Here is a 57,671-nt window from a genome sequence, read left to right on the forward strand (position 1 = left end):
TGATGAAAAAGATCGATATTATTAATAACAGTCGCTAGAACGTCGCTTCGCGACTGGCTAGACGCGGCTTCGCCGCTTGCTCGTAGCTAGGAGAGCCTTCTTTTTACGTAATATGGCAACGTGCTTTGTAAGCAAAAGATGAAAAGCTTTTAGCTTTAAAACAACAAAACCGCCTGACGGCGGTTTTGTTGTTTTAATCTTTCTAGCAGTAAACGAAGTTTTACGATCTAGCCACTAGCAAGCGACAAAGTCGCGCTCTAGCATCTAAACAGACTTATTCTCGTCTTCTTCCTGCATTGCCTGCTCAAACTCGCCATCTTCCTCTTCTTCATCTCGACCTTTCTTTTTAATGATAACGGCTAATATGATACCTAGCTCAAATAACAACCACATTGGAAGAGCAAGCAGCGTTTGAGAGATAACATCCGGGGGCGTTAACAGCATACCCATAACAAAGCAGCCAACAATAACGTATGCACGTTTTTGCCTTAGACTCTGAACATCTGTTAACCCGCTCCATACTAGCAACAGAGTCGCAATTGGAATTTCAAAAACCACGCCGAATGCGAAGAAAATCTTAAGCACAAAGTTAAGATAACTACTGATATCTGTCATAACCGCAACATTCTCTGGCCCCACACTGGTAAAGAAACCAAAGATCAAAGGGAAGACCACGAAATAGGCGAAAGCTATACCTGCATAAAAGAGAAAGATACTTGATGCCAGTAATGGCACCGCCAGACGCTTCTCATGCTTATAAAGCCCTGGGGAGATAAAGCCCCACACCTGATGCAAGATAAGCGGCATAGCTAGAAAAAGCGACAGTACTAAGGTCAGCTTAAAGGGAGCAAAGAAAGGCGAGGTTACATCTGTCGCTATCATACTAGTGCCTGCAGGTAACAGCGCAGTCAATGGGGCAGATACTATTTCGTAAAGGTGGTTAGCAAAGTAGAACAGGCAAAGAAAAATAACCAGAATTGCCAACATAGCCCGCATCAGCCGGCTACGCAGCTCTACTAGATGGGAAACAAAAGGCTGTTCCTGATCATTATCAGGCAGGTCTTGGTTAGGATCTATCATCGGCCTTAGAACTTTCCTCTACAGGCGGTGTTTCTACAACAGCATTCTGATCCTGATCTGACTCAGGAGCTTTCTCTTTAGGAGCAGAAATACTATTCGCAAGCGGGGAGTTACTACCCAATGCTTCAGAGAATGGCTCGCGCATCTCATCGAGCTCACGATCAAGCTCGTCTTGTTTCATGACGACCTGGCGCTTCATCTCATCAAGCCGCAACTCTTCATTAATATCAGACTGAATACCACTGATCGTGCGCTTGGCTTTACCCACCCACAATCCGACGGTACGGGCTGCAACTGGAAGCTTTTCCGGCCCCAGTACAATCAGCCCAACTACCGCAATAATAAGGAGCTCCGCAAAGCCGATATCAAACATCTGCTAGCTACCCGCTACTTGTCAGTTTTCGGCTCGTCTTTAGCCTGCTCTTTTACTTCAGCATTATCAGCCTCAGTAAATTCAGCATCACTTTCCAACTTCTTGTCTTCTTCTTTAGGCTCTTCGCTCATCGCTTTTTTGAAGCCTTTTACCGCACCGCCTAAGTCTCCACCAAGATTACGTAGCTTCTTAGTACCAAACAGTAATACAACAATGACTAAAAGAATCGCCAGTTGCCACAGACTAATACCACCTAACATATTATTGTTCTCCGTTTTACTCTGGTGCGGAAGCTTCCGCCCACTTAATTAATAGACTGTATAACGCCAGTTCTCAGCGTTCAAAAGCACCAAGAACTGTTATATTTTTACTATTTGTCAGTCCTGGAGGCCTTCTCTTCCAATCCAGACATATCGAAACGGCGTGCTAACTCATTAATTACCGCTTCAGGACGCTCACCTAAATGAGAGAGTGTCACTAGAGTGTGAAACCATAAGTCTGCAGTTTCGTAGATAACTTCACTGTTATCACCACTGCTCTGCGCATCCTTAGCCGCAAGAATAGTCTCAGTTGCTTCTTCGCCAACCTTTTCCAGAATTTTGTTCAGGCCTTTCTCATGTAAACTGGCAACATATGACTTTTCAGCTGTAGCCGCTTTTCGCTGCTCCAGAATATCGCCCAGCTGTGTCAAAACATCTTTCATATTCAGGCCTTACTTCTCATAAATCGTATTTGGATCTTTTAAAACAGGCTCAACCGGAATCCATTCACCCTCTTTTAGGGTTTTATAGAAACAGTGCTCACGCCCGGTATGACAAGCGATGCCTCCTAACTGCTCAACACTCAGCAGGATAACATCATCATCACAATCCAGACGGATATCATGTAACTGCTGTACGTGACCGGACTCTTCACCTTTACGCCATAACTTTTGGCGAGAGCGCGACCAGTAAATAGCCCGATTTTCCTGAACAGTCAGGGCAAGCGCCTCACGGTCCATCCAGGCAACCATCAAAACCTTGCCAGTAACGTGATCCTGCGCAATGGCCGGCACCAGCCCATCACTGTTCCACTTGACTTGTTCTATCCACTGTTCAGACATATCACTATTCTTTAAAATCTAGGCTGGCAAGGATACCTGATCCCCGAAGACTCCGCTATCCCCGGAAGATGGGAGGCCAAAAGACTAAGTTTTTATTGTTTCAATTCAGTGACGCAGCAGTAATATTGCCGCTACGCCACCCAACAACCAGCCAATGACAGGCAGCTCGCTGGCAATAATCAAAGGATCTTCCACTGACAACCCTATAGCGACAACCAAACAGATAAGCCCAAGCCAACGACCTCGCTGGCTTCGCTGTTGCTGTAGCTCCTGACGAGCGACACTCAATGCGAGCATATCCCGACGGCGCACATCATCAAGGTTTTTCAGCTGATTCAGAGCCTCATACGCCATCTGCGGCAAGTGAGGCATCTTATCCAACCAATCCGGTGCTTGCTGCTTCATAGAACGGTAGACCGCTTTAGGACCCATTCGTTCTTTCATCCAGCGCTCCAGGTAAGGCTTTCCCGTTTCCCACAGATCCAGTTCAGGATAGAGCTGACGTCCCAGACCTTCAATATTCAGCAAAGTCTTCTGCAACAGAACTAACTGCGGCTGAACTTCCATATTGAAACGCCGGGCTGTTTGGAACAATCCCATCAATACCATACCGAAGGATATATCCTTAAGTGGTTTTTCAAAAATTGGCTCGCAGACACTGCGGATAGCGGTCTCGAATGACTGTACATTAGTCTCCGGCGGTACCCAGCCTGAATCAATATGCAACTGCGCAACCTGACGGTAGTCTCGCTGAAAAAATGCCAGAAAGTTACGCGCCAGATAGTTCTGATCCTCTGAGGAAAGCGACCCCACTATACCGAAATCGACCGCTATATATTTAGGGGTAGAAGGATTCTCTCTGGAAACAAAGATATTTCCTGGATGCATATCAGCATGAAAAAAACTATCGCGAAACACCTGCGTAAAGAAGACCTCTACACCCTGCTCCGCCAGTTTCTTCATATCGGTATTTTGGGCTTTTAACTGCTCGATATCAGCGACAGGAATACCGTGAATCCGTTCCATTACCAACACATTCTGCCGGGTCAGATCCCAATAGATCTCGGGTACATAGAGAATCGGAGAGTTTTCAAAATTGCGCCTGATCTGTGACCCGTTGGCCGCCTCTTTTCGTAGATCCAATTCATCAAAGATAGTGTTTTCATAATCGGCAACGACTTCTACCGGCTTCAGTCTGCGTCCCTCGACCCACAACACTTCAACCAGCTGAGCGATGGTAAATAACACCGCCATATCTTTTTTAATGGTTTTTTCAATGCCCGGTCGAATAACTTTAACTACCACCTCTTCTCCGCTATAGAGCAGGGCTTCATGCACCTGCGCTACCGATGCAGAAGCCATAGGTGTAGCGTTAAATTCAGCAAATATCTCTTCTACCGGGGCACTTAGTGCCTGCTCAATAAGCCGTTGTGAATAAGCGCTTTCAAAGGGGGGAACCTGGTCCTGTAGCTTTTTCAGCTCCTGGGCCAGATCATCTGATAAAAGGTCACGCCGGGTGGATAGCATCTGACCAAATTTAATAAAAACAGGCCCTAGCTCTTCTAAAGCTAAGCGCAGACGAGCCCCTTGCGACCTTTTACCGACCGGAATCAGATAACGCCACAACATTAACTTTATCAGCAGGCGAACGTACCAGTGCAGATTGATCTGATCGAAGAGAGTATCAAGCCGGTATCGTGCAAAAACCCGTGCAATTTTAAAAATTCGGAGTAAACGTCGCACCGCAGCTGGTTCCGTAGTCAGTTGATCTGAAGAGAGGCGAGCATATTGCCCTTTCAACTCATAAGGTAAAGAGCTGCATCATACCGGAGTATCAGGAGGAATGCCTTAACCTAACTCAATCCGGTTTCGCCCTAACTCCTTCGCTTTGTATAGCGCCTTATCTGCGCGGCTAAATAACGCCTCAACACTGTCATCTTTGCGTACCTCAGCAACACCAAGAGAAAGTGTAATTTGAACCGGTTGCCCGTGGAAATTAAACGGACTTTTCTCAACCGCTTTACGAATTTTATCAACCGCCATTGCAGCCTGCTCAGCCGATGTTCCAGGCATCAAAATGACAAACTCCTCACCACCATAGCGGGAGACGAAGTCCGTTGATCGACATTGCTTTGATAAAATACTGGAAATTAACCGCAGAACTTTATCTCCCGCCTGATGACCATAGGTATCATTAATTCGCTTAAAGAGATCCAGGTCCGCCACAGCAAGTGAGAATGAGTGATTATAACGGGTCCAGCGATCAAACTCGGCAGAAACTCTCTCATCGTATCCAGCCCTGTTTGGCAACGATGTAAGCGCGTCCGTCATCGCTTTCTGTCGTTCAGCCTCAACATGCACTTTCATATGCTGGGTCTGCTCTTCCATCTGCTCCAGCCGAGTATTCATCTGGAGATATCGCTCATGCAGCCGCTTCTCCCTGTCTTCCTCTTTCTGCTTAAACAGGTCTACAGATTTAACAATATTAAGCAGCTGGGATGACACATTAGTCTTAAGCTGATTAAGATCCTTTGATGCCAATACCGCTTGCTGAATCGCCTGGACATCCTGATGGATATCGTTGCTTAGCGTAACCGCCTCTCCACTAACCTTTTCATCTTTCTGACTGGCCTCAACGAACTCCTGAACCTCAGCCAATTGACCGGTTAGGTTTCGAAGATAATTTTCGAAATCTTCGCTGTTTTGAGCACTAAGACTAGCGACCAGGCTAACAACATCCTGAATAATGGTAGACAGAGAAGATAACGTTATCCCCCCTTCTATTCGTCGGGTCAGCTCCCGGGCGCGAGACATTTCACCTTGAGGAACGTTAAGACTCGTCATTACAATCAGCAGTTCACTGCCAATCTGCTTAAGTATTTCTTCATCGTTATGGCCAAGATCATCAAGCGTCACTGCCTGCTTGCGCCCCCCATTCAGGTCATCTTCCAGTAGTGGCCCCTGGATTGTGACAAGTTCGTTCACAACACCGGAAACCTGTGCGGCCTGTCCGGTAAAAGGCTCCATGGATGATTCAACACCAGACAACCGCTGATTACTCAGATCAGTCGTTAGATTCAGGCGGAGCTGATAAACCCATTTATGCAGCCCCTGTAGCAATTCGTTGTTATTGCGCTGCTGCTCGATATCTAATCCGCGAAGTTGTTTCTCAACTAACTGAACTGTCGCAGGAGGCGTTTTTTCTTCAGTTTTTAGCTGCTTGCACAGCGTGACTAATGCACGATCCAGTACAGCCGAATGACCATCAAGCGCTACCGCCATCTGACACACAAGATGCTCTAAGCTGCGATCATCAAGTTGCACCTGAAGCACTTCCATCTCTTCAGAAAGGGACTTGTATCGTTCTTTCCAGTCTTCCTGTTCCATCACTTGCACCTGTGAACCGGTAATCAATAAGGGGATTCACTAATGTTATGCCAAACTCGGCCTGACAAGCCAGCCCACTGCACTCCGTTCTGTACTCAGAATGCAATAAAAAAGCCGCATATAGCGGCTTTTTTAAAAAAGACCTAGGTCATTTCGTGTTTCTTTCCTGAGCAATAAGATATTCAGCAACTTTCAACATTCCGGAATGACCGCCTGCCTTTTCAGCCGTGACAAGGTATTTACCGTTTATGATAAGCGTTGGAACGCTCTTAATACCATATCCTTTCAGCTTAGATGCCCCCTGATTCATCCGCATATTTACTGCGAAGGAGCCATTCATCTTAGTAAACTTAGCCTTATCGACACCCAGGTCTGCATAAAAATCAGCAAGATCATCCAGACTACGGAAGCGACGGCGCTCTTTATGCAGCGCATCAAAGGTTGGCTGGTGAGTCTTATCCACAACTTTCAGCAGGTCTGCAGTGTAATAAGCGCGGGCCAGAGGCTCCCAGGAGCGAGAGAAAACCACCGGGGTGCGAATAAAGTTCACATCATCTGACAGGTTTTTAGTCCAGCTATGCAACATAGGCTCGAAGGTAGCACAATGAGGACAAAGATAACCAAAGGCCTCTACTACCTCTACTTTGCCCTTAACAGCCGTTGGGACTGGCAATGCAATTACTTCATAATTTATTCCGGCCTTATAGTCCTCCGCCTGCGCAATCACCGCAGTGAGAACCAGCAATAAACCAATACCCAGGTTTTTTAACATATGTATCTCCACCCTTTGAGAAAATCCAAACACGTATGACAAGTCAATATGCTTCAAGTTCAGCACCGGCGCAAATAAAACTCATGCAATAAAAAAGGCAGCTTACGCTGCCTTTCCTGACTCAAAGCTGAATATCAATTCAAGCCCTGAATGTAACTGGCTACTGCCTGAATCTCTTTATCACTCAGCTTAGCCGCGATATCACGCATCATATTCTGAGGATCGTTATTACGCGTTTCAACACGGAAGCTCTTCAACTGAGTTTCTGTATACGCAGCATGCTGACCACCCAACTGAGGATAACCCGCAGACGCAATACCTTTACCCTGTGCACCGTGACAAGCGGTACAAGCAGCAATACCTTTAGACTCGACACCTGCACGGTAAATCTTCTCACCCGCTTCAACCAGATCCGCTTTAGCAGCGCCAATCTGAACTGGCTTAGAAGCGTAATAAGCTGATATATCAGCCATATCCTGATCACTCAGGTTGGTCAGCAGACCTGTCATTTCAACGACCTGACGGTCGCCAGCTTTAATTTCCTGCAGCTGTTTCAGCAGGTAACGCTCATTCTGGCCTGCCAGTTTAGGGAAATTACCAACAGCGCTATTGCCATCAACTCCGTGACATGCGCCGCATACAGCTGTTTTACCTTGCCCTGCAGCAGCATCACCCGCCGCATGTGCAACACTCATGATACTCACGCTTGCCAGTAAGGCGATCAGTAGTTTATTCATCGACTAATCCAGACTCTTGCTATAATTGCTAACGGTTTCTGCCACAATCTAAAGCTAATCAGATTGAAACAGGGCGACCTAACTAACACCCGGACTGGTGTAATATCTCAGTCACAGGTAGAATTCCGGCGGAATTATAACCTAATATCCACACAAACTGGAACGACAAATGTCTGTATTTACAGGCTGATAGGCAAAAAGTATATGTCTTTACCCCAGATTCACTACCATCTGACCCGTTTTAACACCAGTGCAAGCAAGCTCAGCCAGTGTCCTGATGACATCGGAGCCGAGGTTGCTTTTGCAGGTCGTTCCAATGCAGGCAAGTCCAGTGCGATCAATACACTGACCAATGCAAAGCTCGCCCGCACCAGTAAAACGCCGGGCCGAACTCAGCTGATAAACTTCTTCGATACCAATGTTGAGGGCGTTCGTATCGTCGATCTACCTGGCTACGGGTACGCAAAAGTCCCCATCGCCATGAAGGAGCACTGGCAAAAGCACCTGAATGATTATCTGAAAAACCGTGACTGCTTACGGGGTGTCGTATTGATGGTTGATATTCGCCACCCATTGAAAGAGTTCGATCAGATGATGATTGAATGGTGCCAAGAAGCAGAGATGCCATTACATATTCTGCTTACAAAAGCAGACAAGCTTAATCGGGGCGCGGCGCAAAACGCTACGTTGAAGCTAAAAAAGGACTTAGATGTTAAAAACACTCCTTTATTGAGCATCCAATCCTTCTCAGCACTAAAGGGTACAGGTGTTGATCAGCTCCGTGATCAGTTAAATACCTGGTTACTCGAAGAAGAATCCAAAGAAGAGAGTAAGAAAAATTAGCGGATAAACAAAAAGAAGCCCTCGAAATCATAAGGGGGAACAGAGTGATCACGAGAGCTTCAACGCATGCGTGTTACATGAGAGCCTCCCTTGGCAAGGTTTTTTGGCCCTCATAAATTATGAGTAAGGCAGTATAAAAAAGTTCCCCCCTACCCTCTGGGTAGGGTTTTATAACTCAGGCTTTTAAATATCAATGAGCCTGATCCCAATTATCTCCGCTTCCGGCTTCCACCAGCAACGGCACATCCAGATCCGCCGCCGTTTGCATCAACTCTACCAACTGCGCAGTAACCGCTTCTAGCTCAGCCTCAGGCACTTCAAGAATCAATTCATCGTGTACCTGCATAATCATTCGGGCACCGGTATCACTGTTCTGTAGCCAGTTATCTACCTTCACCATCGCTTTCTTAATAATATCAGCAGCAGTGCCTTGCATCGGCGCATTGATCGCGGTCCGCTCAGCGGCCTGACGGCGCATACCATTACTGGCTTTGATTTCGGGCAGATAGAGCCGGCGGCCGAAGAGCGTTTCTACATAACCATTTTCTGCCGCCTGCAAACGAATATCATCCATGTAACGTTGTACACCCGGGTAGGTTTCAAAGTAATGATCGATATATCTTTGCGCCTCATTACGGCCTATCCCCAGCTGTTTGGCCAAACCAAAGGCTGACATACCATAGATCAAACCAAAATTGATCGCTTTCGCACTGCGACGCTGATCGGCTGTTACCTCATCCAGAGCAACTTTAAAGACCTCAGCCGCAGTGGCCTTATGAACATCCTCTCCCTGAGCAAAGGCATTCAACAACCCCTTATCCTGCGACAGGTGAGCCATAATTCTTAATTCAATCTGAGAATAATCCGCTGCGACTAACTTATAACCTTCTGGTGCAATAAATGCCTGGCGGATTCGGCGCCCTTCGGTGGAACGAATAGGGATATTCTGCAGGTTAGGATCAGACGATGAGAGCCGACCTGTCGCGGTAACCGCCTGGTGATAGGAGGTATGAATCCGCTTGGTTGCCGGATTAATCATCTGCGGCAGTTTATCCGTATAGGTGCTCTTGAGCTTACTCAGGCTACGGTGCTCGATAATTAACTTCGGCAGCGGATAATCCAACGCCAGCTCTTGCAGAACCTCTTCCGCAGTCGATGGCGCGCCTTTAGGCGTTTTCTTAATCACAGGCAGCTTCTGCTGCTCAAACAGGATTTCCTGCAGCTGCTTAGGCGAGCTCAGATTAAAAGGACTGCCCGCTAATTCATGGGCTTGTATTTCCAGCTCCTTCAATCGGACACCGTGCTCCATGCTTTGAGTCGCCAGTTGCGTGGCATCAACCATCGCACCCTGTTGCTCCATACGCGCCATAACAGCAATCAGAGGCCGCTCAATATCTGTAAAAACGCTCGCCAATGAAGGCTCTTTTTCTAATTTGCTATACAGAGCCTGATGAAGCCGGAGCGTTATATCCGCATCCTCTGCTGCATAGGGTGCCGCCTGCTCCATCTCAATCTGATTAAATGTCAGCTGTTTCTTTCCCTTACCCGCTATCTCCTCAAACTTGACGGTCTTAACCCCCAGATAGAAGTCAGACAGAGCATCCATGTTATGGCGCGTCGCTGTAGAATTAAGCGCATATGATTCAAGCATGGTATCGAAAGCTACACCTTTAAGTTCAATACCGTATCGGGCAAGCACATTCATATCGTATTTAATGTGCTGTCCGACCTTCTTGTGGGTATCACTCTCTAACAGTGGCTTCAGCTGTTCCAATACAGCCTTACGATCAAGTTGATCCGGCGCCCCCATATAATCGTGAGCTACCGGCAGGTAAGCGGCTTTGCCCGGCTCAACAGAGAAAGACAAACCAATAAGGTTCGCCTCCATATAATTAAGGCTGTCTGTTTCAGTATCAAAGGCGAACAGATCTGCCTCACTGAGCCGCGTTAGCCAGAGATCAAATGAGGCCTGATCCAGAATCGTTTCATATTCAATTTCGGTGGGCGCTTGTGGTGAGTCCTCTGCACTGGCAGAGGTAACCGGCGCTTTCTCATCCAGATCTCTCACCCAGGTACGAAACTCACACTGCTGAAACAGCGCCATTAACTGATCATTATCGGCAACCGGAACCGGAATATCCTCGATCGCTATCTCCAATTCAAGGTCTGTTTTAATCGTGGCTAACAGATAGGATAGATCAGCGCCTTCGCGGTTATCTTCTAACTTTTTCGCCATGGTTTTTGAACCCCGAAAACCTAGCCCCGCAATTTTATCCAAATTATCATAAAGATCACTGATACCACCGATTCCCTGTAATAATGCCAGCGCAGTTTTCTCACCAACACCTGGAACCCCTGGTATGTTATCGACCTTATCTCCCATCAACGCCAGATAATCGATAATCAGCTCAGGCGGGATACCAAACTTCTCCTTTACGCCATCAACATCCATATGACTATCATTCATGGTGTTGATCAGAGAGACGTGCTGATCCACCAGCTGTGCCATATCTTTATCGCCGGTAGAGATAATAGTATCCAACCCCTTAGCGCTGGCCTCTCTTGCGAAAGTACCGATGACATCATCGGCCTCAACACCTTCAACAGCGATAAGAGGAAAGCCCATCGCCCGCACAATATTATGAATTGGTTCTATCTGGGTACGCAGGTCATCGGGCATTGGCGGGCGCTGCGCCTTATATTCCGGATAGATATCATCGCGAAAGGTTTTACCCTTCGCATCAAAAATCATCGCCACCGGACTATCGGGGTACTGCTTAATCAGGCTACGCATCATGCTGGTAACCAGGCGAACAGCACCGGTTGGAACACCTTCTGAGGTACGCATATCAGCTTGCTGAGAAGCAAAAAAAGCCCTATACAGATATGAAGAGCCATCGACTAAGATAATAGGAGAAGTATTTGCGGTCATGGTATTGCAGTCATTGTCCGTCAGGAGATATTGTTAACGGGATTGGTCCCGAGAGCCCCATCATATTCGATTCACCTCTGTCACAGAAGAGGCGTCATCAGATCACGGAGTGGTTATGAAAAAAATTCTATTACTGGCAGCCCTGTTGAGTGCCTTCTCTCTGTCCCCAATAGCCAATGCCGAAGTGCTACCGGAGTTTGATGATAATGAACCGGTGGTCACTATCCGTCAGGGGGAAAAAGCGACCTATTATGAATATCGGATCAATGGTCAACTGAAAGAGATAAAAGTGGAACCAGTGATCGGTAAGACCTACTATCTGGTTCCCGCAGCCGAAGGAGAGTTTAGCCGTTTTGATAACTCAACTCTGATGCTGCCGAAATGGATACTATTTAGCTGGTAACGCTTTAAACAAATCACTCTTTATTGGAAATAAGTAAACGCATTTATGGCCGTATACACAGATGTAAGCCGGGCTGATCTTGAAGGTCTGTTGACTAAATTCGACCTAGGCACACTAGTAGATTTTAAAGGTATCGAAGGCGGTATCGAGAATACCAACTACTTTGTCACCCTTTGTGACAACGAAGGCGACAATCAGGAGTATGTACTCACACTCTTCGAAGAGCTGAATCAGGAAGAGATGCCCTACTTTGTCGAACTAACCACCTGGCTGGCGGAGAGAGGCTGCCCGGTACCCTTTCCCTATAAAGACCGCAACGGCATTGCATTGAAAATGATGCACGGCCGTCCGGCGCTGCTCCAACCTCGTCTGGCTGGCAATCACATAGAGAAACTGACGCCTAGTCATTGTGCTCAGATCGGTACCGCATTAGCGCAATTTCATCAGGCTGGCCGTGATTTCTATCTGCAACGTCAGGCCCACCGAGGAGTGTTCTGGTGGCGCAGGGAATCTCAGCAGATAGCCCGGAAACTATCAGAAGAGGATGCAGAACTACTACGTACAGAGGTCGAATTGTTCGATCAACTGCGGGAGCAATCCTGGGCGCTTCCTCAGGGGGCTATCCATGGCGACCTATTCTTTGATAACGCGCTGTTCGATAACGATACGCTGAGCGCCGTATTAGATATCTATAACGCCTGTACCGGTTACCTGCTCTTTGATTTGGCCATCGTTGCTAATGACTGGTGTGTAAACCCGGATGGCTCTATCGATCCTCAACGCGAACAGGCACTGTTAACAGCCTACAATGAAACCCGCCCATTCGAAGAGAACGAATACCACGCCTGGCCACAATTAGTCCGCACCGCGGCGATGCGTTTCTGGCTGTCACGCTTAATTCCGGCTCTGGACCCGAACTCCACCCAGAAAATCAAAGACCCGGAAGAGTTCCGCCGGATTTTGGCTTTTCGGATCGAAAACCCGGCAACACTGCCGTAACTCGTGGCTCGTGGCTCGTGGCTCGTGGCTCGTGGCTCGTGGCTCGTGGCTCGTGGCTCGTGGCTCGAAAATATTAGTTACTGCAAATCCATAGCAACCACTTTCTTACAAAGCATTGACCTTCAAGACCACATCAAAACCAATAACGAAGGTTATTTCAAGCTACGAGCAACGGCTCTAAAAGATCTATCTAGCCTCCGGCCGTTCCGGCGGCTATAATCCCCTACTGAATATTTATACAGCTATCTGAAGAAACCCTATGGACGTATCCCATCTACTTGATTCCCTTAACGAAGCCCAGCGGGAAGCGGTCTCTGCACCCGTCTGCAATATGCTGGTACTGGCCGGCGCGGGGTCGGGTAAAACCCGGGTACTGGTACACCGGATAGCTTGGCTGGTACAGACTGAAGGACTGTCACCCTACTCTATTATGGCGGTAACCTTTACCAATAAAGCCGCTAAAGAGATGCGTGGCCGAATCGAGGAACTGTTAGGACTGAGTCCGGCAGGGATGTGGGTAGGCACTTTCCACGGGCTGGCCCACCGCATTTTGCGCGCTCACTGGCGCGATGCCGGTTTAATGGAAAACTTCCAGATTATGGATTCCGATGATCAGTTACGACTGATTAAGCGTCTGGCGAAAGAGATGAATCTGGACGACAGTCGCTGGCCTGCGCGGCAGTTCCAGAGTTATATCAATGCCCAAAAAGATGAAGGCCTGCGGGCACGGCACATTGAAGCGGGAGGCGACCCCTATGCCCAGGTTATGGTAAGGGTTTACGCCGCGTATGAAGATGCCTGTGACCGGGGTGGAATGGTCGATTTTGGTGAGTTGCTGCTGCGCTCACTGGAGCTCCTCAGAGATCATAACCCTGCCCTTCTGGAACATTATCAGGACCGCTTCCGCTATATCCTGGTCGACGAGTTTCAGGATACCAACTCTATTCAATACGCCTGGCTGAAGATCCTCTGTCAGCCGATGGACCCACGTAAGCCATTGCCCGAAAAACTGATGGCCGTCGGTGATGATGATCAGTCAATCTATGGCTGGCGCGGCGCGAAGATCGAGAACATCCAGCGCTTCAATCAGGATTTCACCAAAACGATGGTGGTTAAACTGGAGCAGAACTACCGCTCTACGAACACTATCCTGCAGGCTGCCAATGAGGTAATTCGCAACAACCAGGGCCGTCTGGGAAAAGAGTTACGTACCGATCAGCCCGATGGCGAACAGATTGCCCTCTATTCTGCCTTCAACGAACAGGATGAGTCCCGTTTTATTGTTGATCAGATCGATAGCTGGGTACGCAAAGGCAACCTGCGCAGCGAAAGCGCTATTCTGTATCGTTCCAATGCCCAGTCCCGGGTATTGGAGGAGTCACTGATACGGGCAAACATGCCCTATCGTATATACGGTGGCCAGCGCTTCTATGACCGATTGGAAATTAAAAACGCCCTCGCCTACCTACGCCTAGTAAGCAATCGGGATGACGATACCGCAATGGAGCGGGTTATCAATGTACCTACCCGGGGCATCGGCGGCAAAACCATTGAAGAGATACGTCTGCACGCCCGCACCGAAGGCGTTTCCATGTGGCGCGCGTCCAATGAAGTGATCGAGCTGAATAAGCTCTCGGCACGAGCCGCTAATGCACTGCAAGCGTTTATCGATCTGGTTAACCGCATCGATCAGGATACTGAAGGCACCGATCTGCATGAGCAAACCGAACATGCGATTCAGAAGTCAGGATTGATTGATCACCACCTGAAAGAGAAAGGTGAGAAAGCTCAGGCCCGCATAGAAAACCTTGAAGAACTGATCAGCGCTGCACGACAATACCTCTCTATCTGGCAGCCAGATAAAGAAGGCAACGAGAACAGCACGCCACTAACCGCATTCCTGGATGATGCTGCACTTGATGCTGGTGACGCTCAGGCAGATGAACATCAGGACTCCGTCCAATTGATGACTTTGCACTCAGCAAAGGGGCTGGAATTCCCACTGGTATTTCTGGCGGGCATGGAGGAAGGTCTGTTTCCCCATAAGATGTCTCTGGAAGAGGATGGGCGCCTCGAAGAGGAACGTAGACTTTGCTACGTGGGGATTACCCGAGCGATGGAGAAACTCTTTATCACCTACGCAGAGTCCCGTCGTTTACATGGCAACGAAACCTTTAACCGGCCTTCCCGCTTTATCCGAGAGATTCCTGATGAATATCTGGAAGAGGTGCGCCTGAATGCCAGTATTAGTCGCCCAGTGACGGCACACCAACAGACCCGACCATCAATGTTCGCTAATGCAGAGGTGCCTGATACTCAGATTATTCTTGGACAGCGAGTATCTCACGCCATCTTTGGTGACGGTATCGTGGTTAATTATGAAGGCTCTGGCCCCAAAGCCCGGGTTCAGGTTAACTTCGACTCTGAGGGTAGCAAATGGCTGGTTGTTGGATACGCCAACCTGCAGCCTGCTTGATTGATTGATTGATCAAGGTTAGTTACAGCATTTCATTTTACTTACGGGCATAACCGCCGATACAGTTCTCTGAAAGAGACTGAAAGGAACCGGGATGTTACACAGAATCTGGCTTGGATTTTTCCTACTGGCTTTCGCCGGCGGTTTGTATCAGTGGCTTATTGGTGGTGATGCCGACGTCTTTCAGCGCATGGTACAGTCAACCTTCGATATGTCGAGAGTCTCCGTTGAACTAGCGCTGGGACTGATAGGTACACTGGCATTCTGGTTAGGCATTATGAAACTGGCTGAAGCTGCCGGGCTGGTGGAAAAAATGGCCAACGGCCTCAGTCCGCTATTCTCACGACTGATGCCAGAAGTGCCCAAAGGCCATCCGGCAATCGGATCCATGACCATGAACCTCTCCGCCAATATGCTTGGCCTGGATAATGCCGCTACCCCCCTGGGGCTGAAAGCGATGCAGGATCTGCAACAGCTCAACCCAAGTAAAGAACACGCCACCAATGCCCAGATTCTGTTTCTGGTATTGAATACTTCATCCGTGACTCTGTTTCCAATCACGGTTTTTCTCTACCGCGCCCAGCAGGGCTCTACTGACCCAACCTCTGTTTTCATTCCCATCCTGATCGCTACCTGTTGTTCTACCCTGGCGGGGCTATTAGCGGTGGCCTGGGTACAAAAAATTCGCCTATGGGAGCGGGTAACCCTACTTTATCTGGGTGGTTTTTTTGCACTTCTACTGGCCTTTATTGGGTACTTCGCCACGCTGACCATTGATCAGTTGCAGCATCAATCATCTCTTATTGGCAACCTGATGATCTTCAGCGCGATTATCTGCTTTCTCAGCGTAGCGCACCTGAAAGGGGTGAATATCTATGAAACCTTTGTTGAGGGTGCAAAGGAGGGGTTTTCAGTCGCTATCATGATTATCCCTTACTTGCTGGCCATGCTCGTGGCGATCGGCGTATTCCGAGCCAGTGGCGTTATGGATGGGATGATATGGCTGTTACGGGAGGGAATATCGCTGCTCGGAATGGATACCCGCTTTGTTGATGCCCTGCCCACCGCTCTGATGAAACCATTGAGCGGCTCTGGCGCCCGCGCCATGATGTTGGATGCCATCGGCACCCATGGAGTGGACTCTTTTGCTGGCCGTCTAGCGGCCATTATTCAGGGATCAACAGAGACTACATTCTATGTGCTAGCCGTCTATTTCGGTTCAGTGGGAATTCGTTATACCCGGCATGCACTGGCCTGTGGACTGACAGCAGATCTGGCAGGCATTATCAGTGCAATTGTGGTGGGTTACTGGTTCTTTGGTTAACAGAACCATTATTGTCCGAAATTCAGCGCCCGAATATGTCCATGGCCATCAATAGCTACCTGTACGCATTCTGTTTCAGAGACTTTACGCAGGTCACGTCCATCGGGACAGCAACCCCATACTTCTACGTTTATCCGTAGCGAACTAGTGCCCCGCTCCTTAATCTCGGTATAGAAACTCAGAATAGTCCCTTCCAATACCGGCGCCATAAAGCTCATCGCGCCTATAGACACGGTGGCAACCCGCCCCTCTGCCGCTTCAGCAGCACGAATTTCAGCAGCAAGAACGGCCTGAGATGCAACCCATCCACCGTAAACATCACCAAACATATTGGCGGCAATCCCTGCAGCAGGACAGCGCAAGCTCAGTTCACCTTCAGGCTTTAAGAGTGTTTCATCGGTGTTCATATCAAGTCAGTTCCAGAATTAAATTTTCTTAACAGTCCATATTCTACTACCAACTACCCGACTAAGGTCTAGCAAAAAATATCGTTTATCCTTCCTGACGCACAGAATAATATTTCTCCCTGTCACATTCTTGTCACACAACCTCCTTATATTGCCATCATCGAATCAACACTGAACGTTTTAAAAGCGTATTCAAACCATACTTTGTGGAGCTTGTAATGAAACCAATGAACAAAATTTTTGCAGCTGTTGCCCTGACAGCAACGTGCATGACAGCATCTGCATCTGATCTGCTGGACGCTAACCTACCCACTTACACTAAAGCGTCTGGTGTCTCTGGCAACCTGTCTTCTGTCGGTTCAGATACGCTGGCTAACCTGATGACCCTATGGGCTGAAGAGTTCAAGCGTAACTACCCTAACGTTAACGTTCAGATTCAGGCTGCGGGCTCTTCTACTGCTCCACCAGCGCTAACCGAAGGAACCTCTAACATGGGCCCTATGTCTCGTAAGATGAAGGACAAGGAACTGGGAGCATTCGAGAAGAAGTTCGGTTACAAGCCAACTCCAGTTGCTGTAGCAATCGACGCGCTGGCAGTCTTCGTAAACAAAGATAACGCGATTGAAGGCCTGACGATTCCTCAGGTTGACGCGATCTTCTCTTCTACCCGCAAATGCGGCCTGGCTAATGACGTTGATACTTGGGCTGACGTCGGTGCTACTGGTGCAATCGCGGCTCGCAATTTCCAAATTTTTGGTCGTAACTCTGTCTCCGGTACTTACGGTTACTTCAAGAAGAAAGCGCTGTGTAAAGGTGACTTCCGTAACAACGTAAATGAGCAGCCGGGTTCTGCTTCTGTTGTACAGTCGGTTTCTACTTCTCTGAACGGTATCGGTTACTCTGGTATCGGTTACAAAACTTCTTCTGTTCGTGCGCTTGCACTGACTAAGAAAGCCGGCACTCCGTTCGTAGAAGCAACACCAGAAAACGCACTGAACGGTTCCTACCCTCTGGCTCGTGCGCTGTACGTATACATAAACAAGAAACCTGGTCAGGATCTGGCTCCTCTGGAGCGTGAATTCCTGAAAATGGTAATGTCTAAAGTAGGCCAGGAAGTTGTAGTGAAAGATGGTTACATCCCACTGCCTGCATCTCTGGTAGAAAAGCAGATGAAAGCATTGGGCCTGTAATACAGGTCTAACTTCAGGGAATTACTGATCGGCCTTATTGCGATCGAACAGTAAACCTAATCTGAAAAAAAGGAGCCCATATGGGCTCCTTTTTTGGTATGTGAAAGCTTTATTACTAAGCTGTAACATTTCTGTCATCAACAAAGTTTATCTTTGCGCCATAACTTTTATCATTGTAGAAATTTGTCATGAATATTGAGAACAACTCCGTTATTCCTGATCTGGATTTTGACTCACCAGCAGCGCGTCGAGGCCGGAAATTCCGCGCCTTTAAAGACAAGGCAGCGACAGTGGGTATTGGTCTGGGTGGTGTCAGCGTGATCATCGCTATCCTTTTGATCTTTTTCTACCTTCTTTATGAAGTGGTTCCGATGTTCCGTGCGGCTGAAGTCCAGCCCTGGGAGCATAATGAGCAAATTGTAGAGCCATATGCTGTTCCCGGCTCAGGACAAACTCTTTACATGGCGATGGAAGAGCAAGCTGAGATAGGTTTACGGGTTTCTCATCTGGGCGAACTTATCTTCTTCAGCACCCTTACCGGTGACCTGATGAAAACGGTTCAAGCTCCCCTTCCAACCGGCACCAAGGTCACCAGTTTTGCTTTAGCATCAGAAAACAGCCGCACCTTCGCACTGGGTCTGAGTAACGGCCAGGCGCTCGCGTTCAAACATGAATATAAATCCACTTACCCCGGTGGAAAGCGGGTGATTTTACCATCGATTACCTACCCTCTGGGTGAAGCGCCTATCGACGTCGCCCCGGTATCCCTAGATCAACTAGCGTTCAGTGGTGACGAGGGCAACTTTGCGTTGATCGGCGGCACACAGGAAAACATGCAAGCCGTGTTTATCTCTCAAACCGAAAATCTATTTACCGGTGAAGTTGAGCTCGAACAATCCACCACAGCACTACCTGATCTGGGCATCAAGATTAAAAAAATGCTGATGATGCCTGATCTTACATGGCTGTTTGTTGCCGCTGAAAACGGCAAAATGGCCGTTGTTAACCTCCGCGACCACGACGAACCGGTTATCTCTCAGGTTCTCGATGCCTCATCCAGTAAAATCACAACCTTTGACTTACTTCTCGGCGGAAACGCAATTCTGGTTGGCAATGAAAAAGGGAACGTCTCACAGTGGTTCTTAGTTAGAAATGACCAAGGCGAGTGGTTGATGACTAAAATTCGTGAATTCCAAACCGGTACAACTCAGGTAAAAGACCTTGCCATTGAACACCGCCGTAAGGGGTTTGCAACTATCGATACCGCCGGTGATCTCCGCATTTATAACACTACGGCTAACGATAATGTTCTGACCCATAAAGTGGCACAAGCAAACGCCTCCATGATAGCCATGGCACCCCGAGCTAACGCAGTCCTCATCGAAGAAGCTGGAAAGCTTTCCCTGCTACACATCGATAACGAGCACCCGGAAGTATCCTGGAGCGCACTTTGGGGTAAAGTTTGGTATGAAGGCCACGAAGAGCCTAAGTATATCTGGCAGTCATCAGCGGCAAACAACGACTTTGAGCCTAAATACAGTCTGATGCCACTGGCGTTCGGTACACTTAAAGCCGCGTTTTATGCGATGTTGCTTGCAACGCCTCTGGCGATCTGTGGCGCAATCTATACCGCCTACTTTATGGTGCCGTCACTACGCCGTAAGGTAAAACCATTCATCGAATTGATGGAAGCACTACCTACGGTAATCCTTGGGTTTCTGGCGGGCCTCTGGTTAGCACCGTTCATGGAAGAGAATCTTCCCGGCATCTTTGTCACTTTACTGATGCTTCCCGCAGCCATACTGGGTTTTGCCTTCTGCTGGGCGCAGATGCCAAAACAGATTCGCTGGCTGGTACCCGATGGCTGGGACGCTCTATTGCTGATACCAGTAATCATTCTGGCTACCTGGTTCAGTATCGCCATCAGTCCTTCACTTGAGCTGGTTTTGTTTGATGGCAATATGCGCCACTGGCTGACGAACGATCTAGGTATCGCTTATGACCAGCGCAACGCGATGGTTATCGGTATTGCGATGGGCTTTGCGGTCATCCCAACCATCTTCTCTATCACTGAGGATGCGATCTTTGCAGTACCTAAACATCTGAGCTACGGTTCATTAGCACTAGGCGCAACACCCTGGCAGACCCTAACCCGGGTTGTTATGCCAACCGCCAGCCCTGGTATTTTCTCAGCCGTGATGATCGGTATGGGCCGTGCAGTAGGTGAAACCATGATCGTCCTGATGGCAACCGGCAATACACCGATTATGGATGTCAATATCTTCGAGGGAATGCGTACTCTGGCGGCGAATATCGCGGTGGAGATGCCCGAGGCCGAAGTCGGTAGTACACACTATAGAATCCTGTTCCTGGCTGCCTTTGTGCTGTTTATGTTTACGTTTGTGGTAAACACCCTGGCGGAAGTTATCCGTCAGCGACTGCGCAATAAATATGGCTCCCTTTAACCTGAGTTGTTGAGGAAATATACGATATGAACATCTCAGTAAGAGAATGGTTTAAAACAGGTTCACCCTGGGTATGGATGAATGCCGGTGCGGTAGCCATTTGTATTATTATGGTTATCGGTCTGTTAGGACTAATAGCCGTTCGTGGTCTTAGCCACTTCTGGCCCGCCGATGTTATTCAAGGCACATACACCCAGAATGGAGAAACTCGTAGTATCGCCGGTGAAGTAGTAGAGACCAGCGAAGTGCTGACCAAACAGCTGGTTGAAGCAGGCATTAACATTTCCGAAGACAAGGAGTTCTCTACCCGCCACCTTCTTAAAATCGGTAACCGTGATGTTTACGGGTCTGACTTTACCTGGATATTGGAAGATTTCTTTTCCAACCAATCCCAGCCAGAAATGCTCTTCACCGCTGAACGACGTGAGTGGGGTAACTTGTATGGCTATCTGCGCACGATAAAAGAGTCTGGCACAGAGATCGCTCGTCATGACGGTAATGATAAATCAGCCGAGTATCTGTCTCTTTGGGATAACCTGGAATCGCGCATTCAGCGTGCACTGGATATTCGTGAAGATATTCTCCAAATCGAGAAACATGAGATCGGTTCGATCAACTATGAATTGGAGCGTCTGCGTCTGAAAGAACGCAGCTTGCAGCTCAAGAATGTCACCGAAGCAGCCCCTTTTGCTGAAATTGAACAGCGCCGTAAAGAGCTGGACGATGAATATGAAGGCTTGCAGCAGCGCCTGCTGGATCTGTATACAGAAATCAACCGTGACTCTATAACGGCAGAAGTTGCCAACGGTAAGGTCGTTGAGATTCAGATAGCTAAAATAGTTCGCGCCTTCCGTCCTAACGATATGAGCGTTGCTCAGAAGAGCCTCCACTATATCGCTAAAATCTGGGAGTTTGTCAGCGACGATCCCCGGGAAGCCAATACCGAAGGCGGGATCTTCCCGGCAATATTTGGCACGGTGATGATGGTTATGCTGATGTCCCTTCTGGTAACGCCTTTCGGAGTCGTTGCTGCCGTCTATCTGCGTGAATATGCTAAGCAGGGGTTTGTCACCCGGGTAATCCGTATCGCGGTGAACAATCTGGCTGGCGTACCGTCTATCGTTTACGGTGTATTTGGTCTGGGCTTTTTTGTTTACTTCCTCGGCGGTAACATCGATGACCTATTCTTCCCGGAAGCAAAACCGGCACCAACCTTTGGTACACCAGGCCTGATGTGGGCATCCCTGACACTGGCACTGCTAACGGTCCCCGTCGTTATCGTCGCGACCGAAGAGGGGCTTAGCCGCATACCCCGTGCAGTACGCGAAGGCAGCCTGGCACTGGGCGCAACTAAGTTTGAAACTCTAATGAAAGTTGTACTACCCATGGCAAGTCCAGCCATGATGACCGGGGTCATCTTGGCAATCGCCCGTGCTGCCGGTGAAGTAGCACCGCTGATGCTGGTGGGTGTTGTAAAACTGGCGCCTAGCCTGCCTCTGGATGGCAACTACCCGTTCATCCACCTGGACCAGAAATTTATGCACCTGGGTTTTCACATCTTTGATGTGGGTTTCCAGAGCCCTAACGTTGAAGCAGCGCGGCCACTGGTATATGCCACCGCTCTACTGTTGGTTGCGGTCATCGCTCTGCTGAACATGTCAGCAATTGCGATCCGTAATCACCTCCGAGAAAAATACAAAGCACTGGAAATGTAACCAATGAAGAATATATTTAATAACTCATTGCGATTCGTAATCAGCAGCTTTGGAAAAAAATACAACGCGCTTGAGATGTAAGCCGAACACTAGATAGGTTTAATGATGACTATGGAAGCTAAAACCCATTCAATCGATATTTCCGCGCTGCAGCGTCAGAAGCAAAGCCTGCGCATGGAAGATGAAACTATCGCCCTGACGGTACGCGATCTCGAGCTTTATTATGGCGAGAAGCGTGCGCTTCATGGCGTCAGTATGGATATTCCCAAAAACAGGGTGACCGCCTTTATCGGCCCATCCGGTTGCGGTAAATCTACCCTACTGCGTTGCTTTAACCGGATGAACGATCTGGTCGACAGCTGCCGCATCGAAGGTCAGATGAGTCTATACGGCAATAATATTTATGAGCGGGGTGTCGATGTTGCTGACCTGCGCCGTCGTGTCGGTATGGTTTTTCAGAAACCAAACCCGTTCCCAAAGAGCATCTATGAAAACGTTGCCTACGGCTTGCGTATCCAGGGCATTAAGAAGAAACGTTTAATCGACGAAACGGTTGAGTGGGCGTTGAAGTCGGCAGCCTTATGGGACGAAGTAAAAGACCGTCTTCATGAAAGCGCTCTGGGCCTCTCCGGTGGTCAGCAGCAACGCCTGGTAATCGCTCGTACTATCGCGGTAAAGCCTGAAGTATTACTGCTGGACGAGCCGGCATCAGCACTGGACCCGATCTCCACACTAAAGATCGAAGAGCTGATCAACGAGCTGAAAAAAGACTTCACTATTGTAATCGTAACCCACAACATGCAGCAGGCAGCACGGGTTTCTGATTACACAGCATTTATGTATATGGGTGATCTGATTGAGTTTGGCGTAACAGATAATCTGTTCACCAACCCGGAAAAGAAACAAACTGAAGACTACATCACCGGTCGTTACGGTTAATTAGGGGAGTATTACAGTGAGTTACGAACAGGACCGTCATAGCAACCACATTTCCCAGAGCTTCAATGAAGAACTGGAGCAGATCCGTACAGAACTACTGACGATGGGTGGTTTTGTTGAGCGTCAGTTAAGCGACGCCGTTGAAGCCCTGGTAGAGGGCGACACCGAGCAGGCTGAGCAAGCCCGTAAAAGCGATCAGGCGATCAACGACATGGAGATGATGATCGATGAGCAGTGCACACTGATCATCGCCCGCCGTCAGCCTGCCGCGGCAGACCTGCGTCTGATTATCTCTGTTAGCAAGGCGGTCAGTGACCTTGAACGGATTGGCGATGAAACCAGTCGGATCTGCCGTTACGCTATCGAGTTGGCGGATGAAGGTAAAAATGTCCGAGGCTACCAAGAAGTTCGCCATATCGGTAACCTGGTGCGCGATATGCTACAGAACTGCCTTACTGCCTTTGCTCGCAGCGATGCTGAAATGGCCTACAAGGTAGCAAAGCAGGATAAAGAGGTCGATTCTGAATACCGTACAGCGATGCGTTCTCTGATGACCTATATGATGGAGGATCCGCGTTATATCTCCAGCATCATGAATGTTATCTGGGTACTGCGAAGCTTGGAGCGTATCGGTGATCATGCCCGTAACATGGCTGAACATCTGATCTATCTGGTCAGTGGTACCGATGTACGACACAGTACCCTGAAAGAGATCAAACGAACGGTCCGCAAAGTAGAAGAAAAGAAGTAACTACTTTCATATCGTTAAGAATCCAGCTTCAACTATCAAAAAAGGCAGCCATAGGCTGCCTTTTTATTATCAGCAGCGCAGAAAATTAATCAGCAGATCTGATCTGCAAGCTGATCTGTCCACTACTGGTTGGCTGTGCGGAGAGTAAAACACCCCCGGCCTGATATCGCCCGGTGTTTTTCAATTCTGAAATAACCTCTTGGGGAATATTTCCACCGCTCCAACCGGGTACCAACTGTTTCATCAACATAAGAAAGGCACCATCGATCTCCCAAAGGTCCCCTTTCATATCGCATACCGCTTCACCCGTTTTACCGCCTCGGCCCCCCAGCTTCCCCTGAGGCCCTCTCTTTAGCTCAACTGACACACAACCACCCTTAATTCTGTGTAAATAATATTTGGCGTACAACACAGCCCGCACAACATAGAACGGCATCAACTTTTATTTGTTGTTTTTCATACCGAACAGACGAGTTTATCTCAATTAAAACAACTCTTGTACTACGGGATCATTGATATACAACTAATACCTCGCTGATTATGCTTCAAGAATATCCAGACCCGCCGATAGCTCTCTTGAGAACTGGCAACTATTACAATTAACAAATAGATTTCAAGGCAAGCGGATGGCTGATTATATTGTTTATGGAAATCTTAACTGTCCTTTCAGTTATGCATTATATGAGTTGCTCTACAGCCAAAACTTGCTGCACAAAGTTGAATGGCGAATCGTTGAACATACATCTGATTCTGGCTCATATTTACGCAGTGCCGAAAGCATGTCGGAACTTGCCAGCGATATTTTCAATATTCGCAATCGGGCTCCCGGTATTACAATCTCTCTGCCGTTAAGCCTTAGTGATAGCCTGTTTCCCTCGTTGTGTACCATCGCAGCCCAACGCTCAAACCCTGAGCAATCAATCCAATTTCTCAGTAATCTCTACCGTGCCCTTTGGATAAAAGGTAAAGACATTGGTAACCCCTCGGTCATTTTTAATGCACTTGAAGAAGCAGGAATAGACACTGAACTAGAGACTGACGAACTCTGTGAAGAGACCCTTCTACGCTGGCAAAAGGAATGGGAACGTGGCAATTTTGGCCTCCGGACCCCAGTTATAATTGCGGATGACGGACGCCGGATGGTTGGTCTCGTAAACCAACAAACAGTGCTTGAATTTTTCCAAGGTGCAGAGGCGGTGCTAACTGCAGCAACAAGTAGTTCCCGTTATCAGGAAAGAATGACCATCGCACTCTTTGGTGATGATCAGATCTCAAATCTTTGGCCGCTGCTATCTTCGCTGCGTGACGATAGTAATATTCTCCTGCCTCAATCATTGGCGTCACTGCAGGAGATGTTACTTTCAGCAGAGCGTTGCCCAGACCTTGTGCTACTCCATAATACGGGTCAACACGCCAACCTGATTGAACTCTGTCGGAGTATGGCCCATTTAACCCGCGAAAAGCAGGTTCCCCTGGCTGTTATCGGAACCCCCATTGCTGATGCTGATGAAGTGAGTCTTTATGACTTAGGCGTGGCAGATTATCTATTGCAGCAGCGCAACGCGCAGATTATTCAGGCACGTATCAATATTTTGCTACAACTTAAGCGGGCACACGACCTACTTGCCAGAGCAGCCAGCATCGACACCCTGACCCAGGTTTATAACCGCAGAGAGTTTGAGCGCTGCTTCGAAACCGAGTGGCGTCGGGGCCAGAGATCACGACAACCGATCTCCGTTATCCTGATCGATATCGATCACTTCAAAGCCTTTAACGATAACCTGGGACACCTGAGCGGCGATAACTGTTTACGCCAAATTGCCACGACCATCCGTGATTCAGTGCGGCGGGCTCAGGATATGGTTTGCCGCTTTGGCGGAGAAGAGTTTATCATTCTGCTGCCGGAAACCGATCAGGCAGGGGCAGAACTATTAGCTGAGCATATCCGCCAAAAAATTGTGGGGCTGGATATTCGCCATAGCCCTAATTTTAAAGATGAGCCGGTCACTGTCAGCTTAGGTATTGCAACTGCCGTTCCCTCTCATAAAGGTAAATCTCCGAGAAAAATCATCGATCAGGCTGATAACGCCCTCTATAAAGCCAAAAGACAAGGCAGAAACCGAGTAGAGCTCTATGTCGACGAGAGCTGATTCTAACCTCAGCAGTAATCTGCAAAGGGAGGGAAACGTTCAATTAATCCTTCCCGTCCAAGCTCCTGTAGTAGCTTAATATTTCGCTCTGGGATCTGCTCAGGGTTTGAATAATGGGTTAGTGCCCGCTCCATTTCCGCTTCTCGAATAAGATGAAAGACCGGCCAGGGAGAACGATTGCTCCAGTGGCTCAGATCATCTTTCGCAACCCCTTGAAACAGATAACCTGGATGGAAGCTGGCCAACTGTAGCACCCCTTCCAGTCCAGCCTGCTCCAATAGTTCTTCAAACAGACGCAGATGATCGAGATAATCATAAAAGTCTTCCAGACCTGTTGGCACGACAAACAGTGTGGTGGAGATCTCTTTTTCACTAGCCGCCAGAAGCAGTTCAACTTCGGCCATAAAGGCAGCCACCAGCGGCTCACTCCCTTGAGCGTCAGTCACGGCATAACGAAGTGAGCCCTCTCTCACCACAGGCGCGGCAAACGGACAGAGATTCAAACCCACGACCATTGTTTCCACCCATTGCCGGGTAAGCTGTTCAATCTGCTCTGTTGTATAGCACTGCTGTGTTTTAGCCATAACCTTTCACCTGCTCCAAACGGTGCTCAAACCGATACATTTTAATTCGGCTAGGGTACTATACAGCCAGTTTTTTTGCTGAGAAATGATCGTGCCTATCCCTGCTGCCCTTAATCAAAATAGCTTCGACACTCGTTGGTATACACTACGACGCCCAGCTGCACCGGACGCTCCGAATGTCTGGCGTAAATGGTTACTGGATAGCGGCTCACTAACACGACACCTGATGCAAGCCAGTAACGGCGACTTCAGGGTCGAGGTTGTCCGTCAGCTATGGCATCGCCCAACCCGATCAGAGGCCCTGGCGCTGGGGATATCACCAAGACAGATGGCACTTATTCGGGAAGTTCAGCTGATTGGGCTTGGGCAGCCCTGGGTGTTCGCCCGAACCATTATTCCAGCAACTACCCTGACGGGGAAACAGCGGCAACTGAACACCCTCGGCAACCGCTCCCTGGGGACCGTATTATTTCGTGATCCAACGATGCGCAGAGGCCCGTTGCAAATCAGCAAACTCAAATTATCGAATAACGAAACAGTCTGGGCCCGCCGCTCAGTATTTCGTTTGGCCAATAAGCCCTTATTGGTTGCCGAAGTTTTCCTGCCGGCACTACAACAGGTAAACTATCGCTTAAAATGATAACGGACTGTTAATAATGCAATCAGGCACAAACCCGATCCCACCCGGCTGGCAGCAAAAACTACAAGCCTGTGGTCAGTTGATGCGCGTGAGTAAGCCGATCGGCACCTACCTAGTGCTCTGGCCAATGCTCTGTTCATTATGGATCGCGGCGGAGGGCATTCCCTCCCTGGATCTATTATTCATCTTCTGCCTCGGCACATTTTTAATGCGCTCAGCCGGATGCGTTATCAACGATTTTGCCGACCGCGAAGTAGATGGCCATGTAAAACGAACAGCACAACGGCCTCTTCCCGGGGGGCGTATTTCGACAAAAGAAGCCTTAGCTCTGTTTTTCGTACTCTTGATTAGCGCATTCATACTGGTGTTGTTTACCAACTCGCTGACAATCTGGCTATCCTTTGGTGCTGTTCTGCTGGCAGCGTCATACCCCTTTATGAAACGTTATACCCACCTGCCCCAGGTCGTCCTGGGAATGGCATTTGCCTGGGCGATACCGATGGCCTTCAGCGCTACTCTGGATGAGATCCCAACCATAGCCTGGTTAATCTATACCGCAACAATGCTATGGACGGTTGCATACGACACTATGTACGCAATGGTAGACCGGGATGACGATATAAAGATCGGGGTAAAGTCCACCGCCATTCTCTTTGGTGATATGGACAAAGTAATTATCGGAATATTACAACTATTAACCCTGATTATCTTTATCATGGTCGGCCTTAAACTAGGCCTGTCGATAGGCTTCTATCTCGGATTGACCGTGATGGCCGGTCTCTTTGTTTATCAGCAATACCTGATTAAAGATCGCCAGCGTGAAGCCTGTTTCAGCGCCTTTCTTAATAACAACTATGCGGGTCTGGCCCTCTTCATCGGCATCGTAATAGACTATCTGGCTGTTTAATGACAAATTCATTTGCATCACCCGCCGGTTTGTCATATTTCTGTAACAGTTTCATCATCTAATATGATCGTCTGAATAAAACGAATAAATGAGGTGATAGGTCATGACGTCGGGTAAACGCGTTCTGATTGTTGACGATGAGGCACCGATTCGCGAAATGATCGCTGTTGCTCTCGAAATGGCTGGCTATGAATGTCTGGAAGCAGATTCTGCTCAGTCAGCACATCCAATGATCGTTGACAGTCTGCCGGATATGATTCTGTTAGATTGGATGATGCCAGGTATCAGTGGCATTGAGTTTGCGCGTCGCTTACGCAAGGACGAAATGACCTCTGATATTCCGATCATTATGCTAACAGCCAAAACCGATGAAGATAACAAGATTCAAGGCCTGGAAACCGGCATTGATGATTATATCACTAAGCCTTTCTCTCCCCGTGAGTTGGTTGCTCGCCTGAAAACAGTACTGCGTCGAACAACCCCAAAAGGGATAGAGGAGCCTATCACCGTTGATGGGTTAACACTGGATCCTGTCTCCCACCGGGTCAGCTCTGAATTGAAGCCGCTGGAACTGGGCCCTACTGAGTTTCGTCTGCTACAGTTTTTTATGACCCACCAGGATCGTGCCTACACCCGCAGCCAGCTGCTGGATCTAGTGTGGGGTGGTAACGTCTACGTTGAAGAGCGAACCGTAGATGTTCATATCCGCCGCCTGCGTAAAGCGTTAGGCGAGCGTCACGACTACCTGATACAAACCGTGCGCGGTACTGGCTACCGTTTTTCTTCTCAAGCGGCCTGAGATTTAGTCGATGTATAACTCCGGTCACTCGATAGCCAGCAACCTGTTCTTAACAGTGCTGATTGGTTTGCTGGTAGGGCTGATCATCGGTTACCCGGGTTGGACGTTATCAGTTACTCTGATTATCTGGGGGTTGTATCAGATTAAGCAGTTTAACCGGCTGCAACAGTGGTTAATGAGTAATGATCGAACCAATGTTCCCGAAAGTCAGGGCTATTGGGGCGAACTCTTTGATGAATTATCCAGAGATCAGAAAAGACAGCAGCAACGTACTCTGTCGTTACGAAATGTGATTCATCGGTTCCAACAGTCTTCCGCAGCGCTTAGCGATGCCATCGTCATTATAGATAGTCAAAACCATTTAGAATGGTGGAACAGAGCCGCTGAAAGCCTACTGGGCATGAAGGTCCAAACCGACCGGGGACGCTCGGTAATGAACCTCCTGCGGGACCCCCGTTTTGTCCGTTACTACCGCAAGGGCCTGTACGAAGATCCACTGGAACTCGCTTCTCCGATACAGAGCGATATTGTGCTGGAGTATCGAATCACTCGTTTTGGTGCAGGTGATCGTATTCTGGTAGCCCGTGACATTACCCGCCTCAAACAACTTGAACAGACTCGTCAGGATTTCGTTGCCAACGCCTCCCACGAGCTACGTACACCACTTACCGTGATCCGCGGATACCTTGAGACCTTTCTTGATCAGGAGCTACCGAAGCCCCTTCAGCGCGCTCTGAGCCAGATGGACAACCAATCCAAACGGATGGAGAACCTGGTTTCTGACCTCTTACTATTATCACGCCTAGAAGCGAGTGCTCATGTTTCCGATGAACTACCGGTACCTATCCATTCGATAATCAATCGAATCCAGGAAGATGGCTTGGCCCTGGGCACAGATAAAAACCAAACTATCAGTGCCGATCTAGAAACAGAATCGACTCTGCTGGGCCAGGAATCTGAGATCTACGGTGCCATTTCCAATCTGGTGTTTAACGCCGTTCGCTACACGCCTGCCGGAGGTCACATCAAACTACGCTGGTGGACGGATAAGAAAGGTGGTCACTTCTCAGTGCAGGATAACGGTGCGGGAATTGACAGTATTCACCTGCCACGACTACAAGAACGCTTTTATCGGGTCGATGAAAGCAGGTCATCTGACAGCGGCGGCACCGGACTTGGCCTTGCCATCGTTAAACATGTCATGCTTCGCCATGGCGGCCGGTTAACCATAAATAGTCAACTGGGAAAAGGAAGTACGTTTACCTGCCACTTCCCTTCCGATCTGGTGATCCCTACCCCGCAGGAAGAACAGACAGAAGAGGAATAAAAAACGCACCCGAAGTGCGCTTTTTTAACTCTACGTCCGATTTCACTTCTGCTCTAATTGATCCTGATGAAAGGTCAAATCAATCTCGGTATCACCGGTATATTCTTCCACCCAGAAAATAGTCGCCCCTATCACTGCAGCCGGCATCACCAGCAAATTCACCAGCGGTATCATCATACCGATTGAAACCAGACCTCCGAAGCCTACCGAGGTAAGCCGGCGCTGTTTAAGAGAGTCCTTCATATCCCGAAAATTCACCTTATTATTATCCATCGGGTAATCGCAATACTGTATCGCCATCATCCAGCAACCAAAGAGAAAGAGAAGAATCGGCGCCAACATTCCCAGCACCGGGATAAAGGTAAGAATCACCAGAAAAAGCAAGCGAGGCAGATAGTAGAGTAACTTAGAGATTTCACGCGCTACCGTCCGGGGAATCAGTGCCACAATCTCCTTCCAGCCGGCATCGGTCACAGTGACACCGCGTAGGCGCTGTTCAACCTTCTCAGACAAAATACCATTAAACGGTGCCGCGATAATATTGGCCACCACACTGAAACAGTAATACACCGTAATAAGCACTAGCCCAGCCACTAGTGGCCAGAGAAGATAGCGCAAAAACTGTAACCAGTCCCAATCAGGTAAAATAGAACTCAACAGATAGTCTATCCAGTAGCCCATCTGGTCAAACAGTAACCAGATAGCCCCGCTAAACAAGAATATATTGATCAGCAATGGCACCAATACAAAGTGCCTAATGCCCTTTTCTGGCAACATTGCCAGGCCGCGCATGAAAAAGCCTGCGCCACGGAACGGATTTCCTTTCATCTGGTCCTCAGTAAAATATTATGGGTCAGCCCATAAAGTGATTATAAAAACGCAAAACAACAGCGATCAGCATCATGGTCAGACCGCTTCGGTTGATCATAAATTCCCGCTTAGTAAAGCTAATTGTCGCCTGCCAGAACACCAGTACCGACTTGATATCCTGAGTTCGGACTACATAGAGTATCAGCGAGACAATAAATACACCAAGACCGACCATCATTAACAGCTGTTCTGCTACTTCAAGATACATTTACCCATCACCCTTAATTATTTTTAAGGCCTAAGATTAACAGAAATAGTAGGCATTAGTGGCTGGTTTAGCCTATAACTTTATGTGAATATGCAGCCTCACGTTTTCTCTGCACCGGAGTCCATTTATGAAAGCCATCTCTATACACCAGTTTGGCGGCCTAGAAGAGCTAACCTACAGCACTCAGCCTAAACCTCAGCTGAATTCCGGTGACGTTCTAATCAAAACCTCCGCTGCGGGTGTTAATCCAATCGACTGGAAAACCTGTTCTGGTGGAGGTGCCAGTGGTTTTATCGATGAGATGCCATTTATTCCCGGCTGGGAGTTTTCCGGCATTATTGCCGACGCCGGAGATACTGACTTTGAAACAGGCCAAGCAGTATTCGGCATGATTCGCTTTCCACAGCCAGCGGGCTGTTATGCCGAATATATCGCAGCACCAGCAGCACAAATTGCCCAATTGCCCGATGCGGTCGATTTGATCACAGCTGGTGGACTTCCCACTACAAGCCTGACTGCCTGGCAGGCACTGTTCGATAAAGGAGAATTGAAGTCGGGTCAGAAGGTTCTGATACTGGGTGCTGCCGGAGGGGTCGGTCATCTTGCTGTACAACTGGCAAAATGGACAGGGGCCCATGTTACCGGCACCGCATCAGTACATAATCACGAATTTCTGGCTACGTTAGGCTGCGAACATACCATTGACTACCACACCCAAAATATTACCGACCATGTCAGCGACATCGATCTGATTATTGACTGTATCGGTGGTGAAACCGCCATTGAAGCTCTACCTTGCCTGACCATTGATGGTGTAATAGTGACGCTACCATCCGTCACAAAAGAACAAGTCGTTGCAGCGGGGGCTGCCCAGCGGCGCCGGGTAGAGACTATTCTTTGTGAACCCTCCGCAAAGCAGCTTAGTCAGATAGCTCAACTGGTTGCCGATGAGCAATTACTGCTGCATACAACTGAAACCTTTCCGGCGGAAAAGGCAGCAGAAGCATTTGAACTCAGCCAGAGTGGCCATGTCTGCGGCAAACTGATTCTAACCTTTAACGATCAGAGCTAGTTCGCACTGTCCAATGAGCTGGCCAGTTGCAAATACTCTGCCTGCAACTGATCAGCTTGCTCCACCATTCTGACCACTGAACGGTCGATCAAACCCGGAACAAAAGCTTCTTTGCTAGCCTCAGCAGTCTTACGAAGCCGCTCTAACTGCTGCCGAGTCTTCTTCAGACCCCTTTTTATCGAAGCAGTACTTAATGGCAGTGCCTGTAACTTAATCAGATTATCACTCAGCGCCCGGTAGGTTTCCTGATAAGCAGTCTCAATCTCATCACGCCTGTCCCAGGCCATCATTCCATACAACGCGGACAACCGTTGACACAGTAATTCATGCTGACCCATCAGTTCCAACATGTCAGTCCCTTTGCTTAGCTTGGCCGAGGCCATATCCTCTAACAGCACCGTACCCTGATTAAGGATATTTTCATTCATGGTATAAAGCTCTGCCAGACGAGTCAGATCTGGTTTCTGCTTATACTGTACCTGAAGTGATATCCAGCTCTGCTGGATTAATTGCAACTGTTGCAACATCTGGGTATCGGTAACAGCAGACATAAGCTGCTGCTGTTGCAGATCAAAGCGTGTTATCGCCTTAGTCAGAGCCTGGTTAGCTTTGCGAGAACGAACTCCCAAACCTGAAAGCACATAATTCTTCAGCATTACCTGGGTCAGCGTGCGCTGCTCAGCTGCCGCATTGACCACCTCTGCCCCGGTTGAGATGTTCGCTGCCTGAGCCAAGCCAATCAGACTGAGGGATAAAAGCAGAAATGTTAAAAACTGTGTTTTTATTGTGATTAATGACATACCAATATTAGCCTCAGACGCCTGAATTTTCGGGCTGCAGTAGCGTGCGTACATTGTCCAGCAACATGTTTTCCGTCCAGGGTTTAGTCAGGAATGAGCTAACCCCTGCAGAGGTGGCCTCCTCGCGATGTCGATCAGTGGTTCTGGAGGTAATCATCATTACCGGAATACTCTCGATCTCCTCCCTTCGCCGAATCATACTGGTCAGTTCCATACCACCCATCCGCGGCATCTCTAAATCAGTCAAAACCAGATCTGGACGTTTTTTACGAATCTGATTCATTGCATCAAGACCATCGATTGCAGTGCTCACTTCATAGCCCGTATCACGCAACAGCGTTGAAAGAGAGGTTCGCGCACTAAGGGAATCATCCACCACCAACAGTTTCGGTAACCCCAAATCATCGCTGAGAAGAACCGGCGTAAACAGGTTTTGCTTGCCATCAGACTTATGCCTGATCCGCGCAGGCAGATCGATAACGGGTGCGGTATCGCCATTAGCCAGAATAGTGATCCCAGGTATTCCAGGAAGATCCGGCAGATAAGGCCCCATTGGCTTAAAAGCTAACTCGCGGTGAGCAATCACTTCACGCACCATGACCGCAACCTTTTCACCCGCCCCCAGATTAACCAACAAAACAGGATGCACCTGATCGGATTCATAAGGCTTTCCATGCTCACCCAATAACGCTTCCAGCCCATAGGCAGGGAAATGTTCACCCAGGCTTTCGAACCTCATTCCTTCAGCCGTATCCTGCAGCTTTCCATCCAGCGAGATCAGGCTCTGCTCCAGACCATGACTGGCCAGTGCGTAAATCTGTTTCCCCGCCCGGACTAGCAACGTTTTAATCATTAATGAGCTGGAAGGCATCGACAACTCGAGCGTGGTTCCCAGCCCTTGCTCTGAGCTGATATCCAGATTTCCCTGCAACCGCATTATCTGCTGATGGACAACATCCATGCCGATACCCCGACCGGATAGTTGGCTGATCTCATTCCGGGTGGAAAAACCGGGAATCAGAATCAATCGTTCTATCTCTCGCTTCGTCAGCTCAGCCGTTGGATCGATCAGCCTCCTTTGTTGGGCAACCTCCCGAATCCGCCCCGTATCAATACCAGCACCATCATCGCCACAGGCCACCCGGATAAGATCATTTTCCAGCCAGAATCTCAGAACCACTCTGCCCTGTTGCGGCTTGCCCAGCGATGTCCGTGTATCTGATGACTCGATTCCATGGTCTACAGCGTTGCGGATAATATGCATCAACGGATCAGCCAACTGATTAAGAATGGAACTATCCACCAGCGTAGATTCGCCCTCGATAAACAACTCAGCCTGCTTACCTGTAGTTCGGCACGCCTGACGCAACACCCGCTGTAACCTCGCCGTGATTGACTTAACTTCTACCAGCCGGGTGCTCAACACCTTTTCCAGAGTCTCTTTCTGAATACCGTTCTGGGCGATATGCAGTTCAGCTGTCCGACGAATATACCGGTCCATCTGCTGCTCCACTTCCTGAATATCGGCAACGGTTTCCTGAAGCCTGGAGAGACTGGTATGCATCTCGTTATAGCGGTCCATCTCTAGGGGATCGAAGGTCTCACTGTCCTGATCCAGCCCCGGCTGCAGGGTATAGTACTCATTCAGTTGCTGTTCCAGTTCAAAGATAACCCGCTGCATTGCTCGCTGACGGTCACGACTAAGACGCACAGAGCTTCGCAGCTGGGTAATCTCTTCATCAAGCTGAGTATTAAGTGTGGTGCCTTCGCCTGCCAACCGCATCAGACTATCGAGGGTAGCCTGAGGCACACGGAAAAAAGTCTGCTCGCGACTATCGGCTTCTTCCAGTTGAAGAGGCTCTGTAAGTTCCTCTACAGGGCCCGGGAATGAATCAATTGATATCTCTGCTTTCGCACCAGGCTTAGGTTCCGGTGCAACCTCAATTTCAGATTGCTGAGCCAGGCCTTCACTGCGTAATTTATAGTGCCAGTCCATTACCAGCTGTAGCATTGAGCAAGCGTTATCCGGGGCAGCAACCCGATCGATAACCGATTCGCACATCACCGCAATAGTATCCGTAATAGCGGTCAGATCATCACTGAGAGCTTTCTGCGGAATTTGCTTAGCATCAGTAAACAGTTCGAGAATATCTTCCAGCCGGTGAGTCAGGTTGGCTATTCCACTAATACCGGCCATATTTGCCAGCCCCTTAATGGTATGAGCTCCTCGCTGAGCTTCACGAATAGCCTCAATATCAGCGTTATCCGCCATCAACTGAAGCTGCTCTGAAAGCTGTTCGCAGAGCACCGGCAGTTCGTTAAACAGCATATCCAATAACTGAGGATCGATATCATCTGCAACGCTCAGAACAACATCGGCATCGCTTGCCAGCTCTCTTTCCAGTGTTAGCGGTGTTTGCAGTGAAGCCAGCGAGAGAAGCCCACCGATATAACTGATCTGCTCTTCGGTTGGCTTAGCCGGTAACTCCAGAATCTCCAGCTGGTCTTTTAACACCTGCTGCTTTTCAGCATCGATAATATCGGTCAGGTAATTAATCAACTCTACCAGCAACTCACTAATTTGAAGCTGCATCTGTGATTGAAACTGCTGCGGATGACTCAGTAACCAGCAGATATTGATTTCAATCCCCTGTGCAATCGCAGCCACTCCAAGTAGATGTACCGAGTGTAGCGCCCTAATTATCGGTTCAAGCTGTTGTGCTGCCAAGGATAGTCGCTTGTCCGCTGGAATCCCCGGCTCCATTGGGGCCTGCCAACCATCCAGTAAACCCTGTAACGAACTGGTCAGCATCAGCAGTACGGCAGGCTCCAGCTGTGGGCCGGGCTGTTGCAGTAATGCCAAATCAACATCACAGAAAGAAGGGGGTTTCAGCAAAGGCGGTACAATTTCAGGTTCAAGTTCCAGTTCGCTGTTGGCCAGCTGAATATCACCAGCCTGGGCCTCTGTCTCAAAGTAATCCAACTGCTGCAGGTCCGTCAGCAACAGCTCCTGCAAGAACTGTCGGTCATCTTCCGGTAACGGTTCTGCCCAGCGTTGATCACCCATCAGCAATAAAAGTCTTTCAGTGCCATCCGGCTGTAAACCTTGCAACAATGCACTTGCTTGCTGCTGTAGCTCGGGACGATTGGGATTGTCGCATTCAGATTCCCACTGCTCAGCCAGCAAGGCAAACAGATCAGCAAAGCCAGCGAAGCCCGCATCACCGGATGCCTCCACCAGCTGATGTAACTGCTCTACGCCAGACTCAGTATCTAAGCTGGATAACTGAGCCAACTGCTCCCCCCACTCAGCGGTTAAGCTATTACCTGAGCTATCAGGCAGATCTGGCCCGGTAATACTTTCCGTGGCCAGCGTAGATTTAAGCAAGCTATCAATCAGTGTCTGACAGTCCTGTTCCAGCAACTCTGCGAGAAATTCACAATCGTCGGCCTCGAGGGGCTCTGGCCAATGCTCATCACTCAAACAGGCCAACAAGTATTGCCAAACACCCGGTTGAGGCTGATGAATAAGCTCATCCATCGCCTTTGAAAAATCGATCAACAGTACCCGTTGTTCTGCCGGCTCTTCAATTTTTTCCAGTTGCTCAAGCTGTTCAGCGAAGAGCGCCAATGCATCAGCAATACCGAGCATCCCCGCTTCACTGAAAGGATCGACCAAGCCCTGAAGCGCATCGATCAGCGCCTCGGGTGCTGGTTGTGAGTCAATCTGTATTTGCAACAGTGCAAGAAACTGCTCTGTTGAAGTGATGCTTTCACGAATCATGCTATATGCCCGTCAGATGGCTCAGGATACGACCGGGGCCGCCAGCTTAAATACGCTTACAGAGCGCTGCAGTTCCTGTGCGGCATCTACCAGTTCATCTGACAGTTCCGCTTGCTGCAGCATCTCTTTGTTGGTGGCCAGGGTGGTCTCATCAATCTTACCGGCACGACCCCGCAGTTCTTTCGCTACTTTCGCCTGCCGGGCAGAGTTCTGGGCGATCCGAACCACCGATTCAACCAAGGTTTGTGTAGTCGAGCGGGTTTCATCCATACGCTCACCCGCTTCCTCTGCCAGCCGGGTACCTTCAACGACGTCGGTGATTACCGTGTTCATTACGTTAATAGTATCTGCGGTCTCCAACTGGATATTATTCACCAGCGATTCTATCTCGGAGGTTGCCTCCCGTGAGTTTTCCGCCAGACGCTTTACCTCATCTACCACCACCATCAGACCCCGACCGGCTTCACCTGCAGAAGCTGCGTGCATACTCGCATTCAGAGACAATACATGGGTACGCTCAGAGATATTGTTAATCAGGTTTACGATACCGCCGATCTCCTGAGAACGTTCACCCAAACGTTTAATCCGCTTTTCCGCTTCGTGGATAGTCTGACGAATCTTATTAATACTACCAATCGTCTGAGATACCGAATCCATGGCGGTTTCAGACGTTTTAATCGCTTTCTGAGATGCGCTATTGGTTAACACGGCCAGTTTCGAAATCAGCTCCATCGCTTTGATGGCTGAATCAAGACCTTGTAAGGTTTCGACGATCTCTTCCTGCTCCCTGCTGGCATAAGTAAGTACAGTTTCAGACTGTGACTTTACCTGTACAGACGCTTTGTGTACCCGGGCCGATACCGCATTTACATCATTGAGTACCGTTTCGATCGATGTCGTCAGTTGGTTAATCGAATCCGCAATGGCACCGGTGACATCCTCTGCAACAGGTACCCGTACTGTCAGATCACGCTGACTGATCAGGAATACATTTTTTATCAACTCGATGATCGAGTTGTTAAGTGTTCTGTTCTCTTCCTCTTTTGCTGTCAGGGCCAGCTCTTTCTCATCCAGCAAGGTATCCAGCACTGAACCCAGCTGTCCCAGTTCATCCCGAGCCTCCAGTCCGCTTCGCGCGCCTACGTCACCCTCACGTATTCGGTTCACCGTATCCTGCAGTTTATTGACCGGATCGACTACCCCGTACTTAACGATCGACATAGCCACCGCCATTGCGACAAGCATCAACCCCATTGAGGCAAAGAAATAGGTAACCATCGACAACACTTCTTCAGCCTGAACATCGCTGTTCTGAACCTTATAACTATCAGTCAGCTTTATTACCTGGCCTATGAAAGGATCCAACTCCGCAATGATAGTTTGTAACTGATCAAACTGCTTAGTGCCTAGCTCAACCGATTCTGATAACTCCGCAAACAACAGATCTAATGCCGCCAAATTTTCGATCACCGCCGCCTGGTTTTGAGGGAATTGTTTTACCGTGGTGACCGCCTCCATCTGGCTTTTCAAGCGGTTAACCTGATGACTAACCGTCTCTTTAGTAACAGTACGGCCGCCGCTGGCGATATATTCACTCATACTATTTTTCAAGGTATCAAACGAACTGCGCAGCCAGTCCCGCTGAATCCAGACAATCATTGTATCCGTTTCCCACAACAGCTTATTGATCTGCCCGGACAAGCCCAAATCAGTCGTTAAACCAACAGCCACTGAGGCCTCTGACGCGTCGTAGAAGGTATCCTGATAATTATCGACAACCGATTGAAACCGGGCAACCTGGTCCTTGTCCTGATCCGTTCTCAAGTACTGTTTCATCGCCTGAATATCAGAATCTACCTTCGCCATTGTGTCGTTAAACAATGGCAGCTGAGACATACTTCTATCGACCTGGAAGCTTTTCTCGTGATACTGAGCCAGGGCGATGTTCGCGCGGATATCACTCACTAACAGCAGGAAATCATTCAACTCCGAGGTGCGCTGTTCCGCCTCCTCTTTAATTACAACCGTCTGGTAGAAAGAAGCCCCCATGAAAATAAGCCCGATCACCAGCAACGCGCCGGCAATGGCAAATTTGGCAGGCATTCGAATGCTGCGAAATTCCCAGATCTGGCGATCTTTAGTTGTTTTCATTTGCCAGAATGAACTCATTCTCTTTATTCCCCGTTGAAATTAAATACCCTGCTCAATACTCAGGTCGGTTTCGGTTCTTCTAAAGCGTTGTTTTTGAGCTGAAAAATATGCGCTATGGTTTAGCTCGAACCATACAGAGTTCTGATGCTGATACTGTCCACCGCAGATATTCTGGAGAACATCTGGATGCGGAAGAGACTCACCATTCTGTAGCAATTGAGGGTTAGTAATACCCTCTGGAGTATCAGCCAAAAGCAGCGCAGCTGTTGCCGGTGGTGCATCCAATAACAACAGCCAACCCTTTTTCTGGTCAGTAGGTTGCAAGCCAAGTGATGCGGCAAAGTCATACACAGGAACGGCTTCGCCTCGATGATTTATAAAACCGACAAACCAGTCAGGTGTATCCGGTATCCCGCAAATATGCCCACAACGAAGTAACTCCGAACGGGTTTGTGCCTGAAGCAGTAACTGCAGAAATCCCACCCGAAACCCATGGCGTAAGTCATAACTTTCCGGTAACTCAGTTACACTGATCTCCTGCGATTCCATAGACAAACCTCAGAGAAATTCGTTAACACGGGCTAACAGTTCCTGATCAGCAAAAGGCTTGGCAATCATCGCCTTAGCCCCCTGAAGCTGCGCCCAGACCCGGTCCGCTTCCTGATTCTTACTGGAGACAATCACCACCGGAATGTTTCGGGTTTCAGCCGCTGAAGTGATCTGCCGACAAGCGGCAAAACCATCCACTTCAGGCATCACAACATCCATCAGAATCAGATCAGGCAGCTCTTCCAGCGCTTTAGAGATCCCCTGCTGCCCATTCGCAGCCAGGATCAATTCAGCATCAACATTACTCAACAGATTACTTATATGCTGCAGTTGTACAGGATCGTCATCCACGACCAGGATTTTCTTACTCATTACTACTCCAACCTGTTTGTCAGATGAAAGGTTCACTACTCATCTTTTAATCTTGCTTAAATTCATCGACCCAACCGGACACCCGGGTGATCACTTTTTGAAACTCATCAGGATCAATCGGCTTAGTCAGGTAAGTTGAGCAGCCGGCCATAATACCTTTCACCTCGTCCAACGGAGAAGTTTTAGACGTCAGCATAATAATCGGAGTTTTCTTCAGACGAGTTATCTCTCGCATGCGGGTACAGGTTTCAAAGCCATCAATACCGGGCATCAGCACATCGAGAAATATAAAATCAAACTGATCACTGGCAACTTTCTCCAGAGCCTGCTCGCCCGTATCGGCGTAGGCCAACTCAACGGCAGCCGGTAGCTTTCCCAGTTCCAGCGTCAAAGCCTGCTGCATCGAACTGTTATCATCGACCACCAAAACCCGATAACCACCACTCGCATCTTTCGTCGATACACTTTCTTTAACAAAATTTTCATACTTGCTAAATCGGTTCTCGGCAGCCGCTGTTGCGACCTCCTGCTCTTCCGGATTCAGCTCCTCATTTTCAGAAGTCATATCATCAAGAGTGCGGATAACACGAGATGAAATCAGCGGGTAACGGATATAACCTAATCCAGCATCGATTGGAGGGCGCTTACTCACCTGAATCATACGAGAGCGATAAGCTGAAGACAGGGAATCAAGTTCAGGGGCAGTCACAGCGTCTGCCCCGAATAGCAATAACAGATCCGGTGGAGTATGAGCATCAAACTCAACCAACTCATAACGCTGATGCTTGGATAACTCGAGTATCCGTGCCAGCTTTTGCTGTTGATCAGCGGGAAAGCCTAAGGTTCCAATATGCATGGTTTTTCCTGATTACCCCAAATACCTTAATACTGAACCCGCCCTATAGGTCGGATAAAGATGCAGAATACTTATAATCAAAAAAGCGGCGGAACAGGCAGATAAAGACAGATCAGGCGAGACTAACGCAGGGATGTTACCGAACCATTGAATTGATTCAGACCCATACCTTAAAAAATATGGATTTACCCTACAGCATAAACGGGTAGCATTTCGTACCCGATAAACTCAACCGCAAAACAGGCAGAGTCAATTTACCTTTCTTATATTTATTGTCTGTAAACAGTGCTTTTTAACTCTGTTTATCAGGCTGAATATCTAAAAACGAAAGCAATATTCTAAGCCTCAAACGAGCGTATTAAATTACGATGCAGGTAAAAAATTTACAAGGCCTAAGAACGCTGATTTTGAAGACAATAGTCTATAAAAGTTATCTAACGGGGCAATAGGCACTATTGAGGGACATCAAGAAAAAAGGCGGAGAATCAAGGCTTAAGGGAGATAACGTTATATTTCACTGGCCAATATAAGACAGCTGCAGCAAATTACCCAATCTGGGTAGTTTGCTGTGCGAAAGGAAAAAAAGCTATCGTTACTGACTACAAAACTGTTGCTGTTGACGCATTAACAAACGGCAGCCTTTAGCCAATATGCCCAATTCACTACAGGTATCTTTAACCCAGGCTTTATCATCAGCGGTAGCCGATTCATTATAAGCTGGCACCTGATCACAAAACCCTTCTGTGGGCAGGCTTTTGTTCCAGCAGGCTTTCAGAAAGGCGCCGCCATTAACAGTACAGCGGTACTCAGATTCCTTACAACTTTCTACGCGCTGTAACGCCGTTGATAAGCAGCCTTGCTGATCGGTTTGCTGACCCACTTCAACGCCCTCGCGCTTTTGCTGTTCAACCACCTGTTGATTTGTCTCGTTCCAGCTCTCGAGCCATTCAGGGCCATACAGCCAGCCATAAACAACACCAACTAAAACTGCCAAAAGTAAACCCAACCAAAAGCGTCGCATTCTATTTAATTCCTTTAAATCAGCGAGCTCTCACATAGAGCCCAATCAAGCAAAAACCGAAACCAACCGCTGAAGCCAGCATCGTCAGATTTACAAAAAGCGGGTTACGCGCACCAAAAGGGACAAACGGATGACTCTGGCTCATATCGCAGCTGGATACCAGATAATCAAATGAACCTCCGGCTGAAAGGCACTCATTTACAGCACTCTGCTCAGACCAAAACACAGCCATCAGAACGACACCCGGCAGAACCAATAATAACAATCCCAATCGAATCATTGTTCGTCACTAACACCGATGTTACTGACACCGTCATTGGCAGCCAGCAATTTCAGCTCGTTAATTATTGCCGACGTCGCATGTTTCATTCCTTTCAGGCGACCAATAACATCTTCCTGAAAACTCTCTTCCTGAAGCATCATGTCGTGATTACTGATATACCGAAGCAGCTCTTCATCCGACATTTCTGCATCGGCAGTCACCTCAATAAAGGTTGCTACACACTCCAGAGATAGATTTCCCACATTGGTCGCTTCAGTCCCATTTGGCTCCAGCAGGCAGTTAATGGTTGAATACAACGCAACCATCGCATCCAATGCCGGAGAGGCTCCGTACATATCAAACTCTTCGAGGTCAGGCATATTCGCTTCAACATTAACCTGCTGAACCTCAAAATTCATTTTCGCACCGGTATTACCCAGCTTGCTCCAGATGCCATCCAGAATACTGCGAACCTGATCCCGGTCACCAAACTCCAGCAGCGTGGAGAACAGAGCAAAATTGGGAAACATCCGCTCGGTTATCGCAACTGAGAAGGCGCTCAGCTGCCAGCCTTCGAGAACCTTCAGCTCTTTTTCCAGCGACCATTGTGACATCAGAATAACTCCAGAATTGTGTTTGCCCTATTGTACAGCGCAGGAATCATTTTGCAGCAGTTATCAGCGATTCCTAAGCCTCATCAAAAGCACCTTAGCAACAGGATTACTTATGATTAATCCCCTGATTCGATTCATTTTTTTACTGTATACTCAAAATAGCAAAGTACGCTCTTAGTGGAAAATAAAAACCATGAATAATAAGAACTCTATCGCCAGAATAGTCAGTGGACTAGACAGCTTCAGCGAGTGGACCGGGCGCAGTATTGCCTGGCTAACGCTACTGATGGTCTTGGTCACCTTTGTTGTCGTTGTGATGCGCTACGTCCTCAATATCGGCAATATCCAGTTACAAGAATCAATGATCTATATGCATAGCTTTATCTTTTTGCTGGGGGCGGGCTATACCCTTAAGCATGATGGACATGTTCGGGTAGATATATTCTACCGGCCCCTGGGAGAACGGGGAAAAGCCATCATCAATATAATAGGTACCCTGTTCCTGCTACTACCGGTTTCCCTATTTATTTTCTGGATCTCCTGGGAATATGTCGCTTTCTCATGGCTCACTCTGGAGGGCTCCCAAGAAGCCGGCGGTATCGAGGCTCTATTTATTTTGAAAACTTCTCTGTTACTTATGCCACTAATGATGGCTCTGCAAGGCATTGCTGAGCTACTGCGCAACCTGATGGTACTGACTGGGCAAGAACACCTGACAGAAACGGATATTCAGGAGCGTCCATTATGAGTGAATTACTACCGCTATTTCTGTTTCTTGGCGCGATCTTTGTTCTCCTGCTTGGTTATTCCGTTGCCTTTTCACTCGCGGGTACTGGGCTTATTTTCGCCGCAATCGGAATTATGACTGGTCACTTTGAGCCCAGTTTTCTTGAAGCGGTGCCTAATCGCTTATTTGGGATAATGAATAACACGGTACTGATTGCCGTGCCTCTATTTGTCTTCATGGGCGTCATGCTGGAAAAATCCAAAGTCGCGGAAGATCTATTGGATACAATGGCAGCCCTGTTTGGCCCTCTTCGGGGAGGTCTTGGAATATCAGTCACCGTCGTTGGGATGTTGCTTGCTGCCAGCACCGGCATCGTCGGCGCTACCGTAGTGACTATGGGCCTGCTTTCACTCCCTACGATGTTACGACGGGGCTATGACCCAAAAGTCGCCACCGGCATCATCTGTGCCTCAGGAACCCTAGGACAGATTATCCCACCCTCAATCGTTTTAGTGCTGCTTGGCGATGTAATATCCTCAGCCTATCAGCAGGCCCAACTAGATCAGGGCATATACTCACCAGAAACAGTAACGGTAGGCGACCTATTCCTTGGGGCTTTGATACCCGGGCTACTGTTGGTGGGTGCTTATATTCTCTATCTTATTTTTAAAGCTATCTTCCATCCGGAAACTGTCCCAGCCATTCCACAGGATGAACGGGATGCGATGGATAATATGTTCAAACGGGTTATCTCGGCCCTGTTACCACCAATTTTTTTAGTGGGCTTAGTTTTGGGCTCTATTCTGGGAGGCTGGGCAACACCCACTGAAGCCGCCTCTGTGGGCGCGGTTGGTGCGATGGGACTGGCAATAGCACGTCGCTGCTTTACGCTGGATATTCTCAAAGACGTCATGCGCACCACAACCCAAGTCAGCTCAATGGTCTTCATTATTCTGGTCGGGGCATCCATATTCTCTCTGGTATTTCGTGGTTACGGTGGCGATGACCTGGTAAGAGAGTTCCTGGCTGACCTTCCAGGCGGCGTCTTTGGTGCAGTGGCGTTAGTAATGCTGGTGATTTTCTTGCTGGGATTCTTTCTCGACTTTATTGAAATTACCTTTGTTGTAGTGCCCATCGTCGCGCCAATACTGCTGGTAATGGGGCTTGATCCTATATGGTTAGGTGTGATGATAGCTATCAACCTGCAAACCTCCTTCCTCACGCCTCCCTTTGGCTTTGCACTATTCTATCTCCGCGGTGTAGCACCAGAAAGCATCTCAACCATGCAGATCTATCGAGGAGTCATTCCCTTTATTCTAATCCAGCTCGTGGCTCTGTTTGCTATAGCGCAGTGGCCTGGGCTGGCTACTTGGTTGCCAAATCTAGTGTACGGTTAGATCAATATAGCTAAAAAAAGCCTCATGGTAGTGACTACCATGAGGCTTTTTTATGAAATAATTTTACCTATCGTGATGAGTCAGTATCCCAACCCCAAACAGCAGTGATATTGTTGCTGCTTACCGCATTATTAGAAACGCTATCTATTTCAGCGTTGCTTGTCCCATAGCTGGAGTTAACTTCTGAAATGCTTGTTACATGGCTTGAGTAAGGCCCCTCAAGAATAGTATTGGCAGCAAATGCGCTGGACGTGACCATTGCTAAGCCCAAAGTAATACCGGTTAATAATTTGATGTTCATGGTGACTTCCTCACTTAATTTCAATTCACATTCAATATATAAGACCTTCCTGAAATACGACTGAAAATTGCTATTATATTTACAATACTTAAAAGTATGTTAAGCAAGGGAATTCTGTCTATTTCATTGTTCTATCTCGAAAGAATGCAGTTCAACATGCGCTGATTATTTCGTATTTAATACAGGGTTAATATTTTATCTGGCGGTCACTAAACCAAAAAGCCTCATGGTGTTAACCATGAGGCTTAAAAACATGAAATTGTTTTACTTACCTGGATGAATCAGTATCCCAACCAAAGATAGGAGTTATTTTATCGCTACTTACCGCTGCATCAACAGCTTGGTTAGAGCCACTATGTATTTCTAAATTATTTGTTCCATAGCTAGAGTTAAATTTTGAATTATTTATTACATGACTCGAATAAGGTGCTTCAAGAATAGTATTGGCAGCAAATGCGCTAGACGTAACCATTGCTAAGCCCAATGTAATACCGGTTAATAGTTTAATGTTCATGGTGACTTCCTCACTTAATTTCAATTCACATTCAATATATAAGACCTTCCTGAAATACGGCTGAAAATTACTACTATATTTAATAAACATTAACTAAAAACTTTTTGGACGATAGACTTTAATATATTCTATATCCTCATCACGAAAGCATGCTGATCAACATAAGGGAATTGTTCGCCAGTAACTCCACAGTCATTCTGTGGGTAATGTTTTATGTGACAACTTCTAAACCAAAAAACCCCATGGTATGTACCATGAGGCTTTTTTAAAAATATGACATTTTTACTTACCTTGATGAATCAGTATCCCAACCCAAAACAGCAGTGATCTTATTGTTACTTATCGCTTTATTAGAAGCACTATGAGTTTCAAAGTTGCTTGTTCCATAGCTGGAGTTAACTTCCGAAGTGCTTATTATAGTGTTTGAATAAGGCCCTTCTAGAATAGTATTGGCAGCAAATGCGCTGGACGTTATCATTGCTAAGCCTAAAGTAATACCGGTTAATAGTTTAATATTCATAGTCGCTTCCTCACTTAATTTCAATTCACGTTCAATATATAATCCCTTCCTGAAATACGGCTGAAAATTTATATCATTTTTATTAAACTTTAACTAAAGGCATTATTAAAAATACTTTTTTATTCCATCACCTCTAATCTCTGCAGTTTGTCATAAGAGAATTCTTCGCAGGTAATTAAAAATATTTTCTATGATTAATGTTTTATTTTATATCTGTTAGACCAAAAAAAACCTCATGAAGAAAACCATGAGGCTTTTAAATATAAAAATCATTTTACTTAATTTGACGAATCAGCATCCCAACCAAAAATAGGAGTCATTTTACCGCTATTGACTCCTGCATCAACAACTTGATTAGAAGCGCTATTCATTTCTGAATTAGTTGTTCCATAGCTGGAATTAAATTTTGAATTATTTATTACATGGCTTGAATAAGGCTCTTCTAGAATAGTATTGGCAGCAAAAGCGCTAGATGAGATCATTGCTAAGCCTAAAGTAATACCGGTTAATAATTTAATACTCATGGCGACACCTTCATATGTTTTCAATTCACATTCAATATATGAGACTTTCCTGAAATCCGGCTGAAAATAACTATTCTCGTTATAACATTTACATCTTAAGGCTATATAAATGTTATAACGAGAATAGATTCAAATACGGTTAGGTGAAAAAGCCTTACGGCATTAGTGAAGACGTTTTAAGTACAGGGGCAAGGTAAGAGTAGGTGCCATTTCCCTTAACCTACAGAGAGTTCACCTATGAGGTCTGATCACCATTAGCCGCTCCCGTCCCTGACGGCATATCCATTTAAGCCAGTCATCATAAATTCAGCATCACTATATAAACGCTTCCAGTGATAACTGCTGAAAAATCAGATTTTAAGGCGTAAAAAAACAGGCATAAAAGCCTGTTTTTTTTGTTACATAAAGAGCTTACAAAGATCGAGCGTTCAGATAAGCCTGCTCAGATACCGCATGCCACTTGGTAGCCTGATCACGGAACTTAACGAAAGACTCAAAGACTTTCTGCGACATTGGATCTTTCGCCGCCTCTTCAGATACTACCGCATCTGATAAAGTCTTAATTTCTTTAAGAACCTCATCGGGGAACTGGCGCAATTCAACACCGTGTTCATTTACCAACTGTTCCAGAGCACGGTTATTCTTCGCTGTGAAATCAGCCAACATATCCTGGTTCGCCACACGAATAGCACTACGTACAATAACCTGAAGGTCTTCAGGCAGCTTATCAAAGGCTTCTTTATTGATGAAGCTTTCCAGGGTTGTACCTGGCTCATGCCATCCCGGATAGTAGTAGTACTTAGCTGCTTTATGCAGACCGAAGGCCATATCGTTATATGGACCTACCCACTCAGTTGCATCAATAGCTCCGGACTGTAGTGATGGGAAGATCTCACCACCAGGCAACAGTACCGGTGTACCACCTGCCCGCTTGAGCACTTCACCACCCAGACCCGGGATACGCATTTTCAGACCTTTCAGGTCGTCTACTGAGTTAATTTCACGGTTAAACCAGCCACCCATCTGCACACCGGTATTACCCGCCGCGCCAGGAATCAGACCGAACTCGGCGTAAACTTCCTCCCATAGCTCCATACCACCACCGTGATACAGCCATGAATTCATCTCCTGAGCGGTAAGTCCGAAAGGAACCGCGGCAAAGAACTGGGCGGCACGAGTCTTACCTTTCCAATAGTATGCAGCACCATGACCCATTTCTGCAGTACCACGGGATACGGCATCAAAGATCTCTAGCGCGCCGACGAGCTCTTTAGCACCATAGACTTTTACTTTGATCCGCCCACCGGACATTGCGCCGATCAGGTCCGCCAGGTTATTCGCACCCGTCCCCAAACCGGGGAAGTTTTTTGGCCAGGTTGTAACCATCTTCCATTCGATGGTTTCAGGCTTAGCCGCTACTGGTGCAGCAGGCTGAGCAACCGGTTTACAATCAGCAACCGGAGCTTTTTGTTCCGTACAAGCAGCCAGGCCTACCGCAGCAGCACCTAGTCCCAGGACTTTAACAATCGCACGACGTTTCACAAGGCTTCTCCCTAATCGTCATTTTGTTCTATTTTTATACATAACCCAATGAACATAGCACCTAGTTATAAATCCTGCAATTTCAAATAGTAAGCTCTCTACTATATGACCTTTCTCACAGCTAAATAGCGCTAATAATAGGCTATGCGTTTATTCTCTTAATCTGAATTACTGATATACTCATTGCCGTTACATTACGCATAACCTGAAGACGGAATCTAACTTGCAGTCCCTTAACCTTCTTAAATCTATTGCTGATGCAAAATCCAACCTCCGCAAGTCGGAACAGAAAGTTGCTGACTACGTTCTGGAGAATCCTGCGGATGTAATCCATATGCGGATTGTTGATCTGGCCTCCGAAGCTAATGTGAGTGAGCCCACCGTAGTACGTTTCTGTCGGGCACTTAACTATGACGGCTTTCAGGATTTTAAGCTGACGTTGGCACAAGGCCTTGCGAGCAATGCTAACTTCGAGCAATTCTCCCTCAACAGTAAAGATACTGTCAGCGAGTTTAAGCAGAAGATATTCGATTCAACCGTCGGCAACATGATGCGGGTTCGGGAAGAACTTAACGCTGAAACCCTCGAAGCCGCTATTGATGCTATTGCCAGTACTAACCGCCTGGAGCTCTACGGTTTTGGTGCATCCGCTCCCGTCTGTAATGACGCCCAGCACAAGTTTCATCGCTTAAAAATAGCAACCTCTGCCTATTCAGACCCACACATGCAGATGATATCAGCAACGACTCTGACGGAGCAGGATGTCGTGATCGCTATATCTCAAACAGGCCGCACCAAGGACCTACTGCATTCGGTAAAACTGGTTAAAGACGCCGGGGTAACCGTTATATCACTTTGCCCAAGCAATACCCCACTAGCGGATCTGGCATCGATATCAATTCATATCGACCTGGAAGAAGATAAAGACCTCAGTACGCTGATGTCTTCTAGGGTTGTTCATCTGGTAGTTATTGATGTACTAGCCGTTGGTGTAGCAATGAAACTGGGGCCAGGACTGCTCGACCACCTCAAAACGATCAAACGCAGCCTGAAGAGCCTACGTCAGAACGATAAACGCCTGCCTTTACGAAAACCTGCTGACTGATTTCTGTAAGGTTTTTCTCATTTCTGTAACATTCTTCCGTCACTATCTCTCCCGTTGAGGCCTCTTTTCAGGCCTCTGCATCCTTGAAATTCTCTTTTTTCTGTTATAAAAAAGAGTCTAGCTGTTACCAATAAAGCAAAATGGTCTGTTAGCCAGCCCTCATTTCAGGCTTTCAGATAGATTTTACAGAAGGTATAGGAACCAGTGCTATGCTGAAACGGAAAGATCAGAATCTCAGCCAAATTCAAACAGAAGTCTTTGATATAATTGTTGGTATAGATGAGGAAAAAAAACAGGCTAAACTCAAGAAAGCCTCAATGAAAAGCCTTACCTACCGACGTGCTATTGAAGAACGTAAACAACAGAAAGAACTCGAACATCAGATTAACGATGAACTCTGGTTTGACGATATTTAAAGATAAGGTATAAAAAAGCCCGCTGATGCAGGCTTTTTTCAGTTCTATTACATCTCTGGGTAGAGAATATCCAGCGGTACTGAACGGCCACTGTCTATCACTATCGCTGCATGCTTACGTTTTAGCTTGCGGGGCTCGGATACACCGCATGAATGGGCAATCATCTCCACCTCGTTCGCCAGATGCCTATGATAATTTGTCACCCTTACCGATTTGTTTTCCGGCACTAAGCCACGCTGCAAATCTTTATCGTGGGTCGTAATACCGGTCGGGCAGGTGTTCTTATTACACTGCAACGCCTGAATACAGCCGAGTGCAAACATAAAGCCCCTGGCACTGACACAAAAATCGGCGCCCATACAAAGCGCAGCAGCGACATCAGTAGGGTTGATACACTTACCCGATGCGACCACCCTGACTCGATCCCGCAGACCATGCATAATCAGCTTGTTAACCAAAGCCGGTAAACTTTCCCTTAGCGGTAGCCCAACACTATCCATCAGTGGCATCGGTGCCGCACCGGTACCACCATCACTACTGTCTAAAGTAATAAAGTCTGGCGCTTCTTCAATACCCCGGGAGACCATCCGCTCGCAAAACTCATCCAGCCAGTCTGTAGAACCTAGCACTAGCTTGAAACCCACCGGCTTACCGGTCACCTCGCGAATATGGCTAACCATATCCAACAGGTCATCGATCGACGCGATATCCGGGTGCCGATTTGGACTAATAGACGCCTGGCCTTCCGGTATACCCCTAATTGCCGCTATGTCAGCGCTGACTTTCTCAGCCGGCAGCATCCCACCTTTACCAGGTTTAGCTCCCTGGCTGAGCTTAATTTCAAACATCTTGACCTGCTCATGAGCGGCTTTCTCTTTCAGTTTCTCATCGTTGAGCATGCCCTGTTGATCACGTACGCCGTATTTGGCAGTACCTATCTGGCAAACAATGTCACAACCTCCTTCTAAATGGTACGGAGACAAACCGCCCTCACCGGTATTCATCCAGCAACCCGCCTCTCTAGCACCCCGAGAAAGCGCCTGAACAGCGGGCTTTGATAAAGCTCCGTAGCTCATGCCCGAAATATTAAAAAATGATTTTGCATCAAAAGGCTGACGACAATGAGGACCAATACGCAGGGGCTGATTCTTCACTGCATCTTCTTTTAAAGTAGGAAACGGGCAGTTAAGGAAGAAATAAGTACCGGGAATTCGCAGATCCCGGGATGAACCAAAAGCGATAGTATTATCGATATCCTTTGCGGCTCGATAACACCAACTGCGCTGCGCCCGGTTAAAAGGCATCTCTTCTCTGTCCATAGCGAAGAAATACTGTCGGAAGAACTCACCCAGATGCTCAAAAACATAGCGGAAGCGGCCAAATAACGGATAGTTTCGTCGTATAGTCTGCTTGGTTTGATGTTTATCTATTTGATAAATAATCAACCCAATTATTAATCCACCGATGACGATCAACAGCAAAATGCCGCCCAGAATTGCCACGAAATTAATCGCAAAGCTACTGACGGGATCGATCATATTCCGCACTCCTAGTTATTATTTGTTAGCGCATATTAAGAAACAGATGCAACAATCCTAACCTGTTGTATCGGCAAAGCATATGGGAACAATAGACTGAGTAGAAAAATTATATTTAATGACAAATTTGCAGATTAATTATCATCGCTGATCCAGTCAGGAGAAACCACACGGGCCAGTTCGCGCTGCATAATCACCTGACCATGGCGTACTGACAATAAGACCTCCCCCTGCTGACGAATTACGCTGTAGTCATCTTCACCATCTAGCAATATAAAACTACCGGAATTACCGACTTGTATGCCATAACAGTCATGAATATTCAGCGTCCGAGCGCTGTTATCAGTAATCAAATCAAGTGCTGTGCTGAAATCTGTATATCCCATCATCTGACAGATATGCAGGCCGAAATCCAGAGTACGTAATAGTTTGCCATTACCCAGGGAATACCAGGGATCAAAGATTGAGTCTTCGCCAAAACAAACATTTATACCTTCGGCATTAAGCTCTTTTACCCGAGTAAGACCACGGCGTTTAGGGTAGCTATCAAAGCGACCTTGCAGATGGATACTCTCCGTTGGGCAGGAAACAAAGTTAATGCCTGATTTTTTCAGTAAGCGAAACAGCTTAGAACAATAGGCATTATCGTAAGAGCCCATCGCCGTGGTATGGCTGGCAGTGACTCTTGAGCCCATATTATTGAACAAGGCCTCTGCCGCCAGCACTTCAAGAAAGCGGGAGTTAGGATCATCCGTCTCATCACAATGTACATCCACCAGACGGTCGTATTTCAGTGCCAGCTCGATTACCTTTTTCATCGAAGCTTCGCCTAACTCGCGGGTGTACTCAAAATGTGGAATACCACCCACAACATCTGCGCCAATCTGCAGCGCTTGCTCCATCAACTCAAGTCCACTCGGATAAGAGAGCAGCCCCTCCTGAGGAAATGCTACGACCTGGATATCAATTTTGTCAGAAAGCTCATCCCGCAGCGCACAAAGGGTTTTAATACCTATCAGACTTGGGTCACTGACATCTGCATGGGTACGGATATGTTGCACCCCCTGGCTCACCAATAACTGGATTGTTTTCCTAGCCCGTTGGCGTATATCAGCTTCATTTAATAGTGGCTTACGCTCACTCCACCGCTCAATACCCTCAAACAGTGTGCCGCTCTGGTTCCAGTTAGGTTCACCGGCCGTTAACGCTGCATCCAGATGGATATGTGGTTCAACAAAGGGCGCGCAGACCAACTTCCCACTAGCATCGATCTGCCCCTCTACAACACTCAACGGGCCATCTTGTTCGCAGATAGCCGTAAAGTAACCCTTATTGATTTTCAAGCTATATAGCGCTGCTTTACTTCGCAGACGAGCGTTAACAATCTCCATATTATTCTCGCTTTAATTGTCACTATTAGGGTGTTGAAACAGAACCTGCTCAATCAAGAAAACAATCTACAGGTATTCAATAGATAAACACCTGCAGATCATTTGATGTGCAAATAAAGGGAACTGACTTCAGACCCTATCAACTATTCAACAGTAACCGACTTTGCCAGATTACGCGGCTGATCCACATCGGTGCCTTTTAGCACAGCAACGTAGTAAGCCAGCAGCTGTAAAGGTATTGAATAAATGATCGGCGCCATAACGGTTGGCACATCCGGCAGGGTGATCAGTTCCAGATCATCCCCCGGTTTTACTTGTGCTTTGGAATCGGCAAACAGGAACAGTTTTCCACCCCGGGCACGCACCTCTTCCAGATTAGCCTGGAGCTTTTCCAGTAACGAGTTATTTGGTGCGACCGCTACCACAGGCATATCTTCATCTACCAGCGCCAGAGGGCCGTGCTTAAGCTCCCCGGCGGGATAAGCCTCTGCATGGATATAAGAGATCTCTTTTAGCTTCAGAGCGCCTTCTACAGCTACCGGATAGATAGTACCCCGCCCCAGAAACAGAGCATGATGCTTATCAACGAAATGCTCAGCCATTTGCTGAATCTGCGGATCAAGCGCCAGCACCTGATCAGTCAGGTTATCTAACTGTTCCAGTCCGGCAACTATCTCCTGTTCGCCTTTAAAACCATAGCGACGAGCCAGTACTAAAGTTGTCAGCATCAGAACGACCAGCTGACTGGTGAAAGCCTTGGTTGATGCGACGCCAATCTCTGGTCCCGCATTGGTCATTATTGCCAGATCGGACTCACGTACCAGAGAGCTGCCCGCCACATTACAGATGGACAGAAAGCCGAGATAATCCTGCTCTTTCGCTTCACGCAACGCTGACAAAGTATCAGCGGTCTCTCCGGACTGGGAAATAGAAATAAACAACGTACCCGGCATACAGACAGTCTGTCGGTAGCGGAACTCACTCGCCACTTCCACCATACAGGGGATGCCAACAATTTTTTCGATCCAGTAACGCGCCACAACCCCGGCATTATAGCTGGTGCCACAGGCAACAATCTGTACCATCTTTACCTGATCAAATAGCTCAGAAGCCCCGGTACCAAAAGCCTGCTCAAGTACGTGGCCATGGTGGATCCGCCCTTCAAGAGCATTACGGATAACCTTGGGCTGTTCGTATATCTCTTTCAGCATATAGTGACGGTATTCGCCCTTATCTGCAGCATCATGGCCATGTTCAAACAGCTGTACTTCATGCTGAACAGCATCACCTTGTGCATTCTCTACTTTCACCTCAGAACGGCTAATGGCTGCCAGGTCACCCTCTTCCAGATAGATAAAGCGGTCAGTTACCTGTAACAATGCCAGCGGATCAGAGGCGATGAAATTTTCCTCTATCCCAACACCTATCACCAGTGGACTCCCCATCCGGGTAGCCAATAAAAGATCCGGTTGCTCCTGATCAACCACCGCCAGCGCATAAGCACCATCAAGCCGTTTTATGGTCTCTTTAAGGGCTTCTATCAACCCTTTACCCGCAATCACTTCACGGTGTATCAGATGAGTTACTACTTCAGTGTCAGTATCTGACAGGAACTGATAGCCAGTTGCAGACAGCTCCTCTTTCAATTCATTATGATTTTCGATAATACCGTTATGTACTACAGCAATCCGATCAGCTGAAAGATGCGGATGCGCATTTCGTTGCTCCGGCTTACCGTGAGTTGCCCAACGAGTATGGGCTATACCCAGGTAGCCAGGCAGGGGTGAACCACTCAAAGCTGCGTCTAACTGAGCAACCTTGCCCACTCGTTTCAAGTGATCCAATTGCATGGTTTCACTATTCAGAACCGCCATACCGGCAGAATCGTAACCTCGGTATTCAAGTCTCTTAAGCCCTTCCAACAGAATCGCTGAAATATTCCGGCCAGCGATAGCCCCAACTATTCCACACATAATTCCGCTTCCTTATGACTTTTTAACCGGGCGCTGCCAGTTATTCAGGTTAATCTGTTTAGCCCGGGTAACCGCTAGCTGCTCAGCGGCTACTTCTTTAGTGATGGTTGAGCCTGCACCAACCGTAGCACCTGCACCGATCTTTACCGGTGCAACCAAGGCGCTGTTTGAGCCAATAAATGCACCGTCGCCGATCTCAGTGACGGATTTATTCACCCCATCGTAATTACAGGTAATAGTTCCCGCGCCTACATTAACTCCGACACCTACCTCTGCATCGCCGATATAGCTCAGATGATTAACCTTACTACCTTCGCCAATAGTCACTTTCTTTGTCTCTACGAAATTACCGACTTTAGCATTATTCTCCAGACGACTGCCCGGGCGCAAACGAGCAAAAGGACCAATATCGCAATTTTCAGCAACTACTGCCTTTTCCAACATTGAGTTCGCTTTAATATGGGTACCGGATCCGATAACTGAATCCTTAATGATGCAATTAGCCTCAATAGTGACATTATCGCCAATGCTTACCTTGCCTTCCAGAATCACGTTGATATCGATCGACACATCATGACCAACATTCACCACACCACGCACATCAATCCGTGCAGGATCGGTCAGACTAACGCCTTCCAGCATCAAGTTTTCTGCTTGGCCCAACTGATACCAACGCTCCAGTTCAGCCTGTTGCATCCGGTTATTAACACCTTGTACTTCTTGTTCGGTGGCTGGATGAATCGCCTGAATTCGTACTCCCTGCTCAGCAGCCATCGCGATAATATCGGTCAGATAGTATTCACCCTGAACATTATTAGAGGACAGCTGTGGAATCCACTCCTTCAATAACGCTGAAGGTAGAGCCAGAATACCCGTATTCACTTCGGTTATAGCCCGTTCTGCTTCGCTGGCATCCTTATGCTCAACAATAGCCACCACATCTCCGGTATCACTACGGACTATCCGCCCATACCCGGTAGGATCTGCCAGATTAACCGTCAGCAACCCGAATTGTCCACGCTCAGCTATCTTTACCAGTTCAGCCATCGTTTCTGAACGGGTCAGAGGCACATCACCGTAGAGCACCAACACAACGCCATTATCAGACACACAAGGCATCGCTTGTGCGACAGCATGGCCGGTTCCCAATTGTTCAGCTTGCAGGGCAAACTCGACACTTTGTTCAGAAAGTACGGCTTTTACTTTTTCAGCACCGTGACCAATAACAACGTGAACCTGCGAATTGGACAAAGTTTGCGCATTATCAATCACATGCTGCAGCATCGGCTTACCGCCAACGGTATGAAGTACTTTAGGCAGAGAGGATTTCATCCGACTACCCTGGCCTGCTGCCAGGATGACGATATCAAGCATATTCAAAACAGAAGCATCCTTGGTTTATTACAGCATTAACCACTTCCAGTGGTCTGCTGTTGTTGACATAAGTAACAATTTAACAGAACTTTAATCTAACTGCTTACAGATGCAATATTAAACGTCAGAGAAAAATTGACAAATATGAATGAAGAACTGTTTGAACTACTCGGACTCACCAAACGTGAGATCACAATTTACCGTGCACTCCTCTCTCTGGGCCCCAGCGCAATTCGAACTGTCGCCGAAAAAGCGGGTATCAATCGAGGCACAACTTATGATTGCCTTAAAGAGATGCAACAGAAAGGAATTGTCACCTATCTGCCAAAAGGTAAGCGTCGTCTGTTCAGTGCCCGGGAGCCAGAGATACTGTTAGAACTGGCAGAAGAGCGCCGCCATTCTCTCAACTCAGCAATAGATCAATTAAAAACCAAGGTAGTACCAGAACTACATCACCTGATGCCGGACTTTAATACAGCTAATGTCAGCTACTACGAAGGTGACAGCGGCATTGAGCAAGTACTGAGAGACATTCTCAATACAGTGTCTAAACAAAACCCCAAACGCTATTCCATCTTCTCCTCAAAACCGATCCGTAAACATCTCTATCGTCCCTTCCCTAACTTCACTGCCCAACGAATTCAGAAAGGCATAGAAGTAAAAGTAATCGCTATAGGTGACGGAGGTGAAGATGCCGAACTAAGTGAACGTAAATGGATTAAAACCGAAGGTAAAGTTGATGCCGCCTATATCGCAGTATACCCACCTAAATGTGCAATTATCTCCCTGGCATCAGCTAACTATCCAACGGCAGTGGTAATCGAATCTAAGGAGGTTGCTGCAGCACAAAAGATTATTTTTGATACCTTATGGGGCTTGCTATAAGTGGCTAGTAGCTAAACAGAGTTTGATCCTGCCCATTAAGTTTTTTTCTAGCGAGTAACGAAATTGCGTCTAGCTACTAACAAGTGACGCAGTCACATCTAGCAACTGGTTGCATTTTTTTAACAAAAAAAAGCGACCTAATCGGTCGCTTTTTATTCGAGTAGCAGTTAAGTAAGGCTGGGTTATTTACCCATCTTCTTACGAATCTGCTGAATAGTACGCAGTTGAGCTGTAGCTTCGGCAAGTTGAGCAGTAGCACGGGAATAATCCAGTTCGCTGCTCTGATCAGCCATCGCATGTTCAGCATGCTTCTTAACTTCCTCTGCGGCTGCTTCATTGATGTCACCCGCACGCAGTGCAACGTCCGCTAGGACAGATATTCTGTGTGCTTGTACTTCAATAAAACCGCCAGAGACGTAGAAGATCTCCTGCTCACCACCCTGTTTCTTTAGCTCTACAGGACCTGGTTTCAGTTCCGACAGAAGCGGAGCGTGACCTGGGTATATACCCAGATCACCCAGGCTACCTGTCACTGAAACGAACTCAATAAGACCAGAGAAGATCTCTTCTTCAGCACTTACGATGTCACAATGAACAGTCATA

Annotated in this window: 55 protein-coding genes (1 of these 55 running past the window's edge); 21 read left to right on the forward strand and 34 right to left on the reverse strand. The window is 47.7% G+C overall.

Annotation, left to right across the window (positions count from 1 at the left end):
- Positions 1–264 precede the first annotated feature (264 nt).
- The 9 genes from tatC to QZZ54_RS00045 all read right to left on the reverse strand — a co-directional run bounded on the left by tatC (position 265) and on the right by QZZ54_RS00045 (position 7,451).
- Positions 265–1,080, reverse strand: coding sequence for a twin-arginine translocase subunit TatC (tatC, locus tag QZZ54_RS00005; protein ID WP_290696817.1), 816 nt, complete (start codon positions 1,078–1,080; stop codon positions 265–267).
- Entirely contained in the window at positions 1,067–1,453 is a 387-nt protein-coding gene (gene tatB, locus QZZ54_RS00010) for a Sec-independent protein translocase protein TatB (protein WP_290696821.1), read from the reverse strand. Before tatB ends, tatC begins: the two co-directional genes overlap by 14 nt.
- Before the next feature lie 14 nt (positions 1,454–1,467).
- Positions 1,468–1,713 (reverse strand): Sec-independent protein translocase subunit TatA, encoded by a 246-nt coding sequence (gene tatA / locus QZZ54_RS00015; protein WP_290696824.1) that lies wholly within the window; start codon positions 1,711–1,713, stop codon positions 1,468–1,470.
- 110 nt (positions 1,714–1,823) lie between these two features.
- On the reverse strand, positions 1,824–2,156 hold the full coding sequence (locus QZZ54_RS00020) for a phosphoribosyl-ATP diphosphatase (protein ID WP_290696827.1): 333 nt from the start codon (positions 2,154–2,156) through the stop codon (positions 1,824–1,826).
- 9 nt (positions 2,157–2,165) lie between these two features.
- Entirely contained in the window at positions 2,166–2,555 is a 390-nt protein-coding gene (gene hisI / locus QZZ54_RS00025; protein ID WP_290696829.1) for a phosphoribosyl-AMP cyclohydrolase, read from the reverse strand.
- Positions 2,556–2,660: 105 nt separating this feature from the next.
- Positions 2,661–4,298: a ubiquinone biosynthesis regulatory protein kinase UbiB gene (ubiB, locus tag QZZ54_RS00030; RefSeq protein ID WP_290696832.1), complete on the reverse strand. Its 1,638-nt coding sequence runs from the start codon at positions 4,296–4,298 to the stop codon at positions 2,661–2,663.
- A 105-nt stretch (positions 4,299–4,403) separates the two neighbouring features.
- A complete protein-coding gene (locus QZZ54_RS00035) occupies positions 4,404–5,942 on the reverse strand; it encodes a GGDEF domain-containing protein (protein WP_290696835.1) in 1,539 nt (512 codons plus the stop codon).
- Between the two features lie 148 nt (positions 5,943–6,090).
- Complete coding sequence (locus QZZ54_RS00040) at positions 6,091–6,714, reverse strand: thiol:disulfide interchange protein DsbA/DsbL (protein ID WP_290696838.1); 624 nt, start codon at positions 6,712–6,714, stop codon at positions 6,091–6,093.
- A 134-nt stretch (positions 6,715–6,848) separates the two neighbouring features.
- Entirely contained in the window at positions 6,849–7,451 is a 603-nt protein-coding gene (locus QZZ54_RS00045) for a c-type cytochrome (RefSeq protein ID WP_290696841.1), read from the reverse strand.
- Positions 7,452–7,655: 204 nt separating this feature from the next.
- Here QZZ54_RS00045 and yihA point away from each other — a divergent pair, with 204 nt between their 5' ends.
- Entirely contained in the window at positions 7,656–8,294 is a 639-nt protein-coding gene (gene yihA, locus QZZ54_RS00050; protein ID WP_290696843.1) for a ribosome biogenesis GTP-binding protein YihA/YsxC, read from the forward strand.
- Positions 8,295–8,484: 190 nt separating this feature from the next.
- Here yihA and polA read toward each other — a convergent pair whose 3' ends face one another.
- Positions 8,485–11,226 (reverse strand): DNA polymerase I, encoded by a 2,742-nt coding sequence (polA, locus tag QZZ54_RS00055; RefSeq protein WP_290696846.1) that lies wholly within the window; start codon positions 11,224–11,226, stop codon positions 8,485–8,487.
- A gap of 115 nt (positions 11,227–11,341) precedes the next feature.
- Between polA and QZZ54_RS00060 the strand changes: the two genes are divergently transcribed.
- From QZZ54_RS00060 to QZZ54_RS00075, 4 genes are all read left to right on the forward strand, one after another.
- The gene (locus QZZ54_RS00060; protein ID WP_290696849.1) at positions 11,342–11,629 is read left to right on the forward strand and encodes a DUF2782 domain-containing protein; all 288 of its coding nucleotides are present in this window, start codon (positions 11,342–11,344) and stop codon (positions 11,627–11,629) included.
- 45 nt (positions 11,630–11,674) lie between these two features.
- Positions 11,675–12,628 carry a homoserine kinase gene (locus QZZ54_RS00065; protein ID WP_290696851.1) on the forward strand — a complete coding sequence of 318 codons (954 nt, stop codon included), beginning with the start codon at positions 11,675–11,677 and terminating at the stop codon, positions 12,626–12,628.
- A 259-nt stretch (positions 12,629–12,887) separates the two neighbouring features.
- The gene (gene uvrD / locus QZZ54_RS00070) at positions 12,888–15,104 is read left to right on the forward strand and encodes a DNA helicase II (RefSeq protein ID WP_290696853.1); all 2,217 of its coding nucleotides are present in this window, start codon (positions 12,888–12,890) and stop codon (positions 15,102–15,104) included.
- A gap of 94 nt (positions 15,105–15,198) precedes the next feature.
- A complete protein-coding gene (locus QZZ54_RS00075) occupies positions 15,199–16,428 on the forward strand; it encodes a spore maturation protein (protein WP_290696855.1) in 1,230 nt (409 codons plus the stop codon).
- Positions 16,429–16,436: 8 nt separating this feature from the next.
- Here QZZ54_RS00075 and QZZ54_RS00080 read toward each other — a convergent pair whose 3' ends face one another.
- Complete coding sequence (locus tag QZZ54_RS00080) at positions 16,437–16,835, reverse strand: hotdog domain-containing protein (protein ID WP_290696858.1); 399 nt, start codon at positions 16,833–16,835, stop codon at positions 16,437–16,439.
- A gap of 218 nt (positions 16,836–17,053) precedes the next feature.
- Here QZZ54_RS00080 and QZZ54_RS00085 point away from each other — a divergent pair, with 218 nt between their 5' ends.
- The 5 genes from QZZ54_RS00085 (at position 17,054) to phoU (ending at position 23,895) form a co-directional block, all read left to right on the forward strand.
- Positions 17,054–18,025: a phosphate ABC transporter substrate-binding protein PstS family protein gene (locus tag QZZ54_RS00085; protein ID WP_290696861.1), complete on the forward strand. Its 972-nt coding sequence runs from the start codon at positions 17,054–17,056 to the stop codon at positions 18,023–18,025.
- A gap of 188 nt (positions 18,026–18,213) precedes the next feature.
- Complete coding sequence (locus tag QZZ54_RS00090) at positions 18,214–20,490, forward strand: ABC transporter permease subunit (protein WP_290696864.1); 2,277 nt, start codon at positions 18,214–18,216, stop codon at positions 20,488–20,490.
- A gap of 26 nt (positions 20,491–20,516) precedes the next feature.
- The gene (pstA, locus tag QZZ54_RS00095; protein ID WP_290696866.1) at positions 20,517–22,205 is read left to right on the forward strand and encodes a phosphate ABC transporter permease PstA; all 1,689 of its coding nucleotides are present in this window, start codon (positions 20,517–20,519) and stop codon (positions 22,203–22,205) included.
- 105 nt (positions 22,206–22,310) lie between these two features.
- A complete protein-coding gene (gene pstB / locus QZZ54_RS00100; RefSeq protein ID WP_290698174.1) occupies positions 22,311–23,144 on the forward strand; it encodes a phosphate ABC transporter ATP-binding protein PstB in 834 nt (277 codons plus the stop codon).
- Positions 23,145–23,160: 16 nt separating this feature from the next.
- On the forward strand, positions 23,161–23,895 hold the full coding sequence (gene phoU / locus QZZ54_RS00105) for a phosphate signaling complex protein PhoU (protein ID WP_290696869.1): 735 nt from the start codon (positions 23,161–23,163) through the stop codon (positions 23,893–23,895).
- Positions 23,896–23,980: 85 nt separating this feature from the next.
- On the opposite strand, the gene QZZ54_RS00110 is transcribed toward phoU, so the two are convergent.
- Positions 23,981–24,262 (reverse strand): hypothetical protein, encoded by a 282-nt coding sequence (locus tag QZZ54_RS00110; protein WP_290696872.1) that lies wholly within the window; start codon positions 24,260–24,262, stop codon positions 23,981–23,983.
- Between the two features lie 259 nt (positions 24,263–24,521).
- On the opposite strand from QZZ54_RS00110, the gene QZZ54_RS00115 reads away from it, so the two are divergent.
- Positions 24,522–26,045, forward strand: a complete 1,524-nt coding sequence (locus QZZ54_RS00115) for a diguanylate cyclase (RefSeq protein WP_290696875.1) — start codon at positions 24,522–24,524, stop codon at positions 26,043–26,045.
- An 8-nt stretch (positions 26,046–26,053) separates the two neighbouring features.
- On the opposite strand, the gene QZZ54_RS00120 is transcribed toward QZZ54_RS00115, so the two are convergent.
- A complete protein-coding gene (locus QZZ54_RS00120) occupies positions 26,054–26,629 on the reverse strand; it encodes a DUF1415 domain-containing protein (protein WP_290696878.1) in 576 nt (191 codons plus the stop codon).
- A gap of 85 nt (positions 26,630–26,714) precedes the next feature.
- Here QZZ54_RS00120 and QZZ54_RS00125 point away from each other — a divergent pair, with 85 nt between their 5' ends.
- The 4 genes from QZZ54_RS00125 (at position 26,715) to phoR (ending at position 30,302) form a co-directional block, all read left to right on the forward strand.
- Positions 26,715–27,269, forward strand: a complete 555-nt coding sequence (locus QZZ54_RS00125; RefSeq protein ID WP_290696881.1) for a chorismate lyase — start codon at positions 26,715–26,717, stop codon at positions 27,267–27,269.
- 16 nt (positions 27,270–27,285) lie between these two features.
- Positions 27,286–28,176, forward strand: coding sequence for a 4-hydroxybenzoate octaprenyltransferase (gene ubiA / locus QZZ54_RS00130; protein ID WP_290696884.1), 891 nt, complete (start codon positions 27,286–27,288; stop codon positions 28,174–28,176).
- Between the two features lie 103 nt (positions 28,177–28,279).
- Positions 28,280–28,975 (forward strand): phosphate regulon transcriptional regulator PhoB, encoded by a 696-nt coding sequence (gene phoB / locus QZZ54_RS00135; protein WP_290696887.1) that lies wholly within the window; start codon positions 28,280–28,282, stop codon positions 28,973–28,975.
- A gap of 10 nt (positions 28,976–28,985) precedes the next feature.
- Positions 28,986–30,302, forward strand: a complete 1,317-nt coding sequence (phoR, locus tag QZZ54_RS00140; RefSeq protein WP_290696890.1) for a phosphate regulon sensor histidine kinase PhoR — start codon at positions 28,986–28,988, stop codon at positions 30,300–30,302.
- Positions 30,303–30,344: 42 nt separating this feature from the next.
- Here the strand turns inward: phoR and cysZ are convergent, their stop codons facing one another.
- Both cysZ and QZZ54_RS00150 read right to left on the reverse strand, forming a co-directional pair.
- Positions 30,345–31,130, reverse strand: a complete 786-nt coding sequence (gene cysZ / locus QZZ54_RS00145; RefSeq protein ID WP_290696892.1) for a sulfate transporter CysZ — start codon at positions 31,128–31,130, stop codon at positions 30,345–30,347.
- A 25-nt stretch (positions 31,131–31,155) separates the two neighbouring features.
- Positions 31,156–31,380: a hypothetical protein gene (locus QZZ54_RS00150; protein WP_290696895.1), complete on the reverse strand. Its 225-nt coding sequence runs from the start codon at positions 31,378–31,380 to the stop codon at positions 31,156–31,158.
- Between the two features lie 127 nt (positions 31,381–31,507).
- Between QZZ54_RS00150 and QZZ54_RS00155 the strand changes: the two genes are divergently transcribed.
- Positions 31,508–32,452: an NADP-dependent oxidoreductase gene (locus QZZ54_RS00155; protein ID WP_290696898.1), complete on the forward strand. Its 945-nt coding sequence runs from the start codon at positions 31,508–31,510 to the stop codon at positions 32,450–32,452.
- Here the strand turns inward: QZZ54_RS00155 and QZZ54_RS00160 are convergent.
- The 9 genes from QZZ54_RS00160 to QZZ54_RS00200 all read right to left on the reverse strand — a co-directional run bounded on the left by QZZ54_RS00160 (position 32,449) and on the right by QZZ54_RS00200 (position 42,861).
- Positions 32,449–33,252 carry a hypothetical protein gene (locus QZZ54_RS00160; protein ID WP_290696901.1) on the reverse strand — a complete coding sequence of 268 codons (804 nt, stop codon included), beginning with the start codon at positions 33,250–33,252 and terminating at the stop codon, positions 32,449–32,451. The genes QZZ54_RS00155 and QZZ54_RS00160 overlap by 4 nt on opposite strands.
- A 13-nt stretch (positions 33,253–33,265) precedes the next feature.
- Positions 33,266–37,036, reverse strand: coding sequence for a response regulator (locus QZZ54_RS00165; RefSeq protein ID WP_290696904.1), 3,771 nt, complete (start codon positions 37,034–37,036; stop codon positions 33,266–33,268).
- A gap of 21 nt (positions 37,037–37,057) precedes the next feature.
- A complete protein-coding gene (locus QZZ54_RS00170; protein ID WP_290696905.1) occupies positions 37,058–39,205 on the reverse strand; it encodes a methyl-accepting chemotaxis protein in 2,148 nt (715 codons plus the stop codon).
- Positions 39,206–39,226: 21 nt separating this feature from the next.
- Positions 39,227–39,736, reverse strand: a complete 510-nt coding sequence (locus tag QZZ54_RS00175) for a chemotaxis protein CheW (protein WP_290696907.1) — start codon at positions 39,734–39,736, stop codon at positions 39,227–39,229.
- A gap of 9 nt (positions 39,737–39,745) precedes the next feature.
- Positions 39,746–40,108 (reverse strand): response regulator, encoded by a 363-nt coding sequence (locus QZZ54_RS00180; RefSeq protein ID WP_290696910.1) that lies wholly within the window; start codon positions 40,106–40,108, stop codon positions 39,746–39,748.
- A gap of 46 nt (positions 40,109–40,154) precedes the next feature.
- A complete protein-coding gene (locus QZZ54_RS00185) occupies positions 40,155–40,964 on the reverse strand; it encodes a response regulator (RefSeq protein ID WP_290696912.1) in 810 nt (269 codons plus the stop codon).
- Positions 40,965–41,556: 592 nt separating this feature from the next.
- Entirely contained in the window at positions 41,557–41,985 is a 429-nt protein-coding gene (locus QZZ54_RS00190; protein ID WP_290696915.1) for a hypothetical protein, read from the reverse strand.
- Positions 41,986–42,004: 19 nt separating this feature from the next.
- Complete coding sequence (locus QZZ54_RS00195) at positions 42,005–42,265, reverse strand: hypothetical protein (protein ID WP_290696918.1); 261 nt, start codon at positions 42,263–42,265, stop codon at positions 42,005–42,007.
- Positions 42,262–42,861 (reverse strand): YjaG family protein, encoded by a 600-nt coding sequence (locus QZZ54_RS00200; RefSeq protein WP_290696921.1) that lies wholly within the window; start codon positions 42,859–42,861, stop codon positions 42,262–42,264. Before QZZ54_RS00200 ends, QZZ54_RS00195 begins: the two co-directional genes overlap by 4 nt.
- Positions 42,862–43,054: 193 nt before the next feature.
- Here QZZ54_RS00200 and QZZ54_RS00205 point away from each other — a divergent pair, with 193 nt between their 5' ends.
- Positions 43,055–43,609: a TRAP transporter small permease subunit gene (locus QZZ54_RS00205; protein WP_290696924.1), complete on the forward strand. Its 555-nt coding sequence runs from the start codon at positions 43,055–43,057 to the stop codon at positions 43,607–43,609.
- Positions 43,606–44,985: a TRAP transporter large permease subunit gene (locus tag QZZ54_RS00210; RefSeq protein ID WP_290696927.1), complete on the forward strand. Its 1,380-nt coding sequence runs from the start codon at positions 43,606–43,608 to the stop codon at positions 44,983–44,985. The genes QZZ54_RS00205 and QZZ54_RS00210 overlap by 4 nt, the downstream gene beginning before the upstream one ends.
- Positions 44,986–45,052: 67 nt before the next feature.
- On the opposite strand, the gene QZZ54_RS00215 is transcribed toward QZZ54_RS00210, so the two are convergent.
- The 5 genes from QZZ54_RS00215 to QZZ54_RS00235 form a co-directional block, all read right to left on the reverse strand.
- A complete protein-coding gene (locus QZZ54_RS00215; protein WP_290696930.1) occupies positions 45,053–45,286 on the reverse strand; it encodes a hypothetical protein in 234 nt (77 codons plus the stop codon).
- A 268-nt stretch (positions 45,287–45,554) separates the two neighbouring features.
- Entirely contained in the window at positions 45,555–45,800 is a 246-nt protein-coding gene (locus QZZ54_RS00220) for a hypothetical protein (RefSeq protein WP_290696933.1), read from the reverse strand.
- Positions 45,801–46,086: 286 nt separating this feature from the next.
- Entirely contained in the window at positions 46,087–46,320 is a 234-nt protein-coding gene (locus QZZ54_RS00225) for a hypothetical protein (RefSeq protein WP_290696936.1), read from the reverse strand.
- Positions 46,321–46,598: 278 nt separating this feature from the next.
- Complete coding sequence (locus tag QZZ54_RS00230; protein WP_290696939.1) at positions 46,599–46,844, reverse strand: hypothetical protein; 246 nt, start codon at positions 46,842–46,844, stop codon at positions 46,599–46,601.
- A 411-nt stretch (positions 46,845–47,255) separates the two neighbouring features.
- Positions 47,256–48,386 (reverse strand): TRAP transporter substrate-binding protein, encoded by a 1,131-nt coding sequence (locus tag QZZ54_RS00235; protein ID WP_290696941.1) that lies wholly within the window; start codon positions 48,384–48,386, stop codon positions 47,256–47,258.
- Between the two features lie 223 nt (positions 48,387–48,609).
- On the opposite strand from QZZ54_RS00235, the gene QZZ54_RS00240 reads away from it, so the two are divergent.
- A complete protein-coding gene (locus tag QZZ54_RS00240) occupies positions 48,610–49,491 on the forward strand; it encodes an SIS domain-containing protein (protein ID WP_290696944.1) in 882 nt (293 codons plus the stop codon).
- A gap of 209 nt (positions 49,492–49,700) precedes the next feature.
- Positions 49,701–49,907: a PA3496 family putative envelope integrity protein gene (locus QZZ54_RS00245; protein ID WP_290696947.1), complete on the forward strand. Its 207-nt coding sequence runs from the start codon at positions 49,701–49,703 to the stop codon at positions 49,905–49,907.
- A 47-nt stretch (positions 49,908–49,954) separates the two neighbouring features.
- Here the strand turns inward: QZZ54_RS00245 and QZZ54_RS00250 are convergent, their stop codons facing one another.
- From QZZ54_RS00250 to glmU, 4 genes are all read right to left on the reverse strand, one after another.
- Positions 49,955–51,445: an FMN-binding glutamate synthase family protein gene (locus tag QZZ54_RS00250; RefSeq protein ID WP_290696949.1), complete on the reverse strand. Its 1,491-nt coding sequence runs from the start codon at positions 51,443–51,445 to the stop codon at positions 49,955–49,957.
- A 134-nt stretch (positions 51,446–51,579) separates the two neighbouring features.
- Positions 51,580–52,836, reverse strand: a complete 1,257-nt coding sequence (gene codA, locus QZZ54_RS00255) for a cytosine deaminase (RefSeq protein ID WP_290696953.1) — start codon at positions 52,834–52,836, stop codon at positions 51,580–51,582.
- Between the two features lie 143 nt (positions 52,837–52,979).
- Positions 52,980–54,809 carry a glutamine--fructose-6-phosphate transaminase (isomerizing) gene (gene glmS, locus QZZ54_RS00260; protein ID WP_290696956.1) on the reverse strand — a complete coding sequence of 610 codons (1,830 nt, stop codon included), beginning with the start codon at positions 54,807–54,809 and terminating at the stop codon, positions 52,980–52,982.
- A 12-nt stretch (positions 54,810–54,821) separates the two neighbouring features.
- Complete coding sequence (gene glmU, locus QZZ54_RS00265) at positions 54,822–56,183, reverse strand: bifunctional UDP-N-acetylglucosamine diphosphorylase/glucosamine-1-phosphate N-acetyltransferase GlmU (protein ID WP_290698176.1); 1,362 nt, start codon at positions 56,181–56,183, stop codon at positions 54,822–54,824.
- Positions 56,184–56,327: 144 nt separating this feature from the next.
- Here glmU and QZZ54_RS00270 point away from each other — a divergent pair, with 144 nt between their 5' ends.
- A complete protein-coding gene (locus tag QZZ54_RS00270; RefSeq protein ID WP_290696959.1) occupies positions 56,328–57,068 on the forward strand; it encodes a helix-turn-helix domain-containing protein in 741 nt (246 codons plus the stop codon).
- A gap of 182 nt (positions 57,069–57,250) precedes the next feature.
- Here QZZ54_RS00270 and QZZ54_RS00275 read toward each other — a convergent pair whose 3' ends face one another.
- Positions 57,251–57,671: the 3' portion of a F0F1 ATP synthase subunit epsilon gene (locus QZZ54_RS00275; protein WP_290696962.1), read on the reverse strand. It continues 5 nt past the right edge of the window; only the last 421 of its 426 coding nucleotides appear in the window; the start codon falls outside the window, past its right edge; its stop codon occupies positions 57,251–57,253.

This window comes from Amphritea sp. (genome assembly GCF_016744155.1).
In the GTDB taxonomy this organism is placed as follows: domain Bacteria; phylum Pseudomonadota; class Gammaproteobacteria; order Pseudomonadales; family Balneatricaceae; genus Amphritea.

What these genes read in the sequence shown, in the direction of transcription:
- ubiA (WP_290696884.1), top strand. Translation starts at nt 27,286, where the DNA reads ATGCAATCAGGCACAAACCCGATCCCACCCGGCTGGCAGCAAAAACTA.
- QZZ54_RS00190 (WP_290696915.1), bottom strand. Translation starts at nt 41,985, where the DNA reads ATGCGACGCTTTTGGTTGGGTTTACTTTTGGCAGTTTTAGTTGGTGTT.
- hisI (WP_290696829.1), bottom strand. Translation starts at nt 2,555, where the DNA reads ATGTCTGAACAGTGGATAGAACAAGTCAAGTGGAACAGTGATGGGCTG.
- tatB (WP_290696821.1), bottom strand. Translation starts at nt 1,453, where the DNA reads ATGTTTGATATCGGCTTTGCGGAGCTCCTTATTATTGCGGTAGTTGGG.
- QZZ54_RS00020 (WP_290696827.1), bottom strand. Translation starts at nt 2,156, where the DNA reads ATGAAAGATGTTTTGACACAGCTGGGCGATATTCTGGAGCAGCGAAAA.
- QZZ54_RS00185 (WP_290696912.1), bottom strand. Translation starts at nt 40,964, where the DNA reads ATGCATATTGGAACCTTAGGCTTTCCCGCTGATCAACAGCAAAAGCTG.
- QZZ54_RS00150 (WP_290696895.1), bottom strand. Translation starts at nt 31,380, where the DNA reads ATGTATCTTGAAGTAGCAGAACAGCTGTTAATGATGGTCGGTCTTGGT.
- QZZ54_RS00175 (WP_290696907.1), bottom strand. Translation starts at nt 39,736, where the DNA reads ATGGAATCGCAGGAGATCAGTGTAACTGAGTTACCGGAAAGTTATGAC.
- QZZ54_RS00115 (WP_290696875.1), top strand. Translation starts at nt 24,522, where the DNA reads ATGGCTGATTATATTGTTTATGGAAATCTTAACTGTCCTTTCAGTTAT.
- QZZ54_RS00080 (WP_290696858.1), bottom strand. Translation starts at nt 16,835, where the DNA reads ATGAACACCGATGAAACACTCTTAAAGCCTGAAGGTGAACTGAGCTTG.
- QZZ54_RS00230 (WP_290696939.1), bottom strand. Translation starts at nt 46,844, where the DNA reads ATGAGTATTAAATTATTAACCGGTATTACTTTAGGCTTAGCAATGATC.
- QZZ54_RS00045 (WP_290696841.1), bottom strand. Translation starts at nt 7,451, where the DNA reads ATGAATAAACTACTGATCGCCTTACTGGCAAGCGTGAGTATCATGAGT.
- QZZ54_RS00215 (WP_290696930.1), bottom strand. Translation starts at nt 45,286, where the DNA reads ATGAACATCAAATTATTAACCGGTATTACTTTGGGCTTAGCAATGGTC.
- QZZ54_RS00200 (WP_290696921.1), bottom strand. Translation starts at nt 42,861, where the DNA reads ATGTCACAATGGTCGCTGGAAAAAGAGCTGAAGGTTCTCGAAGGCTGG.
- QZZ54_RS00125 (WP_290696881.1), top strand. Translation starts at nt 26,715, where the DNA reads ATGATCGTGCCTATCCCTGCTGCCCTTAATCAAAATAGCTTCGACACT.
- QZZ54_RS00060 (WP_290696849.1), top strand. Translation starts at nt 11,342, where the DNA reads ATGAAAAAAATTCTATTACTGGCAGCCCTGTTGAGTGCCTTCTCTCTG.
- QZZ54_RS00245 (WP_290696947.1), top strand. Translation starts at nt 49,701, where the DNA reads ATGCTGAAACGGAAAGATCAGAATCTCAGCCAAATTCAAACAGAAGTC.
- pstA (WP_290696866.1), top strand. Translation starts at nt 20,517, where the DNA reads ATGAACATCTCAGTAAGAGAATGGTTTAAAACAGGTTCACCCTGGGTA.
- tatC (WP_290696817.1), bottom strand. Translation starts at nt 1,080, where the DNA reads ATGATAGATCCTAACCAAGACCTGCCTGATAATGATCAGGAACAGCCT.
- QZZ54_RS00090 (WP_290696864.1), top strand. Translation starts at nt 18,214, where the DNA reads ATGAATATTGAGAACAACTCCGTTATTCCTGATCTGGATTTTGACTCA.
- QZZ54_RS00195 (WP_290696918.1), bottom strand. Translation starts at nt 42,265, where the DNA reads ATGATTCGATTGGGATTGTTATTATTGGTTCTGCCGGGTGTCGTTCTG.
- QZZ54_RS00165 (WP_290696904.1), bottom strand. Translation starts at nt 37,036, where the DNA reads ATGATTCGTGAAAGCATCACTTCAACAGAGCAGTTTCTTGCACTGTTG.
- QZZ54_RS00120 (WP_290696878.1), bottom strand. Translation starts at nt 26,629, where the DNA reads ATGGCTAAAACACAGCAGTGCTATACAACAGAGCAGATTGAACAGCTT.
- QZZ54_RS00210 (WP_290696927.1), top strand. Translation starts at nt 43,606, where the DNA reads ATGAGTGAATTACTACCGCTATTTCTGTTTCTTGGCGCGATCTTTGTT.
- QZZ54_RS00155 (WP_290696898.1), top strand. Translation starts at nt 31,508, where the DNA reads ATGAAAGCCATCTCTATACACCAGTTTGGCGGCCTAGAAGAGCTAACC.
- phoR (WP_290696890.1), top strand. Translation starts at nt 28,986, where the DNA reads ATGTATAACTCCGGTCACTCGATAGCCAGCAACCTGTTCTTAACAGTG.
- glmS (WP_290696956.1), bottom strand. Translation starts at nt 54,809, where the DNA reads ATGTGTGGAATAGTTGGGGCTATCGCTGGCCGGAATATTTCAGCGATT.
- cysZ (WP_290696892.1), bottom strand. Translation starts at nt 31,130, where the DNA reads ATGAAAGGAAATCCGTTCCGTGGCGCAGGCTTTTTCATGCGCGGCCTG.
- yihA (WP_290696843.1), top strand. Translation starts at nt 7,656, where the DNA reads ATGTCTTTACCCCAGATTCACTACCATCTGACCCGTTTTAACACCAGT.
- glmU (WP_290698176.1), bottom strand. Translation starts at nt 56,183, where the DNA reads ATGCTTGATATCGTCATCCTGGCAGCAGGCCAGGGTAGTCGGATGAAA.
- QZZ54_RS00250 (WP_290696949.1), bottom strand. Translation starts at nt 51,445, where the DNA reads ATGATCGATCCCGTCAGTAGCTTTGCGATTAATTTCGTGGCAATTCTG.
- QZZ54_RS00085 (WP_290696861.1), top strand. Translation starts at nt 17,054, where the DNA reads ATGAAACCAATGAACAAAATTTTTGCAGCTGTTGCCCTGACAGCAACG.
- pstB (WP_290698174.1), top strand. Translation starts at nt 22,311, where the DNA reads ATGACTATGGAAGCTAAAACCCATTCAATCGATATTTCCGCGCTGCAG.
- QZZ54_RS00180 (WP_290696910.1), bottom strand. Translation starts at nt 40,108, where the DNA reads ATGAGTAAGAAAATCCTGGTCGTGGATGACGATCCTGTACAACTGCAG.
- QZZ54_RS00220 (WP_290696933.1), bottom strand. Translation starts at nt 45,800, where the DNA reads ATGAACATTAAACTATTAACCGGTATTACATTGGGCTTAGCAATGGTT.
- QZZ54_RS00225 (WP_290696936.1), bottom strand. Translation starts at nt 46,320, where the DNA reads ATGAATATTAAACTATTAACCGGTATTACTTTAGGCTTAGCAATGATA.
- tatA (WP_290696824.1), bottom strand. Translation starts at nt 1,713, where the DNA reads ATGTTAGGTGGTATTAGTCTGTGGCAACTGGCGATTCTTTTAGTCATT.
- QZZ54_RS00205 (WP_290696924.1), top strand. Translation starts at nt 43,055, where the DNA reads ATGAATAATAAGAACTCTATCGCCAGAATAGTCAGTGGACTAGACAGC.
- polA (WP_290696846.1), bottom strand. Translation starts at nt 11,226, where the DNA reads ATGACCGCAAATACTTCTCCTATTATCTTAGTCGATGGCTCTTCATAT.
- phoB (WP_290696887.1), top strand. Translation starts at nt 28,280, where the DNA reads ATGACGTCGGGTAAACGCGTTCTGATTGTTGACGATGAGGCACCGATT.
- QZZ54_RS00160 (WP_290696901.1), bottom strand. Translation starts at nt 33,252, where the DNA reads ATGTCATTAATCACAATAAAAACACAGTTTTTAACATTTCTGCTTTTA.
- QZZ54_RS00075 (WP_290696855.1), top strand. Translation starts at nt 15,199, where the DNA reads ATGTTACACAGAATCTGGCTTGGATTTTTCCTACTGGCTTTCGCCGGC.
- QZZ54_RS00170 (WP_290696905.1), bottom strand. Translation starts at nt 39,205, where the DNA reads ATGAGTTCATTCTGGCAAATGAAAACAACTAAAGATCGCCAGATCTGG.
- QZZ54_RS00270 (WP_290696959.1), top strand. Translation starts at nt 56,328, where the DNA reads ATGAATGAAGAACTGTTTGAACTACTCGGACTCACCAAACGTGAGATC.
- codA (WP_290696953.1), bottom strand. Translation starts at nt 52,836, where the DNA reads ATGGAGATTGTTAACGCTCGTCTGCGAAGTAAAGCAGCGCTATATAGC.
- QZZ54_RS00065 (WP_290696851.1), top strand. Translation starts at nt 11,675, where the DNA reads ATGGCCGTATACACAGATGTAAGCCGGGCTGATCTTGAAGGTCTGTTG.
- uvrD (WP_290696853.1), top strand. Translation starts at nt 12,888, where the DNA reads ATGGACGTATCCCATCTACTTGATTCCCTTAACGAAGCCCAGCGGGAA.
- QZZ54_RS00040 (WP_290696838.1), bottom strand. Translation starts at nt 6,714, where the DNA reads ATGTTAAAAAACCTGGGTATTGGTTTATTGCTGGTTCTCACTGCGGTG.
- QZZ54_RS00035 (WP_290696835.1), bottom strand. Translation starts at nt 5,942, where the DNA reads ATGGAACAGGAAGACTGGAAAGAACGATACAAGTCCCTTTCTGAAGAG.